This window comes from Brochothrix campestris, from assembly GCF_046058945.1.
Lineage (GTDB): Bacteria > Bacillota > Bacilli > Lactobacillales > Listeriaceae > Brochothrix > Brochothrix campestris.
In genome coordinates this window covers 57,672-115,342 of the sequence record NZ_CP175511.1, presented here as the reverse complement: position 1 = coordinate 115,342, position 57,671 = coordinate 57,672, and the positions used below count along the sequence as shown (strand labels likewise).

Annotated in this window: 55 protein-coding genes, 10 tRNA genes, 3 rRNA genes and 2 other annotated features (2 of these 70 cut by a window edge); all 68 genes read right to left on the bottom strand. The window is 41.8% G+C overall.

The annotated features are described in order from the left end of the window. Window positions 1-20, bottom strand: the beginning of a protein-coding gene (gene rpsH / locus ACJYYY_RS00600) for a 30S ribosomal protein S8 (RefSeq protein ID WP_035313849.1). 379 nt of this gene lie to the left of the window's left edge; the window shows 20 of its 399 coding nt (coding positions 1-20); the start codon lies at window positions 18-20; the stop codon falls past the left edge of the window. Window positions 21-51: 31 nt separating this feature from the next. Beyond that, window positions 52-237, bottom strand: coding sequence for a type Z 30S ribosomal protein S14 (locus tag ACJYYY_RS00595; protein WP_035313851.1), 186 nt, complete (start codon window positions 235-237; stop codon window positions 52-54). A gap of 41 nt (window positions 238-278) precedes the next feature. Beyond that, the gene (rplE, locus tag ACJYYY_RS00590) at window positions 279-818 is read right to left on the bottom strand and encodes a 50S ribosomal protein L5 (protein ID WP_035313853.1); all 540 of its coding nucleotides are present in this window, start codon (window positions 816-818) and stop codon (window positions 279-281) included. 27 nt (window positions 819-845) lie between these two features. Continuing rightward, window positions 846-1,154 (bottom strand): 50S ribosomal protein L24, encoded by a 309-nt coding sequence (gene rplX, locus ACJYYY_RS00585; RefSeq protein ID WP_408868986.1) that lies wholly within the window; start codon window positions 1,152-1,154, stop codon window positions 846-848. Window positions 1,155-1,199: 45 nt separating this feature from the next. After that, window positions 1,200-1,568, bottom strand: a complete 369-nt coding sequence (gene rplN, locus ACJYYY_RS00580) for a 50S ribosomal protein L14 (RefSeq protein WP_035313855.1) — start codon at window positions 1,566-1,568, stop codon at window positions 1,200-1,202. Between the two features lie 61 nt (window positions 1,569-1,629). Next, complete coding sequence (gene rpsQ, locus ACJYYY_RS00575) at window positions 1,630-1,893, bottom strand: 30S ribosomal protein S17 (RefSeq protein WP_035313857.1); 264 nt, start codon at window positions 1,891-1,893, stop codon at window positions 1,630-1,632. A gap of 50 nt (window positions 1,894-1,943) precedes the next feature. Continuing rightward, window positions 1,944-2,135: a 50S ribosomal protein L29 gene (gene rpmC / locus ACJYYY_RS00570; protein ID WP_029091533.1), complete on the bottom strand. Its 192-nt coding sequence runs from the start codon at window positions 2,133-2,135 to the stop codon at window positions 1,944-1,946. After that, a complete protein-coding gene (rplP, locus tag ACJYYY_RS00565) occupies window positions 2,125-2,559 on the bottom strand; it encodes a 50S ribosomal protein L16 (protein WP_035313859.1) in 435 nt (144 codons plus the stop codon). Before rplP ends, rpmC begins: the two co-directional genes overlap by 11 nt. Window positions 2,560-2,562: 3 nt before the next feature. Beyond that, window positions 2,563-3,225, bottom strand: coding sequence for a 30S ribosomal protein S3 (gene rpsC / locus ACJYYY_RS00560; RefSeq protein ID WP_035313861.1), 663 nt, complete (start codon window positions 3,223-3,225; stop codon window positions 2,563-2,565). A 13-nt stretch (window positions 3,226-3,238) separates the two neighbouring features. Then, window positions 3,239-3,583, bottom strand: coding sequence for a 50S ribosomal protein L22 (rplV, locus tag ACJYYY_RS00555; protein ID WP_035313863.1), 345 nt, complete (start codon window positions 3,581-3,583; stop codon window positions 3,239-3,241). A gap of 21 nt (window positions 3,584-3,604) precedes the next feature. Beyond that, on the bottom strand, window positions 3,605-3,880 hold the full coding sequence (gene rpsS, locus ACJYYY_RS00550) for a 30S ribosomal protein S19 (RefSeq protein WP_035313866.1): 276 nt from the start codon (window positions 3,878-3,880) through the stop codon (window positions 3,605-3,607). Window positions 3,881-3,935: 55 nt separating this feature from the next. Further along, entirely contained in the window at window positions 3,936-4,769 is an 834-nt protein-coding gene (gene rplB, locus ACJYYY_RS00545) for a 50S ribosomal protein L2 (protein WP_035313868.1), read from the bottom strand. Window positions 4,770-4,792: 23 nt separating this feature from the next. After that, window positions 4,793-5,077 carry a 50S ribosomal protein L23 gene (gene rplW / locus ACJYYY_RS00540; protein ID WP_035313869.1) on the bottom strand — a complete coding sequence of 95 codons (285 nt, stop codon included), beginning with the start codon at window positions 5,075-5,077 and terminating at the stop codon, window positions 4,793-4,795. Next, on the bottom strand, window positions 5,077-5,700 hold the full coding sequence (gene rplD, locus ACJYYY_RS00535; protein ID WP_035313870.1) for a 50S ribosomal protein L4: 624 nt from the start codon (window positions 5,698-5,700) through the stop codon (window positions 5,077-5,079). Before rplD ends, rplW begins: the two co-directional genes overlap by 1 nt. A 28-nt stretch (window positions 5,701-5,728) precedes the next feature. Next, complete coding sequence (gene rplC, locus ACJYYY_RS00530; protein WP_035313871.1) at window positions 5,729-6,355, bottom strand: 50S ribosomal protein L3; 627 nt, start codon at window positions 6,353-6,355, stop codon at window positions 5,729-5,731. A gap of 29 nt (window positions 6,356-6,384) precedes the next feature. Further along, entirely contained in the window at window positions 6,385-6,693 is a 309-nt protein-coding gene (gene rpsJ / locus ACJYYY_RS00525; RefSeq protein ID WP_035313872.1) for a 30S ribosomal protein S10, read from the bottom strand. Window positions 6,694-7,270: 577 nt separating this feature from the next. Further along, complete coding sequence (gene tuf, locus ACJYYY_RS00520) at window positions 7,271-8,455, bottom strand: elongation factor Tu (protein ID WP_035313873.1); 1,185 nt, start codon at window positions 8,453-8,455, stop codon at window positions 7,271-7,273. A 115-nt stretch (window positions 8,456-8,570) separates the two neighbouring features. After that, entirely contained in the window at window positions 8,571-10,646 is a 2,076-nt protein-coding gene (gene fusA / locus ACJYYY_RS00515; protein ID WP_035313874.1) for an elongation factor G, read from the bottom strand. A 77-nt stretch (window positions 10,647-10,723) separates the two neighbouring features. Next, a complete protein-coding gene (gene rpsG / locus ACJYYY_RS00510; RefSeq protein WP_035313875.1) occupies window positions 10,724-11,194 on the bottom strand; it encodes a 30S ribosomal protein S7 in 471 nt (156 codons plus the stop codon). Between the two features lie 26 nt (window positions 11,195-11,220). After that, window positions 11,221-11,634, bottom strand: coding sequence for a 30S ribosomal protein S12 (rpsL, locus tag ACJYYY_RS00505; RefSeq protein ID WP_035313876.1), 414 nt, complete (start codon window positions 11,632-11,634; stop codon window positions 11,221-11,223). 271 nt (window positions 11,635-11,905) lie between these two features. Beyond that, window positions 11,906-15,511: a DNA-directed RNA polymerase subunit beta' gene (rpoC, locus tag ACJYYY_RS00500; protein ID WP_035313877.1), complete on the bottom strand. Its 3,606-nt coding sequence runs from the start codon at window positions 15,509-15,511 to the stop codon at window positions 11,906-11,908. A gap of 102 nt (window positions 15,512-15,613) precedes the next feature. Next, window positions 15,614-19,180, bottom strand: coding sequence for a DNA-directed RNA polymerase subunit beta (gene rpoB / locus ACJYYY_RS00495; RefSeq protein WP_156921136.1), 3,567 nt, complete (start codon window positions 19,178-19,180; stop codon window positions 15,614-15,616). Between the two features lie 181 nt (window positions 19,181-19,361). Continuing rightward, window positions 19,362-19,964, bottom strand: coding sequence for a class I SAM-dependent methyltransferase (locus ACJYYY_RS00490; protein WP_035313878.1), 603 nt, complete (start codon window positions 19,962-19,964; stop codon window positions 19,362-19,364). A gap of 197 nt (window positions 19,965-20,161) precedes the next feature. Continuing rightward, a complete protein-coding gene (rplL, locus tag ACJYYY_RS00485) occupies window positions 20,162-20,527 on the bottom strand; it encodes a 50S ribosomal protein L7/L12 (protein WP_035313879.1) in 366 nt (121 codons plus the stop codon). Window positions 20,528-20,557: 30 nt separating this feature from the next. Beyond that, entirely contained in the window at window positions 20,558-21,061 is a 504-nt protein-coding gene (rplJ, locus tag ACJYYY_RS00480) for a 50S ribosomal protein L10 (protein ID WP_035313880.1), read from the bottom strand. A 37-nt stretch (window positions 21,062-21,098) separates the two neighbouring features. Next, window positions 21,099-21,233, bottom strand: a sequence feature (ribosomal protein L10 leader region). A 46-nt stretch (window positions 21,234-21,279) separates the two neighbouring features. Beyond that, window positions 21,280-21,972 (bottom strand): 50S ribosomal protein L1, encoded by a 693-nt coding sequence (gene rplA, locus ACJYYY_RS00475; protein WP_035313881.1) that lies wholly within the window; start codon window positions 21,970-21,972, stop codon window positions 21,280-21,282. Between the two features lie 111 nt (window positions 21,973-22,083). After that, window positions 22,084-22,509, bottom strand: coding sequence for a 50S ribosomal protein L11 (gene rplK, locus ACJYYY_RS00470; RefSeq protein WP_035313882.1), 426 nt, complete (start codon window positions 22,507-22,509; stop codon window positions 22,084-22,086). A gap of 415 nt (window positions 22,510-22,924) precedes the next feature. Further along, window positions 22,925-23,458, bottom strand: coding sequence for a transcription termination/antitermination protein NusG (nusG, locus tag ACJYYY_RS00465; RefSeq protein WP_035313903.1), 534 nt, complete (start codon window positions 23,456-23,458; stop codon window positions 22,925-22,927). Between the two features lie 146 nt (window positions 23,459-23,604). Continuing rightward, window positions 23,605-23,784: a preprotein translocase subunit SecE gene (gene secE / locus ACJYYY_RS00460; protein WP_035313883.1), complete on the bottom strand. Its 180-nt coding sequence runs from the start codon at window positions 23,782-23,784 to the stop codon at window positions 23,605-23,607. Between the two features lie 32 nt (window positions 23,785-23,816). After that, entirely contained in the window at window positions 23,817-23,966 is a 150-nt protein-coding gene (gene rpmG / locus ACJYYY_RS00455) for a 50S ribosomal protein L33 (RefSeq protein WP_408868985.1), read from the bottom strand. A 105-nt stretch (window positions 23,967-24,071) separates the two neighbouring features. After that, window positions 24,072-24,677 carry a sigma-70 family RNA polymerase sigma factor gene (locus tag ACJYYY_RS00450; protein WP_035313905.1) on the bottom strand — a complete coding sequence of 202 codons (606 nt, stop codon included), beginning with the start codon at window positions 24,675-24,677 and terminating at the stop codon, window positions 24,072-24,074. 66 nt (window positions 24,678-24,743) lie between these two features. Continuing rightward, complete coding sequence (locus ACJYYY_RS00445) at window positions 24,744-25,247, bottom strand: NYN domain-containing protein (RefSeq protein WP_232217908.1); 504 nt, start codon at window positions 25,245-25,247, stop codon at window positions 24,744-24,746. Between the two features lie 19 nt (window positions 25,248-25,266). Then, on the bottom strand, window positions 25,267-26,010 hold the full coding sequence (rlmB, locus tag ACJYYY_RS00440) for a 23S rRNA (guanosine(2251)-2'-O)-methyltransferase RlmB (RefSeq protein ID WP_035313886.1): 744 nt from the start codon (window positions 26,008-26,010) through the stop codon (window positions 25,267-25,269). A gap of 1 nt (window position 26,011) precedes the next feature. Beyond that, on the bottom strand, window positions 26,012-26,416 hold the full coding sequence (locus ACJYYY_RS00435; RefSeq protein ID WP_408868984.1) for a Mini-ribonuclease 3: 405 nt from the start codon (window positions 26,414-26,416) through the stop codon (window positions 26,012-26,014). A gap of 2 nt (window positions 26,417-26,418) precedes the next feature. Further along, complete coding sequence (gene cysS / locus ACJYYY_RS00430; protein ID WP_035313888.1) at window positions 26,419-27,837, bottom strand: cysteine--tRNA ligase; 1,419 nt, start codon at window positions 27,835-27,837, stop codon at window positions 26,419-26,421. Window position 27,838: 1 nt separating this feature from the next. Further along, a complete protein-coding gene (gene epsC, locus ACJYYY_RS00425; protein WP_035313890.1) occupies window positions 27,839-28,474 on the bottom strand; it encodes a serine O-acetyltransferase EpsC in 636 nt (211 codons plus the stop codon). Window positions 28,475-28,559: 85 nt separating this feature from the next. Next, window positions 28,560-28,768 (bottom strand) — a binding site (T-box leader). Between the two features lie 49 nt (window positions 28,769-28,817). After that, a complete protein-coding gene (gltX, locus tag ACJYYY_RS00420; protein WP_035313891.1) occupies window positions 28,818-30,287 on the bottom strand; it encodes a glutamate--tRNA ligase in 1,470 nt (489 codons plus the stop codon). 314 nt (window positions 30,288-30,601) lie between these two features. Then, window positions 30,602-31,684 carry a PIN/TRAM domain-containing protein gene (locus tag ACJYYY_RS00415; RefSeq protein ID WP_035313893.1) on the bottom strand — a complete coding sequence of 361 codons (1,083 nt, stop codon included), beginning with the start codon at window positions 31,682-31,684 and terminating at the stop codon, window positions 30,602-30,604. A 16-nt stretch (window positions 31,685-31,700) separates the two neighbouring features. After that, complete coding sequence (radA, locus tag ACJYYY_RS00410; protein WP_035313895.1) at window positions 31,701-33,083, bottom strand: DNA repair protein RadA; 1,383 nt, start codon at window positions 33,081-33,083, stop codon at window positions 31,701-31,703. 169 nt (window positions 33,084-33,252) lie between these two features. Next, complete coding sequence (locus tag ACJYYY_RS00405; RefSeq protein WP_408868983.1) at window positions 33,253-35,727, bottom strand: ATP-dependent Clp protease ATP-binding subunit; 2,475 nt, start codon at window positions 35,725-35,727, stop codon at window positions 33,253-33,255. A 26-nt stretch (window positions 35,728-35,753) separates the two neighbouring features. Further along, window positions 35,754-36,212: a CtsR family transcriptional regulator gene (locus ACJYYY_RS00400; RefSeq protein ID WP_035315696.1), complete on the bottom strand. Its 459-nt coding sequence runs from the start codon at window positions 36,210-36,212 to the stop codon at window positions 35,754-35,756. A gap of 156 nt (window positions 36,213-36,368) precedes the next feature. Next, window positions 36,369-36,442 (bottom strand) — tRNA-Pro (locus tag ACJYYY_RS00395). A 9-nt stretch (window positions 36,443-36,451) separates the two neighbouring features. Next, window positions 36,452-36,525: transfer RNA gene (locus ACJYYY_RS00390), tRNA-Arg, on the bottom strand. A 6-nt stretch (window positions 36,526-36,531) separates the two neighbouring features. Next, window positions 36,532-36,620: transfer RNA gene (locus ACJYYY_RS00385), tRNA-Leu, on the bottom strand. 29 nt (window positions 36,621-36,649) lie between these two features. After that, window positions 36,650-36,724: transfer RNA gene (locus ACJYYY_RS00380), tRNA-Gly, on the bottom strand. A gap of 4 nt (window positions 36,725-36,728) precedes the next feature. Continuing rightward, window positions 36,729-36,810: transfer RNA gene (locus ACJYYY_RS00375), tRNA-Leu, on the bottom strand. Between the two features lie 4 nt (window positions 36,811-36,814). After that, a tRNA-Lys gene (locus tag ACJYYY_RS00370) sits at window positions 36,815-36,887 on the bottom strand. A gap of 56 nt (window positions 36,888-36,943) precedes the next feature. Continuing rightward, window positions 36,944-37,016 (bottom strand) — tRNA-Thr (locus ACJYYY_RS00365). A 6-nt stretch (window positions 37,017-37,022) separates the two neighbouring features. After that, window positions 37,023-37,098 (bottom strand) — tRNA-Val (locus tag ACJYYY_RS00360). Window positions 37,099-37,101: 3 nt separating this feature from the next. Continuing rightward, window positions 37,102-37,217 (bottom strand): 5S ribosomal RNA (gene rrf / locus ACJYYY_RS00355). 124 nt (window positions 37,218-37,341) lie between these two features. Then, window positions 37,342-40,271 (bottom strand): 23S ribosomal RNA (locus ACJYYY_RS00350). Window positions 40,272-40,477: 206 nt separating this feature from the next. After that, a tRNA-Ala gene (locus ACJYYY_RS00345) sits at window positions 40,478-40,553 on the bottom strand. Window positions 40,554-40,577: 24 nt separating this feature from the next. After that, window positions 40,578-40,654: transfer RNA gene (locus ACJYYY_RS00340), tRNA-Ile, on the bottom strand. 99 nt (window positions 40,655-40,753) lie between these two features. Next, window positions 40,754-42,301 (bottom strand): 16S ribosomal RNA (locus ACJYYY_RS00335). Together the 16S, 23S and 5S rRNA genes with 10 tRNA genes alongside form the textbook arrangement of a ribosomal RNA operon. A 548-nt stretch (window positions 42,302-42,849) precedes the next feature. After that, window positions 42,850-44,343, bottom strand: a complete 1,494-nt coding sequence (gene lysS / locus ACJYYY_RS00330; RefSeq protein ID WP_035315329.1) for a lysine--tRNA ligase — start codon at window positions 44,341-44,343, stop codon at window positions 42,850-42,852. 230 nt (window positions 44,344-44,573) lie between these two features. Then, entirely contained in the window at window positions 44,574-45,047 is a 474-nt protein-coding gene (folK, locus tag ACJYYY_RS00325) for a 2-amino-4-hydroxy-6-hydroxymethyldihydropteridine diphosphokinase (protein WP_035315327.1), read from the bottom strand. After that, on the bottom strand, window positions 45,047-45,415 hold the full coding sequence (folB, locus tag ACJYYY_RS00320; protein WP_035315325.1) for a dihydroneopterin aldolase: 369 nt from the start codon (window positions 45,413-45,415) through the stop codon (window positions 45,047-45,049). The genes folK and folB overlap by 1 nt, the downstream gene beginning before the upstream one ends. After that, window positions 45,408-46,223 (bottom strand): dihydropteroate synthase, encoded by an 816-nt coding sequence (folP, locus tag ACJYYY_RS00315; protein ID WP_035315323.1) that lies wholly within the window; start codon window positions 46,221-46,223, stop codon window positions 45,408-45,410. The genes folB and folP overlap by 8 nt, the downstream gene beginning before the upstream one ends. Window positions 46,224-46,344: 121 nt before the next feature. Next, window positions 46,345-47,277: a cysteine synthase A gene (gene cysK / locus ACJYYY_RS00310; RefSeq protein WP_084038792.1), complete on the bottom strand. Its 933-nt coding sequence runs from the start codon at window positions 47,275-47,277 to the stop codon at window positions 46,345-46,347. A 73-nt stretch (window positions 47,278-47,350) separates the two neighbouring features. After that, window positions 47,351-48,232, bottom strand: a complete 882-nt coding sequence (gene hslO / locus ACJYYY_RS00305) for an Hsp33 family molecular chaperone HslO (protein ID WP_408868982.1) — start codon at window positions 48,230-48,232, stop codon at window positions 47,351-47,353. Window positions 48,233-48,300: 68 nt separating this feature from the next. Then, window positions 48,301-50,280 carry an ATP-dependent zinc metalloprotease FtsH gene (gene ftsH / locus ACJYYY_RS00300; RefSeq protein ID WP_408868981.1) on the bottom strand — a complete coding sequence of 660 codons (1,980 nt, stop codon included), beginning with the start codon at window positions 50,278-50,280 and terminating at the stop codon, window positions 48,301-48,303. Window positions 50,281-50,527: 247 nt separating this feature from the next. After that, window positions 50,528-51,067 carry a hypoxanthine phosphoribosyltransferase gene (gene hpt / locus ACJYYY_RS00295; protein ID WP_035315320.1) on the bottom strand — a complete coding sequence of 180 codons (540 nt, stop codon included), beginning with the start codon at window positions 51,065-51,067 and terminating at the stop codon, window positions 50,528-50,530. Between the two features lie 12 nt (window positions 51,068-51,079). Further along, window positions 51,080-52,459, bottom strand: a complete 1,380-nt coding sequence (gene tilS / locus ACJYYY_RS00290; protein WP_035315319.1) for a tRNA lysidine(34) synthetase TilS — start codon at window positions 52,457-52,459, stop codon at window positions 51,080-51,082. 122 nt (window positions 52,460-52,581) lie between these two features. Beyond that, window positions 52,582-53,016: a S1 domain-containing RNA-binding protein gene (locus tag ACJYYY_RS00285; RefSeq protein WP_035315317.1), complete on the bottom strand. Its 435-nt coding sequence runs from the start codon at window positions 53,014-53,016 to the stop codon at window positions 52,582-52,584. A gap of 63 nt (window positions 53,017-53,079) precedes the next feature. Continuing rightward, a complete protein-coding gene (locus ACJYYY_RS00280) occupies window positions 53,080-53,454 on the bottom strand; it encodes a septum formation initiator family protein (RefSeq protein ID WP_035315315.1) in 375 nt (124 codons plus the stop codon). 237 nt (window positions 53,455-53,691) lie between these two features. Then, on the bottom strand, window positions 53,692-53,934 hold the full coding sequence (locus ACJYYY_RS00275) for an RNA-binding S4 domain-containing protein (RefSeq protein ID WP_408869225.1): 243 nt from the start codon (window positions 53,932-53,934) through the stop codon (window positions 53,692-53,694). An 18-nt stretch (window positions 53,935-53,952) separates the two neighbouring features. Continuing rightward, a complete protein-coding gene (locus tag ACJYYY_RS00270; RefSeq protein WP_035315314.1) occupies window positions 53,953-55,527 on the bottom strand; it encodes a polysaccharide biosynthesis protein in 1,575 nt (524 codons plus the stop codon). 28 nt (window positions 55,528-55,555) lie between these two features. Further along, window positions 55,556-57,671: the 3' portion of a transcription-repair coupling factor gene (gene mfd, locus ACJYYY_RS00265; protein WP_408868980.1), read on the bottom strand. Its footprint extends 1,415 nt past the window's final position; 2,116 of the gene's 3,531 nt are visible here — the last part of the coding sequence; the start codon falls outside the window, past its right edge — the gene reads right to left on this strand; it ends in the stop codon at window positions 55,556-55,558.

Below are 57,671 nucleotides of genomic sequence, written 5' to 3'. Positions count from 1 at the left end.
ATCGGATCTGTCATAACCATTTTTAATTAACCTCCTTCCAATACTGAATACTTACCAGCTTGCTTTTTGAACGCCAGGAATTTGACCTTTGTAAGCCAATTCACGGAAACAAATACGGCAAAGTTTAAATTTGCGGATAACTGAGTGTGGACGACCACAACGTTCACAGCGAGTGTATGCTTGAACAGCATGTTTTGGCGTGCGTTGTTGTTTAGCTACCATTGATTTTTTAGCCACAATGTTGCCTCCTTATTTTACACCGCCGAAGCGATGACTTATTATTTTTGGAATGGGAATCCAAATCCAGTTAATAATTCGCGAGCTTCTTCGTCAGTGTTAGCAGTTGTAACGATAACGATATCCATACCACGAGTTTTATCAACTAAATCGAAAGAAATTTCAGGGAAAATTAATTGTTCTTTAACACCTAAAGTGTAGTTACCGCGACCGTCAAATGCTTTTTTAGAAACACCACGGAAATCACGTACACGAGGAAGTGATACAGAAACTAATTTATCAAGAAATTCGTACATTTTTTCGCCACGTAAAGTAACTTTAGTTCCGATTGGAACACCTTCACGTAAACGGAAACCAGCGATTGATTTCTTCGCTTTAGTAATAACAGGTTTTTGACCTGCGATTAATGTTAATTCTTCAACCGCTTTGTCTAATAACTTAGCGTTTGAAGTAGCATCACCAACACCCATGTTGATAACGATTTTATCGACTTGAGGCACTTGCATAACTGATTTGTATTCAAATTTCGTTACTAACGCAGGTGCAATTTCATTTTTATAAATGTCTTTGAAGCGACTCATTGATTGTAGTCCTCCTTTCATTAGAAATTATTTAATTACTTCACCGGATTTTTTAGACACTCGTACTTTTTCGTCTCCAACAATCTTGAAGCCAACACGTGTTGGTTTACCAGATTTCGGATCAAGAAGAGCAACGTTTGACATATGAATCGGTGCTTCGATATTTAAAATACCACCTTGAGGATTGTCATTCGATGGTTTAGCATGTTTTTTAATCATGTTGATACCTTCTACTAGGACACGATCTTTTTTAGCTAAGATTGATAAGATAACGCCTTGTTTACCTTTATCTTTACCAGCTAATACTTGAACTTTATCACCTTTTTTTAGATGCATATCTATAGGCACCTCCTTTTAACTCGGAATGGGTTACATTTTGTATTAAAGTACTTCTGGAGCTAATGAAACGATTTTCATGAAGTTGTTTTCACGTAATTCACGTGCAACAGGTCCGAAAATACGAGTTCCTTTAGGTGTATTATCGTCTTTGATGATAACGCATGCGTTTTCGTCAAATTTGATATATGAACCGTCAGGACGACGAGCGCCAGACTTAGTACGAACGATGACAGCTTTAACAACTTCACCTTTTTTGACAACGCCACCTGGTGTTGCATTTTTAACAGTAGCTACAACGATATCACCGATGCCAGCAAATTTGCGGCCAGATCCACCAAGTACCTTAATTGTTAAAACTTCACGAGCACCAGAGTTGTCAGCGACTTTCATTCTACTTTCTTGTTGTATCACTGATAATTCCTCCTTCTATGCAGTATCGACAAGCGACAGTTACACATTTAATTTAGCGAGATTAGATAACAACAGCAGTTTCGACGATTTCAACAATGCGGAAACGTTTAGTAGCAGATAACGGACGAGTTTCTTCGATGCGTACGATATCGTTAATTTTAGCTGAGTTATTTTCATCATGTGCTTTGAATTTTTTCGACGATTTCACACGTTTGCCGTAAAACTTATGTTTTTTGACGCTTTCAACTACAACTGTAATTGTTTTGTCCATTTTATCTGAAACAACACGGCCTGTGTATACTTTACGTTGATTACTTTCTGACATATGAGTGTAATCCTCCTTCTCAAAAGATTTTATTTTTCTTAAAAGTTAATTTATGCTAATTCTCGTTCACGAACGATTGTTTTAACACGAGCGATTGCTTTACGTACTTGACGGATACGAGCAGTGTTTTCTAACTGACCCGTTGCAAGTTGGAAACGTAAGTTGAATAACTCTTCTTTTAACTCTTTTTCTTTTGATTGAATTTCAGTAGTGGACAAGTCACGAATTTCTTTAGTTTTCATTTGAGTCACCACCAATTTCTTCACGTTTTACGAATTTTGTTTTGATTGGCAATTTATGTGATGCCAAACGAAGAGCTTCGCGAGCTACATCTTCAGGAACGCCGGCAACTTCAAAAAGAATTTTGCCACGTTTAACTGGACTTACCCAACCTTCAGGAGCACCTTTACCAGAACCCATACGAACACCGATAGCTTTAGCAGTGTATGATTTATGAGGGAAGATTTTAATCCAAACCTTACCGCCACGTTTCATGAAACGAGTCATAGCAACACGAGATGCTTCGATTTGACGGTTAGTGATCCATGATGATTCTACAGCTTGTAAGCCGTATTCACCGAATGATACTTCTGCGCCGCCTTTAGTAAAACCACGCATTTTCCCACGGTGCTCTCTACGATATTTAACACGTTTAGGTACTAACATCTTTTATTTGCCTCCTTCCGATTTTGCAATATTTTTCTTCGTTGGAAGGACTTCACCGCGGTAAATCCAAACTTTAACGCCTAGTTTACCAAAAGTAGTATCTGCTTCTTCCCATGCGTAGTCAATGTCTGCGCGTAATGTATGAAGAGGAACAGTTCCTTCACTATAATGTTCTGTACGAGCCATGTCAGCTCCGCCTAAACGACCAGAAACTTGCGTTTTGATCCCTTTAGCGCCTGCACGCATAGTACGTTGCATAGCTTGTTTAAGTGCACGACGGAAAGACACACGGTTTTCTAATTGTTGAGCAATACTCTCCCCAACTAATTTAGCATCAAGATCAGCACGTTTGATTTCAACGATGTTGATATGAACGCGTTTGCCTGTTAAATCGTTCAATGCTTTACGTAAAGTTTCTACTTCAGCGCCGCCTTTACCAATAACCATACCTGGTTTAGCAGTATGAATCGAAACGTTAACGCGTTTTGCAGCACGTTCAATTTCAACACGTGAAACTGAAGCGTCTTTTAAGCGTTTAGCGATATATTCACGAATATGTAAATCTTCGTGTAATAAGTCTGCGTAATCTTTACCAGCATACCATTTGGCATCCCAATCACGGATAATACCAATACGCATACCTATTGGATTAATTTTTTGACCCACGACTATCCCTCCTTTATTTTTCTGTCACAGTTACAGAGATGTGACTTGTACGTTTGTTAATTTGACTTGCACGACCCATCGCACGTGGACGGAAACGTTTAAGTGTTGGTCCTTCATTCACTTGAATGTCTGTAAGTACCAATTTGTTAACATCTAAATCATAGTTATGCTCCGCGTTAGCGATAGCAGAGTTTAAAACTTTAGTGATGATTGGCGAAGCGCCACGTTGTGTTAGTGCTAAAATAGCAATTGCTTCTCCGACTTGTTTACCTCGTACTAAATCAGCAACGATACGTGCCTTACGAGGAGCAATGCGGACTGTTCTTACAATTGCTTTTGCAGATGTAATTTCTGCCATTGTAAAACCCTCCTCTCAATATTAACGAGTTTTTTTATCGTCACTACCGTGACCACGGTAAGTACGTGTAGGTGCGAATTCACCCAGTTTATGACCAACCATATCTTCTTGAATGAAAACTGGAACGTGTTTACGTCCATCATAGACAGCGATTGTAGTGCCGACAAATGATGGGAAGATTGTAGAACGGCGTGACCAAGTTTTAATTACAACTTTTTTCTCAGACAGTTTTGCAGCATCCACTTTTTTAACTAAGTGATCATCAGCAAAAGGTCCTTTTTTAAGACTACGACCCATTAGATTGCCTCCCTTCGGATAATGGCTGCGTAGCATAAGCTACGCTGCGTAACAATTATTTTTTACGTCCACGAACGATAAATTTATCGGACTTGTTCGTTTTCTTACGTGTTTTCTTACCAAGAGTTGGTTTACCCCATGGAGACATTGGTGATTTACGACCAATTGGAGCTTTACCTTCACCACCACCGTGTGGGTGATCGTTAGGGTTCATTACTGAACCACGAACTGTTGGACGTTTACCTAACCAGCGCGAACGACCAGCTTTACCGATGTTCACTAATTCATGTTGTTCGTTACCAACTTGACCGATTGTCGCACGACATTCAGCAAGGATCATACGAACTTCACCTGAGTTAAGACGTACAAGTACGTATTTAGTGCCTTCTTTACCAAGAACTTGAGCAGAAGTACCGGCAGAACGAACAAGTTGTCCACCTTTTTCTGGTTTAAGTTCGATGTTATGAACGACAGTACCTACAGGGATGTCTTTAAGTGCTAAAGCGTTACCTGTTTTAATATCAGCGCCTTCGCCTGAATAGATGACCATGTCAACAACAAGCCCTTTAGGAGCGATGATGTAACGTTTTTCACCATCTGCATAATGAATTAATGCAATGTTAGCTGTACGGTTTGGATCGTATTCGATTGTAGCAACGCGACCTGGAATGCCGTCTTTGTTACGTTTGAAATCGATGATACGGTATTGTTTCTTGTGTCCCCCACCATGGTGACGAACAGTAATTTTACCTTGGTTGTTACGGCCTGCTTGACGTGATTTCGAAGCTAACAACGATTTCTCTGGTTTGTTAGTTGTGATTTCAGCGTAATCAAGCGATGTCATGTTACGACGACCGTTTGTGGTTGGTTTATATTTTCTGATTCCCATTTTTGGTTATCCTCCTATCTGGTTTAGTTTTCGAATAAAGTAATTTCTTTACTACCTTCAGCTAATGTAACAATCGCTTTACGACGTTTGTTAGTATAACCAGCGTATTTACCCATACGTTTAAATTTCGCTTTGTAGTTTAAAACGTTTACTTTAGCAACTTTAACGCCGAAAATTTCTTCCATCGCTTTTTTGACAGCTACTTTGTTCGCTTTAACGTCTACTTCGAAAACATATTTGTTTTCTTCTACGAAAGTCATAGATTGTTCTGTGATGACTGGGCGCTTAATGATGTCACGTGCATCCATTATGCAAGCACCTCCTCTATTTTTTCAACAGCAGCTTTAGTAACGATTAAGTTATCGTGTGCTACGATATCTAATACGTTAATTCCGTCTGCTTTGACAACTGTAACTCCTGGAAGGTTACGAGCAGAAATTGCTGCGTTTACACTAGCATCGTCAACGACAACTAATGTTTTACCTTCAACTTTAAGGTTAGCTAATGCTGCGATAAAGTCTTTTGTTTTTGGCGCATCGAAAGCTAAGCCTTCTAAAGCTACCAATTTTTCGTTTGCAACTTTATCAGATAAAACTGATTTAAGAGCTAAACGACGAACTTTTTTAGGTAATTTGTATGCGTAACTACGTGGAGTAGGACCGAATACAACACCACCACCAACCCATTGAGGTGAGCGGATAGAACCTTGACGCGCACGTCCAGTTCCTTTTTGACGCCATGGTTTACGACCACCACCACGTACTTCAGAGCGATTTTTAACCTTATGGTTACCTTGACGTAATGACGCACGTTGCATAATAATTGCATCGAAAACGACATTTTCGTTAGGCTCGATTCCAAATACAGAATCATTTAGTGTTAACTCACCAGCGTTTGTACCATCTTGTTTTAAAAGTGCTACTTTAGGCATTTCATGTTCCTCCTTTCTGAATCAATTATTAAGCTTTTAAAGCTGATTTAATTTGGATTAAAGATTTTTTCGGTCCTGGCACGTTACCTTTGATTAAGATCAAGTTACGTTCAGCATCGATTTGGACAATTTCCAAGTTTTGGATTGTAATTTGAGTACCACCCATTTGACCTGGTAATTTTTTATTTTTGAATACGCGGTTAGGTGCAACGGGACCCATTGAACCAGGACGACGGTGGTAACGGCTACCGTGAGACATAGGTCCACGAGATTGACCATGGCGTTTAATTGAGCCTTGGAAACCTTTACCTTTCGAAGTACCTGTAACATCAACGACGTCACCTGCTGCGAATGAATCTACCTTAATTTCTGAACCTACTTCATACTCATCTAAGCTAACGCCGTCAAATTCTTTAACGAAGCGCTTAGGAGTAGTGTTAGCCTTACTTGCATGACCTTGCTCTGGTTTGTTCGACAATTTTTCACGCTTAGAATCAAAACCAACTTGAATAGCTTCATAGCCATCAGTTTCAACTGTTTTCTTTTGTAAAACAACGTTTGGAGTTGCTTCGATTACAGTTACTGGAATTAATTCACCGTTAGCAGTGAAAATTTGTGTCATACCAACTTTTTTACCTAAGATTCCTTTAGTCATGGGTTACACCTCCTGTTTTTTTGTTTGGATTATAATTTGATTTCGATGTCCACACCACTTGGTAAGTCAAGACGCATTAACGCATCAACTGTTTTTGGTGTTGGGTTTACGATATCGATTAAACGTTTGTGAGTACGCATTTCGAACTGCTCACGTGAATCTTTGTACTTGTGAGTCGCACGGATAACAGTGTATACAGAACGATCAGTTGGTAACGGGATTGGGCCAGATACATCTGCACCTGAACGTTTCGCTGTTTCAACGATTTTTTCTGCTGACTGATCTAAAATGCGGTAATCATAAGCTTTTAAACGAATACGAATTTGTTGTTTTGCCATTATTTTCCCTCCTTTTCGCTTGATCTAACAAGCATATTCCATGGAAATTTCCGATACAAGCGCCATGACAAAGCGGCCGGGTGTATCGCAACCTCCCACTTCAACATTTTTGTGGGGCACTGCTGGATTTCGTTTACCAATACAGGCATACGAGTCCCTTTGGTTTCACACTTGTACAATTATACATGATTCTAAACATAATTTCAAGTACTTCTTGATTATTTTTCAAGTCGCCTCGACTTACGTTTCATTGTCAGTTGCAGGCTTGTTGCGGCTCACCTGCCTCATCACGTGCATTGGCCACGCTCTGTTCCAAAAGACCCTCAAGGTGATTCATTACTGCTAATCACCAACGTTATTTATAATAACACAAATCAGCCCAATAGTCGGCTAATCCACTCGGTTTTTTTGCGCACTCACAACACAAGCACTCTAAATAGAAGGTGTTGTATCATTCAGAGTCCTTCTAGCAAACGTCAACGACCGTTCTAACAACGTTTAAAAAACGATCTATAACGTTTATCCCAGAATACAAAAAACCGGTGCAGATTGCTCTGCACCGGTTTTAGATGTTAAATTATTTAGAGATAGATGCTACGACACCAGCACCAACAGTACGTCCACCCTCACGGATAGAGAACTTAGTACCATCTTCGATAGCGATTGGAGCGTGTAATTCAACAGTTAAAGAAACGTTATCGCCAGGCATAACCATTTCAGTACCTTCTGGTAATGTAATTGAACCAGTTACATCAGAAGTACGGAAGTAGAATTGTGGACGGTAGTTGTTAAAGAATGGCGTATGACGTCCACCCTCTTCTTTAGATAATACGTATACTTCTGCAGTGAAAGAAGTATGAGGAGTGATAGTACCTGGTTTAGCAAGTACTTGACCACGTTCGATTTCTTCACGAGAAACACCACGTAATAATGCACCAATGTTATCGCCAGCTTCAGCGTAATCTAACAATTTACGGAACATTTCAACACCAGTTACTACTGATTTTTTAGTATCGTGGATACCAACGATTTCGATCTCGTCAGCAACTTTGATAACACCACGTTCAACACGGCCTGTAGCAACAGTACCACGACCAGTGATTGAGAATACATCCTCAACTGGCATCATGAATGGTTTGTCAGTATCACGTTCTGGAGTTGGGATGTAAGAATCTACTGCATCCATCAATTCAAGAATTTTTTCTTCGTATTCTGGTTCGCCTTGTAAAGCTTTAAGTGCAGAACCACGGATGATTGGAACATCATCGCCTGGGAAGTCATATTCGCTTAATAAGTCACGAACTTCCATTTCTACTAATTCTAATAATTCTTCATCATCAACCATGTCGCATTTGTTTAAGAATACAACGATGAAAGGAACACCAACTTGACGAGAAAGTAAAATGTGTTCACGTGTTTGAGGCATCGGACCATCAGCAGCAGATACTACTAAGATACCACCATCCATTTGAGCAGCACCAGTGATCATGTTTTTAACATAATCGGCATGTCCAGGACAGTCAACGTGTGCGTAGTGACGAGTTTCAGTTTGGTATTCAACGTGAGCAGTAGAGATAGTAATACCACGTTCACGTTCTTCAGGAGCACCATCGATAGCGTCGTATGCTGACGCTTCTGCAAAACCTTTCTTAGATAATACAGTAGTGATTGCAGCTGTTAAAGTTGTTTTACCATGATCAACGTGTCCAATAGTACCAACGTTTACATGGGCTTTTGAGCGATCGAATTTTTCTTTAGCCATTTTGATATTTCCTCCTTGGATATATAAGTTATTTTTATTTTTAAGTAACATCATCGAGAGCAATCGTAAAATTACTCCCTATGATATTTATACTTCAAAATCAGTAAAAAATCAATTATTGACCTTTGTTAGCTTTAATAATTTCTTCTGCTACAGATTTAGGTACTTCTTCGTAATGATCGAATTGCATTGAGTAAACACCACGGCCTTGTGTCTTAGAACGTAAGTCAGTAGCATATCCAAACATGTTAGATAATGGTACAAATGCACGGACAACTTGAGCGTTACCGCGAGCTTCCATACCGTCTACGCGTCCACGACGACTTGTGATGTCACCCATGATATCACCAAGATACTCTTCAGGCATTACTACCTCAACAAGTTCAATTGGTTCTAACAATGCAGGGTCACATTTTTTGTAAGCTTCACGTAATGCGTAAGATGCAGCAACACGGAAAGCTGTTTCATTTGAATCGACATCATGGTAAGAACCATCATAAAGCTTAGCTTTAACATCGATTAATGGGTAACCAGCTAATTGACCGTTAGACATAGAATCTGCTAAACCTTTTTCAACTGCAGGGATGTATTCACGAGGAACAACACCACCGACGATTGCGTTTTCAAATTCAAAGCCTTTTCCTTCTTCGTTAGGTGTAAATTCAACCCATACGTCTCCGTATTGACCTTTACCACCTGATTGACGAACGAATTTACCTTGAACTTGTGCAGATTTCTTGAATGATTCACGGTAAGAAACTTGTGGATCACCAACGTTAGCTTCAACGTTGAATTCACGACGCATACGATCAACAATGATATCTAAGTGAAGTTCACCCATACCAGAGATGATTGTTTGACCCGTTTCTTGGTCAGTTTCAGCGCGGAAAGTCGGATCTTCTTCAGCTAATTTAACTAAAGCTTGACCCATTTTATCTTGATCTGCTTTTGATTTAGGTTCAATCGCAACCGAGATTACTGGTTCTGGGAATTCCATTGATTCTAAGATAACGGGATGTTTCTCGTCACACAAAGTATCACCAGTAGTTGTGTTTTTAAGTCCGACAGCAGCCGCGATATCACCAGCGTGGATTTCAGGAATCTCTTCACGGTGATTTGCGTGCATTTGAAGAATACGACCAACACGTTCACGTTTGTCTTTAGATGAGTTCAATACGTAAGAACCGGATTGTAACACACCTGAGTACACACGGAAGAATGTTAAACGACCAACATAAGGGTCTGTCATAACTTTGAATGCTAAAGCTGAGAATTCAGATTCGTCTGTTGAAGGACGTGATGTTTCTTCACCGTCCATAGTTGTACCAACGATAGCAGGTACATCTGTTGGAGCAGGAAGGTAATCAAGAACAGCATCTAACATCGGTTGAACACCTTTGTTTTTGAACGCTGTACCACATAATACTGGGTAGAATTCTACCGCAATTGTAGCACGACGAATTGCTGCTTTTAATTCTGGCGTTGAAACTTCTTCGCCTTCTAAGTATTTATCCATGATGCTTTCGTCTACGTCTGCAATAGCTTCGACTAATTTATCACGGTACTCTTCAGCTAACTCTTGCATATCTTCTGGGATAGCAACAGTGTGAGGATCATCACCAATTTCGTTTTCATAAATATACGCTTGCATCTCAACTAAATCGACAACACCTTTGAACGTGTCTTCAGCACCGATAGGTAATTGAATTGCGCCTGCATTTGCATCCAGACGGTCATGTAAAGTACCTAAAGAGTATAAGAAGTCAGCTCCGATTTTATCCATTTTGTTGATGAATACAACGCGGGGAACACCGTAAGTAGTAGCTTGACGCCATACTGTTTCAGTTTGTGGTTCAACACCTGATTGCGCATCAAGTACTGCCACAGCACCATCAAGTACACGTAATGAACGTTCAACTTCAACAGTGAAGTCTACGTGTCCAGGTGTATCGATGATGTTGATACGGTGGTCTTTCCATGCAGCAGTTGTAGCTGCTGATGTAATTGTAATCCCACGTTCTTGTTCTTGCTCCATCCAGTCCATTTGAGCGCCACCATCGTGAGTTTCGCCAATTTTGTGGATTTTACCTGTATAAAAGAGAATACGTTCAGTAACAGTTGTTTTACCGGCATCGATATGAGCCATAATCCCAATGTTACGCGTATTTTCTAAGGAGAACTCTCTTTTCATTTGGTATTTCTCCTTCCAAATTATAATTTATAATCAAACAGCAGTTTCTAAGGTTATTAAAAACTGCTTGCTTGATCCTACCAGCGGTAGTGAGCGAAAGCTTTGTTGGCTTCAGCCATTTTATGAGTGTCTTCACGTTTTTTAACGGCTGCACCAGTGTTGTTAGCTGCATCCATGATTTCGTTAGCAAGACGTTCTTCCATTGTTTTTTCTCCACGAAGACGTGAATAGTTAACTAACCAACGCAACCCTAGAGTTGAACGACGGTCTGGACGAACTTCGATTGGCACTTGATAGTTAGCTCCACCAACACGGCGTGCTTTTACTTCAAGAACTGGCATAATGTTGTTCATTGCTTGTTCGAATACTTCGTTTGCTGGCGTACCAGTAGTAGCTTCAATCTTAGCAAATGCTGAGTATAAAATTGCTTGTGATTTTCCACGTTTACCGTCAACCATCATTTTGTTGATTAAACGAGATACCAATTTCGAGTTGTACATCGGATCTGGTAAAACGTCACGTTTTTGAACAGGACCTTTACGAGGCATTAAAATGTCCTCCCTTCTATTTTATATTATTTTTTAGGTTTCTTAGTTCCGTATTTAGAACGCGATTGTAGACGACCGTCTACACCTGCTGTATCTAAAGCACCACGGACGATGTGATAACGTACTCCAGCTAAATCTTTTACGCGTCCCCCACGAATAAGAACAACACTATGTTCTTGTAAGTTGTGACCGATTCCTGGAATATAAGCAGTTACTTCGATTGAGTTAGTCAAACGAACACGTGCATATTTACGTAAAGCCGAGTTCGGTTTACGTGGAGTCATCGTACCCACACGTGTACATACACCACGTTTTTGTGGAGAGTTCACGTTAGATTGCGCTTTTTTGAAACTGTTGTAAGATTTACCTAATGCTGGTGAATTTGATTTTGATACTGACGCTTTACGCGGTTTACGTACCAATTGGTTAATTGTAGGCATTTTGTATTTTCCTCCTCTCGAAAATTGTAATAGTTTTTGCGACTTTATAAGCACACATATCCAAGCGTATCATTTTTAAATGAAAATAAAATGTTGTAGTAAGCTACAACGATTAGACCATGCCTTTATAAAACCTCATTACTTCAAATTGAAGTACCTTAAGTATCTTATCATTTAAAAATGTGTTCGTCAACCATAAAAAATCGTCTCTTTTAAATAAAAAAACGTCCGTCCTTGCTATCACAAGGACGGACGTTTGAATTAAAAAGTTTTATTCTTCAGTCGCTTCAACTGCGGCAGCTACTTTCGCTGTGACAAGTTTCGCTTCTGCTTTACGGTATTTAGGCATCCCTGTACCAGCTGGCACGAGTTTACCTAAGATAACGTTCTCTTTAAGACCGATTAAGTTATCACGCTTACCTTTAATGGCAGCATCCGTCAACACACGTGTTGTTTCTTGGAATGATGCAGCCGATAAAAATGACTCAGTTTCAAGCGATGCTTTTGTAATACCAAGTAAGACAGGACGAGCAGTAGCTGGTTGGCCACCTGATAAAATCGTGTCTGCATTGGCATCTTTAAACGCGCTAATATCCATTAATGTTCCTGGTAAAATATCAGTTTCACCTGGATCAAGGACACGCACTTTACGTAACATTTGACGAACCATTACTTCAATATGCTTATCGGCAATTTCTACCCCTTGCATACGGTATACTTTTTGTACTTCTGCTAATAAGTAGTTTTCTACTGTAATAACGTCAGTAACGTGTAACAATTCTTTTGGATCGATTGAACCTTCCATTAACGCGTCACCACGTTTAACGTTGTCTCCTACATTAACAGTTAAGCGCGCAACGAGTGGCACAGTGTAAGTACGTGTTTCTTGTGTACCAACAACAGTGATTTCGCGTTGACGGTTAGCTTTTTCGTCAATGGCTTTAACAACACCGGTTAATTCAGTAATAACAGCGTGACCTTTAGGGTTACGTGCTTCAAAGATTTCTTGGATACGAGGTAAACCTTGTGTAATATCTGATCCGGCTACCCCACCAGTATGGAATGTACGCATTGTTAACTGAGTACCAGGTTCACCGATTGATTGAGCTGCAACGATACCGACAGCTTCACCAACCTCAACCTCAGAACCAGTAGACAAGTCTTTACCATAACTAATTTTAGATACACCATGTTTCGTATTACATGTGAATACTGAACGAATCCAAACTTCTTTAATGCCAGCTGCAGGAACGGCATCTGCCAATTCTTGTGTAAACAACTCATCTTGACGAATAATAACTTCATTCGTTTCCGGATGACGAATTGTTTTCGCTGAGTAACGACCTTCAAGACGTTCTGTTAACGGTTCAATAATTTCTGGACCTTCAACAATATCAGATACGAGTAAACCATGATCAGAACCATCGTTTGTTTCACGTACGATAACATCTTGCGCCACATCTACTAAACGACGAGTCAAGTAACCTGAATCGGCTGTTTTAAGCGCCGTATCCGTTAAACCTTTACGAGCCCCATGTGAAGAGATGAAGTATTCAAGAACATTTAGACCTTCACGGAAGTTAGATGTGATCGGTAATTCAACGATACGTCCAGAAGGATCGGCCATTAAACCACGCATACCCGCTAACTGTGTAAAGTTTGAGATGTTACCACGGGCACCAGAGTCTTGCATCATGAAGATTGGGTTTAAGCGATCTAAACCAGCGATAAGTTTACTTTGTAACGTATCTTTCGCTGCGTTCCAAATTGCAATAACTCGTTCATAACGCTCTTCATCTGTCATTAAACCACGTTTAAACATTTTTGTAACATTTTCTACTTCATCATGTGATGCCGCTAAGATTTGAGGTTTATCCTTCACAACGATGATATCAGAAATACCAACTGTGATACCAGCAAGTGTTGAGTATTTGAACCCTTGATCTTTCATACGGTCTAACATTTTTGAAGTTTCAGTGATGTGGAACAATTTGAAAATTTGAGCGATGATTTCTTCAAGATTTTTCTTCTTGAATGGTAACAAGACGCTTTGTTGTTCAATATGTTTTTTCACATCAGTTGTAGAAGGCACGAAGTAATGAGCAGGTGTTGCTACTTCAAGATTCGTTTTAGTTGGTTCATTCATGTATGGGAACGACGGTGGCAAGATTGAGTTGAAAATCAATTTACCAACTGTTGTAATTAACAATTGTTTGTTTTGTTCAGCTGTGAATGTTTCGTTACCTAACGAGTTGGCAGCAACTGCAATCCGTGAATGTAAATGCACGTAACCGTTTTGGTAAGCAATCATTGCTTCGTTAATATCAGTAAAGATTAACCCTTCACCAACAATGCCTTCGCGTTCTAATGTTAAGTAGTAGTTACCAAGAACCATATCTTGTGATGGTGTTACAACTGGTTTACCATCTTTCGGGTTCAGAATGTGGTTAGCTGCTAACATTAAAATACGGGCTTCGGCTTGAGCTTCAGGTGAAAGTGGTACATGGACAGCCATTTGGTCACCATCGAAATCGGCGTTGTATGCAGTACATACTAACGGGTGAAGACGAATCGCACGACCTTCAACTAAGATAGGTTCGAATGCTTGGATACCTAAACGGTGTAACGTAGGTGCTCGGTTAAGTAACACTGGGTGTTCGCGGATAACGTCTTCTAATACGTCCCAAATTTCTGGTGAATGACGTTCGATTTTACGTTTTGCACTCTTAATGTTGTGTGCTAATCCACGTTGAGTTAACTCACGCATAACAAATGGTTTGAATAATTCAATTGCCATTTCACGTGGTAAACCACATTGGTACATTTTTAAAGAAGGTCCACAAACGATTACTGAACGGCCTGAATAATCGACACGTTTACCAAGTAAGTTTTGACGGAAACGACCTTGTTTACCTTTAAGCATGTGTGATAAAGATTTCAATGGACGGTTACCTGGTCCTGTAACAGGACGGCCACGACGACCATTATCGATTAAACCATCGACAGCTTCTTGTAACATCCGTTTTTCGTTTTGAACGATAATGCTTGGGGCACCCAGGTCTAATAAACGTTTCAAACGGTTGTTACGGTTAATAACACGACGGTATAAATCGTTTAAGTCAGATGTCGCAAAACGGCCACCTTCAAGTTGCACCATCGGACGAATTTCCGGTGGAATAACTGGGAGAACGTCTAAGACCATCCAGCTCGGTTTATTACCTGAGTGACGGAAAGCTTCCAACACTTCAAGGCGACGAATCGCACGAGTACGACGTTGACCTTGAGCTGATTTTAACTCCTCTTTCAATTCAGCAACTTCGCCTTCTAAATCAACAGCGTCTAAGAGACGTTTGATTGCTTCAGCACCCATTCCTGCTTGGAAAGATTGACCGTATTTTTCACGGTAAGCACGGTATTCGCGCTCAGATAATAATTGTTTTTTGTCTAACGCTGTATCACCAGCTTCAGTAACAACATAAGAAGCGAAGTAAATAACTTCTTCCAACGCACGAGGTGACATGTCTAAGACAAGACCCATACGACTTGGGATTCCTTTGAAGTACCAAATATGTGAAACAGGCGCCGCTAATTCAATGTGTGCCATACGTTCACGACGTACTTTTGATTTTGTGACTTCAACGCCACAACGATCACAGACAACACCTTTATAACGAACACGTTTGTATTTCCCACAAGAACATTCCCAATCTTTAGTTGGTCCAAAGATACGCTCACAGAAAAGACCATCACGTTCAGGTTTCAATGTACGGTAGTTAATTGTTTCTGGTTTTTTGACTTCACCAAAAGACCACGAGCGGATTTTATCAGGTGACGCTAAACCTATTTTCATATAATCAAAGTTATTAACATCTAACAAGGGGTCAACCTCCCTATCGTTTTTTGTATTCTATTGTAAAACTGTTTATAAACAAGCATAACGAACTGTATTCACAGCTCGTACGCAAGTTTCTTATAGTGTTTAGTCTACTGTTGGTTCATCGTTAGCAGGTTCTGCTTTAATGGCAGCTGATGGCGTTAAAAACTCTTCATCTTTTACGTAATCTTCATCATCAAGTTCACGTAATTCGATTTCTTCGTCGTCAGCCGACATCATTTTCACATCCATACCTAAACTTTGTAATTCCTTGATCAATACTTTGAATGACTCTGGAATACCAGGTTGTGGTAAGTTCTCACCTTTAACGATTGCTTCGTATGTTTGCACACGACCAACAACGTCATCTGATTTGTAAGTTAAGATTTCTTGAAGAATGTGCGCTGCACCGTAAGCTTCAAGAGCCCATACTTCCATCTCACCAAAACGTTGTCCACCGAATTGCGCTTTACCACCAAGTGGTTGTTGCGTAACAAGTGAGTAAGGTCCTGTTGAACGAGCATGTAATTTATCATCAACCATGTGGGCTAATTTGATCATGTACATGATACCAACTGATACACGGTTATCCATTGCTTCACCTGTACGACCATCGTATACGATTGTTTTCGCATCTTCTGCCATACCTGCTTCTGCAACAGTGCTCCATACATCTTCTTCATTCGCGCCATCGAATACAGGTGTCGCAATATGAATACCTAATTGACGCGCTGCCATCCCTAAGTGTAATTCAAGTACTTGTCCAATGTTCATACGAGAAGGTACACCGAGTGGATTAAGCATCACATCGATTGGTGTGCCGTCTGGAAGATAAGGCATATCTTCTTCAGGTAGAATACGAGAGATAACCCCTTTGTTACCGTGACGTCCGGCCATCTTATCACCAACGTGGATTTTACGTTTTTGAACGATGTATACACGAACGAGTTGGTTAACGCCTGGTGCTAATTCATCACCGTTTTCACGTGTGAATGTTTTAACATCAAGCACGATTCCGCCACCACCGTGAGGGACACGAAGAGAGGTATCGCGAACTTCACGCGCTTTTTCACCAAAGATAGCATGTAATAAACGTTCTTCAGCTGTTAATTCAGTTACACCCTTAGGTGTTACTTTACCAACTAATAAGTCACCGTCTTTAACTTCAGCACCAACACGGATAATACCGCGTGAATCTAAGTCTTTTAACGCTTCCTCAGCCACGTTTGGAATATCACGTGTCATTTCTTCAGGTCCTAATTTGGTATCACGTGCTTCTGATTCATATTCTTCAATATGAACAGATGTATAAACGTCATCTTTTACAAGACGCTCGTTCATGATAATCGCATCTTCATAGTTGTAACCATCCCACGTCATGAAACCAACGAGTACGTTACGTCCTAATGCCATTTCACCTAATTCCATTGATGGACCATCAGCTAAGATGTCACCGACAACAACACGGTCACCTTGGCTTACGCTAGGTGTTTGGTTGTAGCAAGTACCAGGGTTTGAACGAGCGAATTTTTGGAGATGATACGTATCAAGTGCGCCTTCTGTTTCTTTACCTTCAATGTCAGCAATACGACGTACTGTAATGTATTTAGCTTCAACGTGTTCAACAATACCGTCAAATTTCGCTTTAACAGCTGCACCAGAGTCACGGGCAGCCACGTGTTCCATCCCTGTACCAATAAATGGCGCTTCAGGACTTAATAACGGAACCGCTTGACGTTGCATGTTGGCACCCATAAGGGCACGGTTGGAGTCATCGTTTTCTAAGAAAGGAATACATGCCGTAGCGGCAGATACAACTTGTTTAGGTGAAACGTCCATGTAGTCAATACGTTCTTTTGTAACAGATAAGTTTTCAGAACGGAAACGCGCTTGGATTTCTTCGTTTAAGAATTGTCCATCTTCGCTAAGTAATGAGTTTGCTTGCGCAACAACGTAGTTATCTTCTTCATCAGCTGTTAAGTAATCGATATGATCAGTTACTTGGTTTGTTTCAGCATCAACACGACGGTATGGCGTTTCAATGAAGCCATAACGGTTTACACGTGCGTATGAAGATAACGAGTTAATTAAACCGATGTTCGGGCCCTCAGGCGTTTCAATCGGGCACATACGACCGTAGTGAGAATAATGTACATCTCGGACTTCGAAGCCGGCACGTTCACGTGTTAAACCACCAGGTCCTAATGCAGAAAGACGACGTTTATGCGTCAATTCGGCAAGTGGGTTCGTTTGATCCATGAATTGTGACAATTGCGAACTACCAAAGAATTCTTTGATGGCTGCAACGACTGGACGGATGTTAATTAATTGTTGCGGTGTGATTGTTGTCATATCTTGAATCGACATACGTTCACGTACTACACGTTCCATCCGGCTTAAACCGATACGGAATTGGTTTTGTAACAATTCACCTACAGAACGTAAACGACGGTTACCTAAATGGTCAATATCGTCTGTTTCGCCGATGCCATGTAATAAACCAAAGAAGTAACTTACAGATGAAATGATATCAGCAGGTGTTACATGCTTAACATCAGCTTCTAAGTAAGCATTACCGATTACGTTAACGATTTTTTCTTCGTCTAATGGCGAATGAACTTTAATCGATTGAATTGTAATCGGTTCTTCTAACGCGCCACCATGAGGAGTTAAAGTCGTAAAGCCAAGGCCAGCCTCTAATTTTTCCATGATTGCATCTAATTTACGACGGTCTAAAATCTCATCTTTAGCTGCAATAATTTCACCTGTTTCAGGATCAACTAATGTTTCAGCTAAGCGTTGATTAAAGAGACGGTTTTTCGGATGTAATTTTTTGTTGATTTTGTAACGACCAACGTTTGCTAAATCGTAACGACGCGCGTCAAAGAAACGCGTATATAAGAGGTTTTTAGCATTTTCAACTGTTGGTGGCTCACCAGGACGTAAACGTTCATAAATTTCTAGTAACGCTTTGTCGGTGTTTTCTGAGTTATCTTTTTCTAATGTGTTACGTAAGTATTCATTGTCACCAATTAAGTCAACAATTTCTTGATCTGAGCTGAAGCCCAACGCACGTAACAACACTGTTGCAGGTAATTTACGCGTACGATCGATACGAACGTAAACAACATCTTTTGCATCAGTTTCTAATTCTAACCATGCCCCACGGTTCGGAATCACTGTTGACCCGTACCCTTGACGGCCATTTTTATCCATACGATCATGGAAATAAACACCTGGTGAACGAACTAATTGCGAGACGATTACTCGTTCCGCTCCGTTAATAATGAAAGTACCCATTTCTGTCATTAATGGGAAATCACCCATAAAGACTTCTTGGTCTTTCACTTCACCGGTTTCCTTATTAATCAAACGCAATTTTACACGTAATGGTGCCGAATAAGTCGTATCGCGCTCTTTAGATTCCCAAATAGAATATTTAGGTTCGCCTAACGAATAATCGATAAATTCCAACGATAAGTTTCCTGCAAAATCCTCAATTGGAGAAATATCATGAAACATCTCTTTCAAGCCCTCATCTAAAAACCATTGATAAGACGCTGTTTGAATTTCGATTAAATCTGGTAACTCCAACACTTCGCTGATACGTGCAAAACTTCTGCGTTGGCGATGACGTCCATACTGTTCAACATGTCCTGTCAACCAATTCACCCCTCAAAGAATCGTATTTTTTAAACGGTGCCATACACCGTTTGTCCATAGCTAATACCCCGTTATACGGAAATATTAGGCCTAAAAAAAGCCACCATTTAGATCTGTCTGCATGAAAAAACAGCCCAATGATATCTATTATATTGGCATTATAATATCATACAACAATCACGAGTTAAAGTCAAGACTTTTCGCTACGGAGAATCCAGTACCCTTTTTCTTTCACAACAATTTCGCAGTTGCCGAACACTGCTGTCATTTTATCAAAGGCAGATGGTGCCCCTTGTTTTTTCTGGATAACAACCCAAAGACTACCACCCACTCGCAAATGATCAATCGCCTGTTCTAAAATCTCATGCACGACTTGTTTACCCGCACGAATTGGCGGATTCGTTAAAATCGCAGCAAAATCTGTTTTAACGACATTCGCATAAGCAGCACTTTCATAGACCACTACATTAGTTACCGTATTAAGTTGTGCATTTTCGGTCGCTAATTCCAACGCCCGATCATTCACATCAATCATATGTACCGTGCGTGACGTATCTTCATTGGCTAACGCTATCCCGATTGGGCCATAACCACATCCAACGTCTAACAAATCGCCAGCCATTGGTGGGAACCCAAACGCGTCAATTAACACACGCGAACCGAAATCGATGCTGTTTTTGGAAAAGACGCCGGCATCGCTGATGAATTGAAAAGTTGTGCCGCGCAACGGGAATTCCCATTGTTGGCGATGATGCTCTAAATCAGTGTTCTTCGTATAATAGTGACGTTCCATTTTATCCCTCCTTTTCTTTATTAAGGAATTGTATTCATGTAAATAAAGAAAAAAAGAGCTGTTTGCATTAAGCTTATGTTAAGCATACAACAGCCTGAGCTGATGCATGACTCAACAACATATCTAACGTCTCAGAAGATTCGTCAGTTACAACTTAAACAAACAGTTCTCTTATTTACGCTACGTTGAAACAGTTATTATTTAATAACTGCGCTTGCGCCAGCTTCTTCAAGTTGAGCAAGAATTTCTTCTGCTTCAGCTTTAGCTGCGCCTTCTTTAATTACTTTAGGAGCGTTATCTACCATTTCTTTAGCTTCTTTAAGACCTAAGCCAGTAACAGTACGTACAACTTTGATTACTTTAACTTTAGAAGAACCAGCAGATGTTAATTCAACATCAAACTCAGTTTTTTCTTCAGCGGCAGCAGCGCCACCAGCAGCAGCAGCTACAGGAGCAGCAGCAGTAACACCAAATTCTTCTTCGATTGCTTTTACTAAGTCGTTTAATTCTACAACAGTCGCTTCTTTTACAGATGCGATGATATCTTCAATATTTAAGGCCATGATATAATTCCTCCATTTTTTATATAGTTTTTATGCTTCTTCTTGCTCTTTTTGTTCTGCAACAGCTTTAGTAAGCATTGCGAAGTTACGCATAGGTGCTTGTAAAACTGATACTAACATTGAAAGTAAACCTTCGCGTGATGGTAATGATGCAATTGTGTTGATTTCTTCAACGCCAACTACGTTACCTTCGATAACGCCCGCTTTAATTTCTAATGCTTCATTTGCTTTCGCAAAATCGTAAATGATTTTAGCAGGGGCAACAACGTCATCATTACTGAATGCGATTGCGTTAGGACCTGTTAAAGCTTCATTTAAACCTTCGTAGTTTGCAGCAGTAGCAGCACGACGAACTAAACCGTTTTTCAACACTTTAAGTTCAACACCAGCTTCACGTAATTGTTTACGTAATTCTGTAACTTGCTCAACTGTAAGACCACGATAGTCGACAACGATAGTTGAAACACTATTTTCTAATTTTGTTTGGATTTCAGAAACCAAACCTTTTTTGACTTCAATAGCAGCTTGACTCAAAATTTACACCTCCTCTTATAATTAGTGACACTTTTTTATAAGTAATAAAAAACCTCTGCACACCGTAGATAGCGTCAGAGGTTTTACTGATAAATCAGTAGTCAAAAAATCCTCGGTAGGTTTTTAAAACGCGAACGTTCCCTACTGTCTACGGTAAGAGATATTTAATTATCACCAATGTTCTAAATGATATCAGAACATCGAGATGTTGTCAACTATTAACCAAGAGTTGAAGGTTCAACTTTAAGACCAGGTCCCATTGTTGAAGCAACTGCTAAGTTTTTAATGTAAACACCTTTAGCTGATGATGGTTTAGCTTTAAGAACAACTTCGTGAACTGCTTTGAAGTTTTCCATTAATTTTTCAGTACCGAAAGATTTTTTACCGATGATGAATTGTAGGTTACCTACTTTATCAACACGGTATTCAACTTTACCAGCTTTAATGTCGTTAACTGCTTTCGTAACGTCCATAGTAACTGTTCCAGTTTTAGGGTTAGGCATTAAACCTTTAGGTCCTAACACACGACCTAAACGACCAATTTGACCCATCATGTCTGGTGTTGCAACGATAACGTCGAAGTCGAACCAGCCACCTTGGATTTTTTCAAGGTATTCAGCTTCACCTACGTAGTCAGCGCCAGCTGCTTCAGCTTCAGCAGCTTTAGCACCTTTTGCTAATACTAAAACACGTTGTGTTTTACCAGTACCGTTTGGTAATACAACAGCACCACGAATTTGTTGATCCGCTTGTTTAGGATCTACTCCTAAGCGATATGATACTTCGATTGTAGCATCAAAATTAACAAAGTCGATTGCTTGTACTAATTCGATTGCTTCAGAACCAGCGTAAGCTTTTTCTGCATCAATTTTTTTAGCAGCTTCGATATATTTTTTACTTTTCTTAACCATTTTTTATTCTCCTCCTCAAATGTGGTATTAGCGGAATTTCCTCCCACCTTTAAGGTCGTACCAAAGCACAACCTTTTAAAACAAAACATGCCGTTTATAGGCAACCGAAGATTAATCTTCGATTGTGATTCCCATTGAACGAGCAGTACCTTCGACCATTAACATAGCAGCTTCTACGCTACCAGCATTTAAGTCAGGCATTTTTGTTTCAGCGATTTCACGAACTTGATCGCGTTTAACAGTTGCAACTTTGTTTGTGTTTGGTTCACCAGAACCTTTTTCAACGCCTGCAGCTTTTTTAAGTAAAACTGCTGCTGGTGGTGTTTTTGTTATGAATGTAAATGAACGATCTTCATATACAGAAATAACAACTGGGATGATCAAACCTGCTTGATCTTGTGTACGAGCGTTAAACTCTTTACAGAAGCCCATGATGTTAACACCTGCTTGACCTAATGCAGGACCTACCGGCGGTGCAGGGTTTGCTTTACCTGCGGGGATTTGTAATTTTACTACTTTAGTTACTTTCTTAGCCATGAGACACACCTCCTTAAGTCAGTGATGTGGTTAAATTGGGTGCTTTACACCCTCCCACTCATCTTTGCTCTTGGCTGATACGTTTGAACACGTACTTAAGAATCTTAACATCTCGAAAAGATTTCGTCAACTGGAATGTTTTCCGTCGTTTTTAATTGGGTGCTTAACAGCGCTTATCAAAGGTGTCGATGCAAAAAAAAAAAAATCACCCGCAGGCGATCTTTTTTGATGGTAAGCAAACAGCGCGTTCGAGCGTTCCAATTTCTTCAGTTCTAAACGGTTGTGTTCACTTTTACTTATCCAGTTACCCCAACCAGAACTTTGGAAATTTCACGCTCTCTACCCGATGCTATATAACCGCAACTTCGAGCGTTCCAATTTCTTCAGTTCTAAACGGTTGTGTTCACTTTTACTATTAGATTTTTTCTACTTGGTTGAAATCAACTTCTACTGGTGTTTCACGGCCAAACATGTCAACAATAACGCGGGCCTTACCTTTTGATTCATCAATTTCAGTGATTTTACCAGCAAATTCAGCAAATGGTCCTTCTTTCACCATTACTGTATCGCCTAACACGTAATCCAATTCAACGGCATGTTCTTCAACACCCATGTTTTTAAAGACGCGTTCGATTTCATCATCTAACATCGGTGATGGTTTTGAACCTGAACCAGCCGAACCAACGAAACCAGTCACACCTGGTGTGTTACGGACAACGTACCATGAATCATCTGTCATAATTAACTCAACCAAGACATAACCTGGGAATACCTTATGTTTAACAACCTTTGTTTTACCGTTTTTAGTTTCTGTTTCTTCTTCTTCGGGTACTAACACGCGGAAGATTTTATCATCCATCCCCATTGATTCAATTCGTTTTTCTAAGTTGATTTTAACTTTGTTTTCATAACCTGAATACGTGTGTACAACATACCAATCTTTATCCATAATATGTGTGGAAAGACTCATTGAGCGCTTTCCCAACCCTCCTCATAATTTCGTATTATTTTTAGCAAAATAAAAAACCCGTGTTACACATGCGGGTTTCTCTCGTAGACATAGTATAGCACTATTACTGTTGAATTAAAAGTTAATCAATTAATAAGGTCAACTAAAGCACCGATACCCCAATCACTAAGCATGAAGAATAGCGCTAAAAAGACGACCGTAAACACAACGATTGTTGTATAGTTCACGACTTCTTTACCAGTTGGCCAAACAACCTTGCCTAATTCACTTTTGACACCTTTAAAAAATCCTTGCTTGCTTGCCATGGTTGGTTCCCTCAATTCTTTATCTGATAAGATTATTTTGTTTCACGATGTTTTGTATGTTTTTTACAATATTTACAATGCTTGTTCATTTCTAGGCGAACAGTACGAGCTGAAGCACCCAATGTAATTGAATAATTACGAGAACCGCACTCTACACACGCTAGGGATGCTTTTTTTTGCACGTTTGACACTCCTCTAATAAAATACTTAATCTATCAAAAATCGTAACACGTCCGTTTTTGTTTGTCAAATCATCGCATAACCGATTGTTTGACGAACAGCCTTTTTCATCGTATCGCTTTTTTGCGAATCCGTTGCAAAGCATTATCAATCGCTTTCTCGGATTTAGCCAATGTCTGCGCAATTTCAGCATAGCTTTTGCCAGCGATGTACTCATTCACCACTGCCGATTCAAACGTCGTTAACCGCTCTGCTAAATGTTTGAGCAAAGCGGCTTCGCGCTCTTGTGCAAGCAACGCCTTCTCAGGTAACTCATGCGCACTCGATGTCGCAATGGTATCTAATAGCGTCCACTCTTCTGCAGCACTGGCAGACAGTGGCATGTCGAGCGATAACGAGTTTGTTAACAGTTCATGCTTTTTACGGGTGGCACTTTTGATGGCGGTAATCACTTGACGTTCAATGCATAAACGCATAAAGGTTGCAAAGGAGGCTGTTGCTTCTTCATTGTAGTCACGTACCGCCTTCAAAAAACCAATCGATGCTTCTTGCATCAAATCATCGCGATCACCTGTTTTCAAAAAGTAGTGACTAATAATGCGCTTAATTTGTGGTTGATAATTTGCCAACAGCGTATCAAAGGCTTGGATATTACCCGCTTTGGCCGCAGCCAGCAATGTGGTTTCATCGTACTTGTGAACCTTTATCGACATACGTTTCACCCCGAGTCTCTTAGAATGATTGCTTGTCTTCAGTATAGGTATCCCGACCGGGACTCGTCAATCATTAGGCAAACGGCCACGACGCCATTGCTCTAACGTTTCTTTCGTTTTCGGATCAATCGCTGCCATCAATTTTGGTGTTTGTGTATGAATCGTTTTAATTTCATCTGTTACTTCCCGTGCCATATCGCGAATTTCAATTAATAGTTCGCGAGCGGATAAACGCAAGGCGCCTTGGCCAAAAATCTGCCACTGTTCCGTCGCGTCACTCGTCGCTACAATCACATTCGTCGCTGCATTAATATAATCACGGGCATGGGCTTCGATGTACTCATCTGCAATGGTCTGTTCTTCGGTGTAAACAATTTTCATGTTTTTAAAAAGCATTTCACTTTCTTTCCCTTTAACGAACTGGGCATCAAACACAACAATCGTTTGATAACCGGTATAAGCCGCATAGTCTGCCAGTTCTTCGAGCAGTTGTTCACGTGCGTGTGCGATTGACTGACGCTTGAGTCGTTCAAGATGCGCCCAATGACCAATCACATTGTACCCGTCCACAAACAGAATCGTCCTCATCTTACTTACCTAATGGTGAGCGTTTACGCAATACTTCAAACATAAGAATACTTGCTGCCACTGAGGCATTTAATGAAGTGACATGTCCGCGCATTGGTAAACTCACAAGAAAATCACATTTTTCTACTGCTAAGCGTGAAATACCGCGACCTTCACTGCCGATAATAAGCGCAAGCGGTAAGGTCGGATCCATTGAACGATAATCTTCTTTCGCCGAAGCATCTGTTCCAAAAATCCAAACACCTTGTTTCTTCAGTTCTTCAATCGTACGAGCAATGTTTGTCACACGCACAACCGGTACGTGTTCAATTGCACCTGTTGAAGCCTTAGCGACCGTTGCAGTTAAACCAACTGCACGACGTTTGGGGATGATAATTCCGTGTGCGCCAACTGTATCAGCTGTTCGCATGATTGAGCCGAGGTTATGTGGATCTTCGAGTTCATCTAAGATTAAGAAGAACGGATCCTCACCTTTATCAGCAGCTGCCTTAAATAAATCTTCCATCTCGGCATATTGGTAAGCTGCAACTTGAGCCGCTACTCCTTGATGCACTTGATCTGTTAATGAGTTCATTTTTTGTTTTGGAATCATCTGTACTTGCACGCCACGTTTTTTAGCCAACGCTAATATTTGTGAGCCGACCCCTTTTTCTGTTCCCTCTTGTAACCATACTTTATTAATATCGCGATCAGAACGCAATACTTCTAGCACAGGATTACGTCCTGCAATAATATCATCTGCCATGTTATTTTCCTCCTTCTAATGCAGCGTCATGAAAAGCAAGCGCTGCGTTCATCAGTTCATTCAAACGATCTGTTTCATCAGTTAAGTATAAGTAGCCTATCAACGCTTCAAAGGCTGTTGAATAACGGTAGGTCATTAAGTCCGTATTTTTACGAATCGTTTTCGACTTCGCATTGCGGCCGCGATTAACAATCGTTACTTCAAAGGCTGTTAAAGCCTCTGTTTCGAGCCAATGTTTTAAAATGCGATCCTGTGCTTTTGCGCTGACATAGTGGGTCGCTGTTGTGTGCAACCGATTCGGATTCGTCTTGCCTTGTCGCAGCAAATGATTCCGGACGGCAACTTCGAAAATGGCATCGCCCATGTAGGCCAGTGCCAAGCCGTTTAATTGTTTTAAATCTGCCATTGTTATCCTCTTCTCCAACGAGTTCCCTGTGGGGTATCCTCTAAAATTATCTGTTGTCCCTTAAATAAATCACGAATCTCATCTGAACGATCAAAGCGACGTTCATTCCGAGCTAAATCACGTTCTTCGATTAATTGTTCAATCTCTTCATCACTCAATTGATCCGCTGTACTCGTTTTTGCCGTTGCTAACGTTAATCCTAAAATCGCAAAATATTTCTCAAAGGCGTGCATGAAACTTTCCAATATGCCAAAACCAACATGGTTTTTTGCGACATAAATATTCGCTTTTTTAGCGAGGTCATACAACGTTGTGATCGCATTAGCAGTGTTAAAGTCATCATCCATTTCACGTTCGAAATCGCGTTGCACCTCATTTAATTGTTCGTACCATGCATCAGCATCACTCGGTTCATTGTCAACAGCCACCGACAAGCGGTGTTTAACATTGAAATAAGCTGTTCTTAAACGCTCCAAACCATTTTGGGCATCAGCTAACAACGCCGGACTGTAGTTAATGGGGTTTCGGTAATGCACACTTAACATGAAAAAGCGGAATGCGACTGGATCATGCTCTTTTAGCATCTCATGAACAGTGATAAAATTACCGAGCGATTTCGACATTTTCGTATCATCGATATTCATATACCCGTTATGCATCCAATAACGCGCAAAAGTTTGGTCATGGGCAGCTTCTGATTGCGCAATCTCATTTTCATGGTGAGGGAACTGTAAGTCTTGCCCGCCCGCATGAATATCAATTGTTTTACCTAAGTATTTTTCGGCCATCGCTGAACATTCAATATGCCAACCCGGGCGACCTAATCCCCACGCGCTCTCCCAGCTGATTTCACCTGGCTTAGCAGCCTTCCATAATACAAAATCAAGCGGTTCTTGTTTCGCAGTGTCTTCCTCAACACGCGCACCAACCTTTAAGTCGTGCAATGATTGGTGTGATAAAGCGCCGTAATTTTCGAATTTCCGTGTACGGTAATAGACGTCGCCTTCGCTCTCATAAGCATAGCCTTTGTCAATTAAGGTTGCGATTAAGGCAATGATTTCCGGCATGTTCTCAGTGACACGCGGATGAACATCGGCTGGTTCAACACCGAGAGCAGCGGTATCTTCTTCATAAGCTTTAATGAATCGATCAGCCACTTCGGGCACTGTCACTTTGAGTTCATCGGCTACACGGATTAATTTATCATCGACATCGGTAAAGTTCGACACAAACTTGACGTGATAACCACGGTATTCAAAATAACGACGCACGGTATCAAACACGATGATGGGGCGCGCATTCCCAATATGAATATAGTTATAAACGGTGGGGCCACAGACATACATCTTCACTTCACCTTTTTCAATCGGTTCAAACACTTCTTTTTGTCTCGTTAACGTATTATATAGTTGAATGCTCATCTTAATCCTCTTTTCCCTCACGAATTTTTTTGACTGCTGTTGTTAAGTTGGCTAATTCTAGCGTTAAAGCGTCGATGCGTTCTTCGAGTTGTTTTGCCTTATTCGCGACATCGACACGTCGATCACCAATCCGAATAACGCGGGCTGGGACACCGACAGCCGTCGCTTGATCAGGAATATCCTGAATAACAACGGCACCCGCACCAATCTTGCTATCCTCACCAATGACGATGGGGCCTAGTATTTGGACGTCGCCCGAAATAAAGGCACGATCTTTAATAATAGGATGACGCCAACCCGTGTCATGTCCTGTTCCACCGAGGGTAACACCATGATGAAGGGTGACATCATCACCAATGCGGCACGTTTCACCGATGACCAATCCCATGCCATGATCAATAAACAACCGTCGACCAATCGTTGCACCCGGATGAATTTCAATCCCCGTAAAGAAACGACTCATCTGTGAAATGATTCGTGCAAGTAATTTCAAGTGATGGCGGTATAAAAAGTGTGCGATACGATGGTTCCAAATGGCATGTACACCTGCATACGTCAACATCACTTCCAGACGTGACGAGGCAGCTGGATCATTGTGCAACACGACATCTACCTGCTCTTTCATCTGACGAAACATAATTTATCCCTCAACTTCTACTTTATAGTTTACTTGTTAGCATGATCATTTGACCGATTCAAATAAAAAACGCCTCTGTCTATATGACAGAGACGCTTTCGCGTGGTTCCACTCTGTTTGGAGCAACCTACACTCCCAACTTAGCTGTTTAACGCACAGTCAACGCTCTATCCTACTCACTTCAAATAGAGTCTCTAAGAGGCATTTCATCAAGCGTCTATCAATCAGTCCCAGCCTAGCTGATTGTCTCTGTTACAGACGGGTTTGACTACTTCTTCTTATTAACGATCAATCTATAGTTGCTTTTCATTATACGCAGATATCTGCAATCGTGCAAGTTGTATTAGCTTAATTTAGCTAAACGTTTCAAGACAACTTCCTTGCCTAACACTTCAATCGCTTGTGGTAACTCAGGGCCATGCATTTCACCCGTTGTCGCAATACGGATTGGCATAAAGAGGTTTTTACCTTTAATGCCTGTCTCTTTTTGAACGACTTTAATCATTGGTTTAATATTCGCCGCGATAAAGTCTTCATCCGTTAAGCTTGCAAGTTGAGCAGCAAAGGCTGCCAAAACAGTCGGAACTGTTTCTTCTGCTAACACTGCTTGGGCCTCATCAGAGAATGTTAATTCCTCAGTGAAGAACATATCTGTTAACTCAACAATTTCAGCGCCGTAGCTCATTTGTTGGTGGTACAGTGAAATTAGATTTGTTGCCCACGCATGTTGTTCAGCCGTTAATTCCAACGGTAAACGACCAGCTTTTTGCAAGAAAGGCAACGCGAGCTCAACCACTTCTGTCAGTGTCATTTTCTTAACGTATTGGTTGTTCATCCATTGTAACTTGGCTTTATCAAAGACCGCTGGTGAATGTGATAGGCGGGCTGGATTGAAGATCTTAATGAATTCTTCTTGGCTAAAGATTTCTTCTTCACCTTCAGGTGACCAGCCGAGCATTGTAATAAAGTTAAACAAGGCCGCTGGTAAATAACCTAATTCAGCATATTGCTCGATGAATTGGATGATTGATTCATCACGTTTACTTAATTTTTTATGTTGATCATTAACGATTAATGTCATATGACCAAAGACAGGCACGTCCCAACCAAATGCATCGTATATCATTAATTGCTTCGGTGTATTTGAGATATGATCATCACCACGTAATACGTGTGAGATTTTCATTAAATAGTCATCAGCAACAACGGCAAAGTTATACGTTGGAATACCATCTTTTTTACAGATAACCCAATCACCAATATCATTTGATTCAAACGAAACATGGCCTTTAACAATGTCATCAAAGGCGAATGTACGATCTTTTGGTACGCGGAAACGAATGCTCGGTTTTAAACCTTTTGCTTCGTATGCAGCACGTTGCTCTGCTGTTAAATGAGCGTCTCGACCAGAATAACGTGGCATTGTACTAGCCGCAACCTGCGCTTCGCGTTCTGCCGCCAATTCTTCTTCGGTATCATACGCTTTATATGCTAAATCTTTTTCTAACAATTCAGCAATTAACTTCGCGTAAATCTCGTTACGTTCTGATTGACGATACGGACCAAACTCGCCATGTTGACCATTTTCATTCACACCTTCAGACCAATCAAGTCCTAACCATTTTAAAAATTCGATTTGACTTGATTCACCATCAGCAACATTACGTTTTAAGTCAGTGTCTTCAATGCGTAAGATGAAATCGCCACCTTCATGACGGGCATAAAGATAGTTGAAAATTGCAGTACGGGCATTACCAATATGTAAATGTCCGGTTGGGCTTGGTGCATAACGCACACGGATACGGTTACTCACTTGACATTTCCTCCTTAAGGAACGGGTTATTTTAGCAGCAACGCCTCTAAGGCTTGTGCTATTTGTAAAAGCGGTCGTACTTTATACTGATTTGAGCAGGTTCAACATTCACAAAAGAGCCATCTGTTGGTGCAACGGTTTATATGCGATGCATGTAGCATCTCTTCGATTTCAGCAGTTGCGCTATCATATTAAAACATGAGTGCCTCTCTCGCTGAATCAATGGGCTTGCCCATCATGTACCTTACTATATTCGCACCAATTGAGCTTTCTTGCAAGTCTATTTTCAAACAATTATGCGACATTATCGTCTCCTATTTATAGACCTTTGCAAAAATCATTCGGCCTGCCGATGTTTGAAGCACACTGGTCACCGCAACATCGACCGTTTGATTGATGAAACGACGGCCTTCTTCAACGACAATCATCGTGCCATCATCTAGGTAGCCGATACCTTGGTTGCGTTCTTTACCGTCTTTGACAACAAGTAAATGCAACTTTTCGCCTGGTAAAACGACAGGTTTAACTGCATTGGCGAGATCGTTAATGTTTAAAACTGGAATCTTTTGAAATTCACAAACCTTGTTTAAATTATAATCATTCGTTACGACAACGCCGCCATATTCTTTTGCAGCACGCACGAGTTTGCTATCAACCTCGGTAATATCGTCGTAGTCGCCTTCAAACATCCGCACTTCTATTTTCTTTTCGTTTTGTAAGGCATTTAAAATATCCAGTCCACGACGGCCCTTTGTGCGTTTAAGCGAATCAGAACTATCGGCAATATGTTGTAATTCTTCAAGAACGAATAAAGGAATCATCACTGGACCTTCTAAAAAACCGGTGCGAATAATATCGGCAATACGACCATCAATGACAACGCTCGTATCTAAAAATTTAGGATTCTCATTTCGTTTTTGCTCGGTAGCAATCGTCTCCACTGCTTTTTTCTTGCCCATTCGATTAAGCGATAAAATCGACAACCATTCTTCTTTGCGGGCGACACCCATGCGTACACCTAAATAGCCAAAAAAGATCGCTAATAAAATCGGCAATACGTTACTAATTAACGGCATTTCAATTTGACTAATCGGTAAGCTTAAGAGAAATGAAATAATTAAACCGACAATTAAACCTAAACTCCCAAATAAGACGCTTGTATTAGGGGTTTTTGCTAAAAACGATTCTACTGTTTTCAAGCTGTTCTCAATGTGTTTGATTGCCCATGAAAATAATAGGATAAAAACAATAAGACCAATAAGCGTATTGACAATCGAATTATTGAGTAAGGGAGAGACGTTTGCTCCGAATATTCCCGTCCAAATGTACGGAAAACCGATGGCACCAAAGGCGCCTCCGACAATTGCATAACAAATATAAATTAATACTTTAGCCATTTCGTTGCCTCCTTTATCATTTAGTTGGAAAGGCTTTTTGAATTGCTTCACGCAATGTCGCCACGCCTATCACTTGAATTTCGGTCGGGAATGTCCAACCGCCGATGTTATTCGCCGGAATAATAATCCGCTTAAAGCCGAGTTTAGCAGCTTCTTGCACCCGTTGATCAATTCGGGCAACCCGACGAATTTCACCCGTTAAACCCACCTCACCAATAAAACAATCCATCGCAGCGGTTGGCTTATCGTAATAACTCGAGGCGATACTGATAGCAATCGCTAAATCAATGGCCGGTTCATCAAGTTTAACACCACCAGCTGCCTTTAAATACGCATCTTGATTTTGCAGCATTAAACCTTCACGTTTTTCCAGCACTGCCATAATAAGTGATACGCGGTTATAATCCATCCCCGTTGCCATGCGTCGGGCATTACCATAAACAGTTGGTGACACTAGCGCTTGAATTTCAACGAGTACAGGCCGTGTTCCTTCCATCGAAGTAACGACAGCAGAACCTGCTGCCCCTTCTAAGCGTTCTTCCAAAAAAACTTCTGAGGCATTTTCAACTTCAATTAGACCCATATCACGCATTTCGAAAATACCCATTTCATTCGTCGAACCAAAACGGTTTTTGACGGCTCGTAAAATACGGTACGCATGATGACGCTCACCTTCAAAGTAGAGAACGGTATCGACCATATGCTCTAACATTCTCGGACCTGCAATCGTCCCTTCTTTCGTCACGTGTCCGACGATAAAAATCGCGATATTCAACGTTTTGGCGAGTCGCATCAACTCTGATGTACACTCCCGCACCTGCGTGACGCTACCAGCAGCACTCGTGATATCAGGATGATACATCGTTTGGATTGAGTCAATCACAACGAATTCTGGCAATAATGTTTGTACCGTTTTTGAGATCACTTCTAAATCGGTTTGTGCATACACATAAAGCAGGTCGCCATCGACGTTTAAACGCTCCGCTCGTAATTTCGTTTGTTTAATTGACTCTTCACCAGACACATAGAGGCCCTTGCGTTTCGCCTTCGTTAATTGGGCAGAGACTTGCAATAACAGCGTTGATTTCCCAATGCCTGGATCACCACCGACTAACACAAGCGAGCCTTTAACGAGTCCACCGCCGAGTACACGATTGAGTTCTGGCATATCTGTTAAAATACGTTGTTCCGTCTCACTCGTAATCTTTGATAACGGGAGCGCTTGTTGATTATTATCCTCAGTATGATTAAAACTTGTACGGCCTTTTTGCACCTTTGCCTCAACAAATTCAACCATTTGATTCCATTCATTACAATTCGGGCAGCGTCCCATCCATTTAGGAGACTCATAGCCACACGCGTTACAGACAAACTTTGTACTTGTTTTTTTCTTGACCATAACACACCTTCTTTGCTGTAGTTTAATTCCCTTAAGTTTAACATATTTCCAAAAAAACGACAGACATAAGGGTGTTATTGCAGAGTGAATATCTCTTCTGTCATACTTCACAAACTATATCTTTCCGCAAAAAAAAAGGACATTACGTCCCTTTTTTTGACCACTATTATTAATGAGTCTTTACAGCGATAGGCTTTTTAGCACTTACTTTTTTATCCATTTTTTTTCGTGGTTTTTTAACCATAAACTGGCTGTCTTTATCCAAGTCAATCGTCACTGCTTGACCTTTAATAACCGTTCCTTTTAAGATTTCTTCAGAGAGTAAATCTTCAACATGGCGTTGAATCGCACGACGAATCGGGCGGGCACCATACTCTGGATCGTAGCCTTCTTTTGCGATTTTTTTCAAGGCTTTCGGTGTTAATGACAGATGAATGTCTTGGTTTGATAAGCGTTTGCTTAATTGGGCAATCATTAATTTCACAATTTTAGTTAATTCTTTCTCACCTAACGAATCAAACACGACGTTTTCATCAATTCGGTTGAGGAATTCCGGACGGAAGGCTTTCTTCAATGTCTCAAGGACACGTTTTTCCATCACAGCTGTATCTTTCAGCGGATCAATCGCTCCAAATCCAACTGTTTTATCCGTTTTAATTTCATTGGCACCAATATTAGAGGTCATAATAATAATTGTATTACTAAAATCAACGACACGACCTTTTGAATCGGTTAAGCGTCCGTCATCTAATACTTGTAACAATAAATTGAACACATCGGGGTGTGCCTTTTCGATTTCATCTAATAGTAAGACAGCATATGGTTTTTGACGCACCTTATCTGTCAATTGACCACCTTCTTCATAACCTACGTAACCAGGAGGTGCTCCGACTAAGCGCGCTGTCGAAAATTTTTCCATGTACTCGCTCATATCGATTCGAATCATTGCATCCTCATCTTCAAACATTGCTTCAGCTAAAGCACGGGCTAATTCGGTCTTACCTACACCTGTAGGACCTAAGAAAATAAATGACCCTATCGGTCTCGCTGGATCTTTAAGTCCAGCACGCGCACGACGAACAGCTTTAGCAATCGAGTGAACCGCACGATCTTGACCAATCACACGTTCATGTAAAATCTTCTCAAGTTTTAACAGCCGTTGTGATTCAGTCTTCGCTAATTTAGCAACGGGAATACCTGTCCAACTCGCAACAACTTCCGCAATGACATCTGCATCAACTTGTTGGTGTTGCGCCATTTTAGTACTGTTCCATGTTTCCTTACCTTTTTTCAAAGCAATCGCACATTTTTTCTCTTTATCACGTAAATCAGCTGCTTTTTCGAATTCTTGACCTTGAACAGCCGCATCTTTTTCTTGACGGATTTGTGCCAACTCGACTTCTAATTTTTTTACATTTGTCGGTGTAATGAATGATTTCAACCGTACTTTTGAACCAGCTTCATCGATTAAATCAATCGCTTTATCTGGTAGAAAACGATCTTGAATGTAACGTTGAGACATTACAACTGCCGCCTCTAAAGCCGCATCTGTAAAGGCAACGCCATGATGCGCTTCGTAACGATCACGCAAGCCTTTTAATATTAAGATTGCATCTGCAATCGAAGGTTCTTCTACTTGTACCGGTTGAAAACGACGTTCAAGCGCAGCATCTTTTTCAATGTATTTACGATATTCATCGCGTGTTGTTGCACCGATACATTGTAATTCGCCTCGGGCCAATGATGGTTTTAAAATGTTTGAGGCATCGATTGCACCTTCGGCACCACCTGCACCTATTAACGTATGTAACTCATCAATAAAGAGGATAACATTGCCTGCTTGACGAATTTCTTCCATAACTTTTTTTAAGCGGTCTTCAAATTCACCACGATACTTTGTACCTGCCACAACCGTTCCCATATCAAGGGTCATAACGCGTTTACCTCGGAGTGTTTCCGGCACCTCGTTATTAATAATTTGCAGAGCAAGTCCTTCAGCTACAGCGGTTTTACCAACACCTGGTTCGCCAATCAAAACGGGGTTGTTTTTTGTACGACGGCTCAATACTTCGATGACCCGTTGGATTTCCTTCGCACGGCCAATCACAGGATCCAACTTATCTTCACGCGCCGTTTGTGTTAAATCACGGGCCAACGAGTCTAAGGTTGGTGTGCCTTGCGTTGCTGCACGATTTTGTTGATTAGGTTGCGTGCGAATCCCTAACAACTGTAAGACTTGCTGTCTTGCTTTATTGAGGCTGACATCTAAATTACTGAATATCCGCGCGGCAATCCCTTCACCTTCGCGAATAAGACCGAGCAATATATGTTCTGTTCCAACATACGTATGACCAAGTTTACGCGCCTCATCAATCGATAATTCAATCACCTTTTTAGCACGTGGTGTATAGCGAATAATCTGTACATCCTCAGTACCTTCAACCATTAATTCTGCTACAGCAGCTTCGATTTTTTCAGTATCTAACCCGAGTTCTTTTAAGGCTTGCGCCGCGATTCCTTCGCCTTCGCGAATAAGACCAAGTAAAATATGTTCTGTTCCTAAGTTAGTATGGCGTAAACGAATTGCTTCTTCTTGTGATAACGCGATGACTTTCTGTGCTTTTTGTGTAAATCTTCCAAACATCTGCACTCACTCCCTTAAAAGTTATATTATGTTCTGTATTTTAAATGTTCCAAAAACACCTGCATATAATGTTTTCGTACAGCATTATTTTGCATTTTATCTTCGTGGAAATTTTGACTAAGCGTGACCATCATTAGCTTGGCTTCTGCTTCAGTCACAACCTCTTCTTGACATAAACGGCAGGTAATATCGGTTGCGATATTTTCGGTGATTTCCTTATCCTCAATTAACGCTAGTAACATATCCACCAATTGACTATGCGTGTTCAAACGCACTTTCAAAATGCGGATGTAACCGCCACCGCCACGCTTACTTTCGACGGTATAGCCTCGTTCTGTAGTGAAACGCGTATTAATAACGTAATTGATTTGTGAAGGGACACATTGAAAATGAACGGCCATTTCATTGCGTTTTAGTTCGATTTCTTCTTCTGCTTCAAGATAACGTTTAATGTAGGCTTCGATTACGTCCGACATATTACTCATCCGTCTTAACCTCCTTATGACTCCTAGATATAATTGACCTAATCTGACTTATTACCTATTATACTGAATCGTAATTATGAGTGCAACCATATCAACTTAATGAATGATAGGCAAAAAAAAGATAACTCCTAAAAGGAATTATCTTTTTGTTTTTTATCGGGAAGACAGGATTCGAACCTGCGACCCCTTGGTCCCAAACCAAGTGCTCTACCAAGCTGAGCTACTTCCCGTAATATAAATGCGCCCAAGAGGAGTCGAACCTCTAACCGCTTGATTCGTAGTCAAGTACTCTATCCAGTTGAGCTATGGGCGCTATATATGGTGCCGAGGACCGGAATCGAACCGGTACGGTGATCACTCACCGCAGGATTTTAAGTCCTGTGCGTCTGCCAGTTCCGCCACCCCGGCAAGGGTGATAAAAAAGTAAACATAAAATATGGAGCGAAAGACGGGATTCGAACCCGCGACCCCCACCTTGGCAAGGTGATGTTCTACCACTGAACTACTTTCGCATAATGCGGATGAAGGGACTTGAACCCCCACGCCTTGCGGCGCCAGATCCTAAATCTGGTGCGTCTGCCAATTCCGCCACATCCGCTATATGAGCCGTGCTGGGCTCGAACCAGCGACCCTCTGATTAAAAGTCAGATGCTCTACCAACTGAGCTAACGGCTCTTGTTTTAAAAACAAGATTTGGTATTATATTGTCTGCCATCTTTATAAAAGATGTATGCCGACTGCAGAAGTCGAATCCGCGACCTACTGATTACAAATCAGTTGCTCTACCAGCTGAGCTAAGTCGGCAAAAAATGGTGGGGGTTGACGGGCTCGAACCGCCGACCCTCTGCTTGTAAGGCAGATGCTCTCCCAGCTGAGCTAAACCCCCATTGCTTGGCAACGTCCTACTCTCACAGGGGGAAACCCCCAACTACCATCGGCGCTAAAGAGCTTAACTACTGTGTTCGGGATGGGAACAGGTGTATCCTCTTTGCTATCGTCACCAAACAGATAAATATGTCTGGATAATTATGAAATTATCAATGAAAGTTTGCACTCTCAAAACTGAATACTAATTGATGTTTTTTCGAAAGGTAACAACCCATCGTCATTTTCGCTTTTAAAACTTAATAAGGTTAAGTCCTCGACCTATTAGTATTCGTCCGCTCCGTACATCGCTGCACTTCCACTCCGAACCTATCAACCTGATCGTCTCTCAGGGGTCTTACTCACATAAAGTGATGGGAAATCTCATCTCGAGGGGGGCTTCACGCTTAGATGCTTTCAGCGTTTATCCCTTCCACACATAGCTACCCAGCGATGCTCCTGGCGGAACAACTGGTACACCAGCGGTGTGTCCATCCCGGTCCTCTCGTACTAAGGACAGCTCCTCTCAAATTTCCTGCGCCCGCGACGGATAGGGACCGAACTGTCTCACGACGTTCTGAACCCAGCTCGCGTACCGCTTTAATGGGCGAACAGCCCAACCCTTGGGACCGACTACAGCCCCAGGATGCGATGAGCCGACATCGAGGTGCCAAACCTCCCCGTCGATGTGGACTCTTGGGGGAGATAAGCCTGTTATCCCCGGGGTAGCTTTTATCCGTTGAGCGATGGCCCTTCCATGCGGAACCACCGGATCACTAAGCCCGACTTTCGTCCCTGTTCGACTTGTAGGTCTCACAGTCAAGCTCCCTTGTGCCTTTACACTCTGCGAATGATTTCCAACCATTCTGAGGGAACCTTTGGGCGCCTCCGTTACTCTTTAGGAGGCGACCGCCCCAGTCAAACTGCCCATCTGACACTGTCTCCCACCCCGATAAGGGGTGCGGGTTAGAATGGTCATGTCACAAGGGTAGTATCCCACCAACGCCTCATCCGAAGCTAGCGCTCCGGAGTCCAAGGCTCCTACCTATCCTGTACAAGTGACACAAACATTCAATATCAGATTGCAGTAAAGCTCCACGGGGTCTTTCCGTCCTGTCGCGGGTAACCTGCATCTTCACAGGTACTATAATTTCACCGAGTCTCTTGTTGAGACAGTGCCCAAATCGTTACACCTTTCGTGCGGGTCGGAACTTACCCGACAAGGAATTTCGCTACCTTAGGACCGTTATAGTTACGGCCGCCGTTTACTGGGGCTTCAATTCGCACCTTCGCTTGCGCTAAGCACTCCTCTTAACCTTCCAGCACCGGGCAGGTGTCAGCCCATATACTTCATCTTACGATTTTGCATAGACCTGTGTTTTTGGTAAACAGTCGCTTGGGCCTATTCACTGCGGCTCTCTCAGGCTTTCACCTTAATAGAGCACCCCTTCTCCCGAAGTTACGGGGTCATTTTGCCGAGTTCCTTAACAAGAGTTCTCTCGCTCACCTTAGGATTCTCTCCTCATCTACCTGTGTCGGATTGCGGTACGGGCAGTCATTAACTAACTAGAGGCTTTTCTTGGCAGTGTGGAATCAGAACCTACGGCACTAGGTGCCACCACATCACAACTCAGCTTACGCGGAAAGCGGATTTGCCTACTTTCCTGCCTAATTGCTTGTACATGCATATCCATCAGCATGCGTTCGTATCCTACTGCGTCCCCCCATCGCTCAAACATTAATGACTGGTACAGAAATATCAATCTGTTGTCCATCGCCTACGCCTATCGGCCTCAGCTTAGGTCCCGACTAACCCTGGGCGGACGAGCCTTCCCCAGGAAACCTTAGATATTCGGTGGACGGGATTCTCACCCGTCTTTCGCTACTCATACCGGCATTCTCACTTCTAAACACTCCACCAGTCCTCACGGTCTGACTTCGCTGTCTTTAGAACGCTCTCCTACCACGAACATCATAGATGTTCATCCACAGTTTCGGTAATACGTTTAGCCCCGGTACATTTTCGGCGCGGTGTCACTCGACTAGTGAGCTATTACGCACTCTTTAAATGGTGGCTGCTTCTGAGCCAACATCCTAGTTGTCTAAGCAATACTACATCCTTTTCCACTTAACGTATATTTAGGGACCTTAACTGGTGGTCTGGGCTGTTTCCCTCTCGACAATGGATCTTATCACTCACTGTCTGACTCCCGAGTATAAGTCGATGGCATTCGGAGTTTATCTGAATTCAGTAACCCTAGATGGGCCCCTAGTTCAAACAGTGCTCTACCTCCACGACTCTCTACCTCGAGGCTAGCCCTAAAGCTATTTCGGAGAGAACCAGCTATCTCCAGGTTCGATTGGAATTTCTCCGCTACCCACACCTCATCCCCGCAATTTTCAACTTACGTGGGTTCGGACCTCCAGTAAGTTTTACCTTACCTTCATCCTGGACATGGGTAGATCACCTGGTTTCGGGTCTACGCCTACTAACTAATTCGCCCTATTCAGACTCGCTTTCGCTGCGGCTCCGTCTTCTCGACTTAACCTTGCTAGTAAACGTAACTCGCCGGTTCATTCTACAAAAGGCACGCTATCACCCATTAACGGGCTTTAACTACTTGTAGGCACACGGTTTCAGGAACTATTTCACTCCCCTTCCGGGGTTCTTTTCACCTTTCCCTCACGGTACTGGTACACTATCGGTCACTAGGGAGTATTTAGCCTTACGGGATGGTCCCCGTGGATTCCGACGGAATTTCTCGTGTTCCGCCGTACTCAGGATACATTCTGGAGAGAAGCGCTTTTCGTTTACGGGACTGTTACCCTCTTTGGTTAACCTTTCCAGGTTACTCAACTAAACGCTTCCTTTGTAACTCCGTGTAGAATGTCCTACAACCCCAAAGAGCAAGCTCTTTGGTTTGGGCTGTTTCCGTTTCGCTCGCCGCTACTCAGGAAATCGATTTTTCTTTCTCTTCCTGCAGGTAATAAGATGTTTCAGTTCCCTGCGTCTGCCGTCAAACAACCTATGTATTCAGTTGTAGACACTATGCGATCAAGCATAGTAGGTTTCCCCATTCGGAAATCTCTGGATCAAAGCTTACGTACAGCTCCCCAAAGCATATCGGTGTTAGTCCCGTCCTTCATCGGCTCCTAGTGCCAAGGCATTCACCGTGCGCCCTTTCTAACTTAACCTTCAGATTTGTGTTCGTTGTTAAACAACTACTAACGCCTCTTTACTAATCACCTTACGGCTTTTAGTTCGACATAATGAACATATGTCTGGTTGGTCGTGCGATACGACCTGATGATTATAAATCACCTAAAATGAGTCTCGGTTGTTACTTGGTCTTTCTATTTCATATCAATTAGTATTCAGTTTTCAAAGAACAAAAAAATAATGGTGGAGCCTAGCGGGATCGAACCGCTGACCTCCTGCGTGCAAGGCAGGCGCTCTCCCAGCTGAGCTAAGGCCCCTTTATAAGGGTATTCAATTTAAAATGGTGGGCCTAAATGGACTCGAACCATCGACCTCACGCTTATCAGGCGTGCGCTCTAACCAGCTGAGCTATAGGCCCTTTGGAGAAGATTGACTTCTCAAAACTAAACGAACAAACAGATGTCATACAACAATTAATGTAACTTATCACACCCGAAGGTGTGTTCCTATTCCTTAGAAAGGAGGTGATCCAGCCGCACCTTCCGATACGGCTACCTTGTTACGACTTCACCCCAATTATCTATCCCACCTTAGACGGCTAGCTCCCGAAGGTTACCAAACCGGCTTTGGGTGTTACAAACTCTCGTGGTGTGACGGGCGGTGTGTACAAGGCCCGGGAACGTATTCACCGTAGCATGCTGATCTACGATTACTAGCGATTCCGGCTTCATGCAGGCGAGTTGCAGCCTGCAATCCGAACTGAGAATAATTTTATGGGATTGGCTCCACCTCGCGGCTTCGCGACCCTTTGTATTATCCATTGTAGCACGTGTGTAGCCCAGGTCATAAGGGGCATGATGATTTGACGTCATCCCCACCTTCCTCCGGCTTACACCGGCAGTCACTTTAGAGTGCCCAACTTAATGCTGGCAACTAAAATCAAGGGTTGCGCTCGTTGCGGGACTTAACCCAACATCTCACGACACGAGCTGACGACAACCATGCACCACCTGTCACTTTGTCCCCGAAGGGAAAGTTCTGTCTCCAGAATGGTCAAAGGATGTCAAGACCTGGTAAGGTTCTTCGCGTTGCTTCGAATTAAACCACATGCTCCACCGCTTGTGCGGGCCCCCGTCAATTCCTTTGAGTTTCAACCTTGCGGTCGTACTCCCCAGGCGGAGTGCTTAATGCGTTAACTGCAGCACTAAGGGGCGGAAACCCCCTAACACTTAGCACTCATCGTTTACGGCGTGGACTACCAGGGTATCTAATCCTGTTTGCTCCCCACGCTTTCGCGCCTCAGCGTCAGTAACAGACCAGAGAGCCGCCTTCGCCACTGGTGTTCCTCCAAATATCTACGCATTTCACCGCTACACTTGGAATTCCACTCTCCTCTTCTGTCCTCAAGTCTTCCAGTTTCCAATGACCCTCCCCGGTTGAGCCGGGGGCTTTCACATCAGACTTAAAAGACCGCCTGCGCGCGCTTTACGCCCAATAATTCCGGACAACGCTTGCCACCTACGTATTACCGCGGCTGCTGGCACGTAGTTAGCCGTGGCTTTCTGGTTAGATACCGTCAAGGGGTGAACAGTTACTCTCACCCTTGTTCTTCTCTAACAACAGAGCTTTACGACCCGAAGGCCTTCTTCGCTCACGCGGCGTTGCTCGGTCAGACTTTCGTCCATTGCCGAAGATTCCCTACTGCTGCCTCCCGTAGGAGTTTGGGCCGTGTCTCAGTCCCAATGTGGCCGATCACCCTCTCAGGTCGGCTATGGATCGTCGCCTTGGTAAGCCATTACCTTACCAACTAGCTAATCCAGCGCGGGTCCATCTCACAGTGACAGCCGAAACCGTCTTTCACTTGAACATCTTATGATGTTCAGCACATTCGGTATTAGCATCGATTTCTCGATGTTATCCCCAGCTGTGAGGCAGGTTACCCACGTGTTACTCACCCGTCCGCCACTAACTTCAAAGGAGCAAGCTCCTTATCCGTTCGTTCGACTTGCATGTATTAGGCACGCCGCCAGCGTTCGTCCTGAGCCAGGATCAAACTCTCGTTAAAAAGTAACGGTGTTTAAACCGTCAAATGATCCTTAACTAGTTCGCTAGCTAAAAATTTATTACTTATTGTCGTTACGAAATTAATTGGTTAAACTCCTAAGAGTTTAAGCATATAACATCTTTTTGTTCGTTCAGTTTTCAAAGGTCAATCGTTATCGGCTCTCGCTGACAACTACTTTAGTATATCATTTAGCAGCTATCGTGTCAATAACTTTTCCAAAATGTTTTTCGCCGCTCCAAGTCATTCCTAACTGTTGCAACTCATACATAATATCACGTTAATGACTGTGATGTCAACAACTTTGTTGAAATTATTAATGCCTGTTTAAACAAACAATCACATCTGTCTCAACCTCATTTATAATATCATATCCATTGGATATAGTCAACAACTTTCGATGTGATAATCATTTAAGATTTCATTCGAATTAGCTGAGCTAACTTTTATATAATACAATGATATGTCGTGACTGTCAATGCTTTCAAACGATTTTTATTGAAATTAAAAAAACACACGCTACATTAAGATGTGCGTGTGTCAGAATCTGCTTATTTATCGTGCGGACGCATTGTTGGGAATAATAATACATCACGAATCGATGCCGCATTAGTTAACAACATAATCATGCGATCGACACCGATACCTAAACCACCTGTTGGTGGCATACCGTATTCTAGTGCTTCAAGGAAATCTTCATCCATTTCATGCGCTTCATCATTACCTGCTTCACGTTCTTTAATTTGAGCAGTAAAACGTTCGCGTTGATCAATCGGATCATTCAACTCACTAAACGCATTTGCGTGTTCACGTCCCACAATGAATAATTCAAAACGATCAGTAAAACGTGGATCTTCAACGTTTTTCTTCGCTAATGGCGAAATTTCTAACGGATGACCATACACAAAAGTTGGCTCAATCAATTTTTCTTCCACAAATACTTCGAAAAATTCATTGACAATGTGTCCGTACGTCATATGATCAGTGATAGGAACATTGTTTTCTTTCGCTAAACGACGTGCTTCAGTCGTATCAACATGCCAAAGATCGACACCAGCATATTGTTTGATTGCTTCTACCATGTGGATGCGCGTCCATTTTTTTCCTAAATCGAGTTCATATTCACCGTAAGTAATTTTACTTGTCCCTAACACTTCTTCAGCACAGTACACAAATGCACCTTCAGTTAAGTTCATCACATCTTCAAAATCCTCATAAGCTGCGTATGATTCAAGCATTGTAAACTCAGGGTTATGACGTGTGCTCGTACCTTCATTACGGAAAACGCGACCAATCTCATAAACCCGTTCTAAACCACCGACGATTAAACGTTTCAAGTGTAACTCCAACGCAATGCGTAAATTCATATCAATATCTAAGGCATTGTGATGCGTCATAAATGGTTTAGCTGCGGCACCACCTGCCACGGAGTGCAAGGTCGGTGTTTCAACTTCCATGTATTCTTTTTGAGCAAAGTATTCACGTAACGCACGGATGATTTTACTACGTTGAACAAAACGTTCGCGACTTTCATTATTAGCAATCAAGTCCAAATAACGCTGACGGTAAATTTGTTCAACATCTGTTAAACCATGATATTTATCCGGTAACGGACGTAATGATTTGCTTAAAATAGTATAGGCAGTCGCTTTAATGGTTAATTCACCTGTATTCGTACGCATCAGTAAACCGGTAATACCGACGATGTCGCCTAAATCAGCAATTTTGAAGACGGCATAATCCTCGTCACCAACAGCATCTTTACGGATATACAGTTGAATACGACCATAGCGATCTTGAATGTGTGCGAAACCGACTTTACCTTTGCCACGTTTCGTCATCAAACGACCAGCAACGGTGACTTCAATCGCTTTTTCTTCTAAGGCTTCCTTGTCAAAGTCAGCATATTCAGCATTAATTGTTTTTGAGTCAGCTGTGCGCTCAAATTTTTGGCCGAACGGATTAACTCCCTCATCATATAGATGTTGCAATTTTTCACGACGCACTTGTAACTGATCATTCATTTCTTCATGTGGTTGATTCATAACAGCGTGACACTCCTCTTCATTCTTTTTGTGGGCTAGATGAATCGTCTGAATGCATTCAACGATTCGCTTGTTTCAGCACTGATGCAATGATGTTCATCGCATTCAAGCTGCATAGACGCCTCTAACTTTCGCTATAAAAAAAACATTAGCTAGATGTCTAATGTTTTTTGTGAAATTTATCTTTTAGGCATACTAATACTAACATATCTTTGCCTAAAATCGCAACATTATTGCAACGGTTCGGCAACCTTAACAATTGTATCCGCCTCTTGCAAGGCTGGATAGTCTTGCGTTACCAACTGCGGTGCAATCTCTTTCAACGGCACTAATACAAAGGCACGTTCATACATATGTGGATGTGGCACCACAAGGTCGGCTGTGGCATAGCTTGCTTCGCCATACAATAAAATATCGATATCAATCACTCGCGGACCATACTTAAACAGACGCTCTCGCCCTAAGTCCAACTCGATTTCTAGCACTGCCGCTAACAAGGCCGTTGCACTCAAGCTCGTCTCAATTTCAAACACACAGTTATAAAAGGTCGCTTGTTCTGTGTATCCCCAGGGTGGCGTATCATAAATCGATGAGGTTTGTTTAATTGAAACTCCTACCAAGGCATTAATCTGCGTATAAGCCTTCGCTAAAAATCCGCGTCGATCCCCCATGTTACTCCCTAAACTTAAATAAGCTGTTTCCATTACAAATCGCCACGCTCTCGTCTAATTTCAACTGCAACCGAATCAAAATGACCGTTAATCGGCGGACGCGGTTTGACGGTTGTCACTGTCAAAGCGGCAATTAAAGCATAACGCTGCAAAATAACAGTCGCTAACCGTTCACTCAAGGCTTCTAACAATAAATAACGCTCAGTTTCAACGATAACACGCATCGTTTCAAACACTTCCGCATAACTGACCGTATCTTTAACATCGTCGCTAATGCCCGCTGCTTTCGTATCGACTTCTAATACTAAGGAAATATTAAACCGCTGACCTAATGTTGTTTCTTCCGGCAATACCCCATGAAAACCATAAAATTCACAATTCGTTAAATATATTTTATCCATCCCACTCAACCTTTCGTGTCATAATGTCCATCACCCGTATCATTCGTGCAATTGCTCGCACATCATGCACGCGCACTGCCGCAGCACCTTGCATCATTGCATAATTAACCATCGCACCAGTGCCTTCCATCCGTTCAGTTACTGGTAAGTCGCCTAACATCGCACCAATCGTCCGCTTACGGCTTGGCGCATATAAAACATCATACCCTAGCGCCACCAATTCAGGGAGACGACGGGTCACTTCGAGGTTCTGTTGGGCTGTTTTAACAAAACCAAAACCCGGATCTAAAATGATTTTATCGCGAGCAACACCTGCCTTCAAACAAATTGCAATACTTTCTTGCATATCTTCAAGGTATTCATCAAAAAAATGAGTGTAGCGCGCGTCCTCGCGGTTGTGCATCAAAACAATTGGAACGTGTTGTTCTGCCGCTACACTGGCCATCTCGTTATCATAGGTCGCCCGCCATTGATCATTAATAATGGTCGCCCCTTTAAGAATCGCCTGATAAGCGACTTCAGCACGGTAAGTATCAACAGACAAAGGTAGTGGTTTCGTACTCATTATTTGATCGATAACCGGGATGACCCGAGCCAGTTCTGCTGTCACGCTCACCGGTGAATAGCCCGGACGCGTCGACACACCGCCAACGTCAATCAAATCCGCACCATCTGCATATAACTGTTGCGCACGTTGCACCGCTAAATCATGACGATGATAGTCTCCGCCATCCGAAAAAGAGTCGGGGGTAACATTTAAAATCCCCATCACATACGTTGGATGTGGTTTATTCCATTTAAGAGCCATTTGTGTCCCTCCCTAAATACTATCTGTCTTTATTTTACGCTATCTTGCACAGAAATCCTATCGAACAAAAAAAGATTACCTCAATTGCTTGAGGTAATCTTTTTCGCTATTGCTTGCAAATTCATACTTGATCGTCGAACTCATAAAGTGGTGTACTCAAGTAACGTTCACCATTACTAGCTACAATCGCCAATACTTTTTTACCGGCACCTAATTGTTTCGCTTGTTCTAGTGCCGCATGAATAGTTGCACCTGAAGAAATACCAACTAATAAGCCTTCTTCCTTGGCCACAAGACGTGCCGTTTTCAAGGCATCTTCACTTGCCACTTGTAAAATACCATCATAAACCTTTGTATCTAATGTATCTGGGACAAAACCAGCACCGATTCCTTGAATTTTATGTGGGCTTGGTTGACCACCTGCTAAAACAGGTGATTCCAATGGTTCAAGAGCATAGATTCTAATGTTTGGATTGGCTTGTTTTAAGACGTGACCCACGCCAGTTACTGTTCCACCTGTACCAACACCAGCGATAAAGGCATCTAAGCCTGTTTCACCAAAGTCAGCAATGATTTCAGGTCCCGTTGTCGCTTCATGAATCGCAGGATTCGACGGGTTACTAAATTGTTGTGGCATGAAGTAACCATCTGTTGCAGATAATTCTTTTGCTTTCGCAATCGCACCCTTCATTCCTTCAGACCCTGGTGTTAACACTAATTTAGCACCATAAGCTTCTAGCAATTTACGACGCTCTACACTCATCGTATCCGGCATCACAAACACTGAAGCATAGCCTTTTACCGCTGCCACAAACGCTAAACCAATACCCGTGTTACCACTAGTAGGCTCAACAATCGTATCACCGGCTTTTAATAAACCAGCTTTTTCAGCATCTTCAATCATCGCTTTCGCAATCCGATCTTTAATGCTGCCACCAGGATTTTGATACTCCAATTTAACGTAAACATCCGCCGAACCTTCAGTTACTAAACGGTTTAATTTTACAATCGGTGTGTGACCGACTAGGTCTAATGCAGATTCATAAATTGCCATCATTAACACTCCCTCGTATCATCTTATTACCCTAACTTTATCAATTCCTACCATTCTTGTCAAGATTAGCGATTTAGTTTTTGCTCTCGGTAATTAACCCCTCTAAATCCGCTACTGAAAAGTTATATTTATTGCCACAGAACTGGCAGCAAGCCTCCGCTCCGCCATCTTCATCAATCATGTCACGAATCTCTTTTTCACCTAATGAGATAATCGCGTTTCCAAATCGTTCTTTTGAACAAACACACTCAAACGATACCGGTACTTTTTCAATGATTTTTACATCATCACCTAAAATATCCACGAGAATTTCTTCAGGTGTACGTCCCGCATCAATCAATTTCGAAATCGTTGGCATATTGGCCAATTGTTGCTCAATGTGAGTAATCACCTCATCCGAAGCATTCGGTAACAACTGAATCATAAAGCCTCCGGCCGCTTGAATCGAAGCATCTGGATTGACTAACACACCCGCACCAACAGCTGAAGGAATTTGTTCACTCGTAGCTAAGTAATAGGTAATATCTTCACTGATTTCACCTGAAATCAAGGGTACTTGCCCGTTGATTTTTTCACGCATACCGATATCTTTTGTAACAGTCACTGTTCCGGTTGTACCGACACCGCGGCGCACATCCAACTTGCCATGCTCATTTAACTCCGTAAAATGAACACCTGGATTTTGCACGTAACCACGAATTTTACCATGAGCATCACTATCAGCAATAATGGCACCAATTGGACCATCGCCTTCGATTTTCAAGGTGATTTTTTGATCGCCTTTACCGCTCATACCTAACATTAAAGCACCCGTCATGGTTCGACCTAGGGCTGCCGATGTCACTGGTAATGTTTGGTGACGACGTTGCGCCTCACCGACTGTTTCTGTTGTTAATGCTGCGAATGCACGCACCTGTGAATTACATGCGAGTGCTCTTACTAAATAATCTGCCATTTTTTATACGCTCCTTTATACAAAAAGCGAGCCACGCATTGCGCGACTCACTCATGCTTGTCTATGTGTTATTGTTTATCTTCGGTTTTTTCAATCACTTGTTCATCAACAGTCGCAGCAACATCTGCATCGCCAACAGCTTCAACAACAACTTCTTGCGCTTCAGCTACGACTGTGTCATCTTCTGCCACGGGCATTTCACCAGTATCAAAGAGACTGCGGATTTCTTTTGCATTCAATGTTTCAATTTCAAGTAATTTTTGAGCAATTGTTTCTAATTGCACTTGATGCGTTGTTAAAATTTCTTTGGCACGTGCGTAACATTCGTTAATGATGCGTTGCACTTCTGAGTCGATCACAAATGCGATTTGATCAGAGAAGCCTTTACCGCCACCCATGTCACGACCTAAGAAGACATTATCGTTGCTGCCTTTGAATTGAAGTGGACCGATTTTATCGCTCATACCCCATTCAGTCACCATTCGATGGGCCATCTCAGTTGCACGTTCAAAGTCATTACTTGCTCCGGTTGATACTTCACCAAAAGTAACATCTTCAGCGACACGACCACCTAACAAACCAGTAATACGGTCAAGCAACTCGTTTTTAGTGAGTAAGAAACGATCTTCTTTCGGCATCATTACGGCATAACCACCCGCTTGACCACGAGGGACAATCGTTACTTTATGAACGGTCTCAGCTTCATCAAGCACAGTACCAATAATTGTATGGCCGGCTTCATGATAAGCAACTGTTGTGCGTTCTTTTTTACTAATGACACGATTTTTCTTCGCTGGACCAGCAATCACACGATCCGTTGCTTCGTCAATATCCGTCATATCAATTTTAGTTTTATCGCGACGAGCGGCCACAAGCGCCCCTTCATTTAGAAGGTTTTCTAAGTCGGCACCAGAAAAACCTGGTGTACGTTGGGCAATCGCTTTTAAATCAACATCAGCAGCTAATGGCTTGTTACGTGCATGAACTTTCAAGACTGCTTCACGGCCTTTAACATCAGGACGATCAACCGTAATTTGACGGTCAAAACGGCCGGGACGCAAGAGGGCTGGGTCAAGCACATCTGCACGGTTAGTTGCGGCAATCATAATGATGCCTTCGTTGCCTTGGAACCCATCCATTTCAACGAGTAATTGATTCAATGTTTGCTCACGTTCATCGTGACCCCCACCGACACCAGCACCACGTTGGCGACCAACTGCATCAATTTCATCAATGAAGATGATACACGGCGCATTTTTCTTCGCTTGTTCGAATAAATCACGTACACGTGATGCACCGACACCGACAAACATTTCAACGAAGTCAGAACCACTAATAGAGAAGAATGGTGTCCCAGCTTCGCCTGCAACAGCTTTCGCTAGGAGGGTTTTACCGGTACCCGGAGGTCCGACTAATAAAACACCTTTCGGAATTTTAGCACCTAGACTCGCAAACTTACGAGGATCTTTTAAGAAATCAACCACTTCCACAAGTTCTTGTTTCTCTTCATCAGCACCTGCAACATCGGCAAAACGCACTTTGATTTTAGAGTTGTCATACAGTTTAGCTTTACTCTTACCAAAGTTCATCATTTTGCCGCCGCCACCGCCGCCTTGGGCTTGACTCATCATAAAGAAGATAAAGAGAATCAAGAGTAAGAATGGTAATAACGTTGTTAAGAAGGTAATCCAACCGCTTTGTTGATCCTGCGGTAATATTTCAGTTTTAACACCTTTGGCCGTGTCTGCTTTAATGTCAGCAATCGTTACCTCAGAGTCAACCGAGAATGTCGTAAATGTTAACGCCTCTTTGTCTTTATTGGATGTTTTCTTAGCTGTACTGTCTTTATATGTACCCTCAATTAGAAAAACACCACGACTTGGTTTAATAGAGTAAGACTCTACTTTATTGTCTTTTAAGGCTGTTGTGAATTCATCGTAACGAATGTCACGTGTTTGGTTTTTATCACCACTAATAAAGTTAACAATCCCTACAATTACTACAAGTACAATCACATACAGTATACCTTGTTTAAAAATACGGTTCATTCCTTACCTCCTCTGATGTAAGTGTTCCCTAAGATCAATAGTTATCTCCCAATTGACTTCTCATCAAAAAAAGTCGACTTTCAATTAACTTCACTGATTCATACGTCTACACTAGCACTTACACTCTTAAATCGCTTATTTTTATTCAAAACGCTTACGATACCTTGTCTTTTCGCTTGAAAAGCTACATTAATAATAGCATAAAGGTTTTTTTATTCCCAATAATTTGACCTTTATTCACTTACGCTTAATTACTGTATACTTCTGGTTTAAGTATACCAATGTACGGCAGATTACGGTAACGTTCTGCATAATCTAGGCCATAACCAACTACAAATTCATTTGGCACATTAAAACACGCATGATCAACTTCGATATCAACCACACGACCGGCTGGTTTATCTAATAATGTCACCAATTGGATTGAACGTGCTTTACGATTTTTCAACATATTCATTAAGTAAGCAAGTGTACGACCACTATCAATAATATCTTCAACAATAATTAAATCGCGACCTTCAACGGATGCATCTAAGTCTTTAATGATTTTAACTTCACCGCTTGATGAAGTACCGACACCATAACTTGAAACATCCATAAAATCAAACTCTAACTGTGTATCAATTTGTCGTACAAGGTCCATCATAAATGGTGTCGCACCTTTTAAAATTCCGATCACCAGTGGGAATTTATCCTTGTATGTCACCGTTAAATCTTGACCTAATTCTTTTACCTTTTGAGCAATCTCTTCTTCAGAAATTAATACTTCTAAAATATCTTCACGCATGTCGTTGTCCTCCTAGACTATTTTTATAATATATTGATTTTGACTCTTATCGATTGCTGTTTCATAAATAGTCGATTGCATACCTGGCAACCAAATAATTTCACCAGTTGCATCAACGACGACGATTTGTTGTTCACGCTGTTGCCGCGGTATTTTTTGATCAATAAAGAGTTTTTTCACTTTTTTACGTCCGTCCATTCCCTTCAAGCGTACTCGGTCACCTTGTAAACGTGTACGGATGGTTAAAGGAAATAACACCGCATTGTCATTGATGATAAACGATTCACCTTCAGTTTCTGAGGAAATCGCCGAACACGGTCGACAGCTAATCGTTTGTCCATTAGCCATCAACAGTGACTCATCCTTACCTAAGGTATAACAATCGGCTACAACCTCGGACGAAGCTGTTTCGAAATAGAAGTAGGCTTCGTCATACTCCCGTTGTAGTCTTAATTGCGACGGTAAATACAGTTTAGCAGACGGAGTGCTTCCTTTCAATAAATCCAATGCATTCGCGACTAAACGTCGTGTTAATTGCAGATGATTATGCGGCAGTAATTCACTCAGTATCCGCCGAATAATCCCCTCCTGAATTAGCTGGTGTTCCGCCTTAAATGCGGTGATATTGAGCAAATAACTTTGCTGGGTTTGTGTTTGGGCCACTGCTGTAAACGCCCGTTCAATCAGTGTTGTAATAAAACCTTCTCGCAAAATGATATCCTCATGAAACTGACTAAGATGGGTATTTAATTGAGCATTTTCTTGGTGTAATAACGGCAGTATATGGTGACGAAAACGATTACGCGTCACATCGTCTGTCGCATTAGAGGCATCTTCTAAAAAAGCGATATTGTGCTGTTCCACATAGTGCTTCAGTTCCTTTTTGCTCACTGCTAAAAATGGACGAATGAGCCGACCGGTTGAAAATGACCGTTGTTGAGGCATACCTGCATAGCCGCTACCGTGACTACCACGGGTCAAGCGCATTAAGATTGTTTCACTTTGGTCATCGGCATGATGAGCTAAGACGATTACGTCACTGTTCGTTTCAGCTAACGCCTCTTCGAAACAGCGATAGCGACCGATACGAGCTGCAGCCTCAACCCCCATATTAACTTCATGCTTTAACATCTTCACGTCAATCGTTTTACTAATATACGCAATGCCGTTTGACTGACAGGTGGCTTGGACCAGTTTTGCTTCTTGGTAAGCTTCATTTCGTAATTGATGATTAACATTAACGACCGCTAGTTGATTGTTTGAAAAATGTGTTGCAAAATAATGCAGCAGTGCCATTGAATCAACGCCACCAGAAATAGCCAGGAGATAGCGCTCCCCTGGTCTGATTAAGTCGTGCTTATCACAATACTGTTTCACCTTATCATGTAACATATCGCTCGCTCTCCTTAAAAAAAGCACCGTGTACGAATACATCGGTGCTGGTGGTAAGGACTACTCCTTCGACTAGCCTTAATTAGTTCATCGCTGTTGTAGCCTTACTGCACGTGCACGGACTAGCCGCGACGAGCACCTCTACCGCCACGTTTTGATTCACTTTGACGTTTGATTGTTGTCAATCGTTCATCACTATCTTTTAAGAAACGCGACATTTTCGATTCGAAATCTTCAGGTTTTTCGAAAGTGGGTTTTTTAACCGCTGCTCTCGGTTTACGTGCAGAATAACTTGATGATGCGCTTTTTTCACTTTCAGGCTTATCAATTGCACGACGGATAGACAAACCAATCTTACCATCATCACCTACGTTCATAACTTTAACAGTGACTTCATCACCGACAGTTAAAATATCATGGATATCTTTAACATAGCTATCTGCAACTTCACTAATATGAACAAGACCTGTCTTGCCACCTTCAAGTTCCACAAAAGCTCCAAAATTTGTAATTCCTGTCACTTTACCCGTTACCTTAGTACCTACTTCAATCGACATAAATAGAATGCTCCTTCTTAATTTAATTATACCTATATTTTGTGAATCATTTATAGCTATTGATTAGTCTTCTTTTGATGGGATTGTGAAGATAATCTCACCTTTTTTTGATAAATAATACTCACTACGTGCCAATTTAGCGACATATTCAGGGTCTTTTAATTGCTCCACCTGTTGTTTGTATGTTGCCTCTTGCTTGACTAACTGTTCGTATTTTTTTTCTAATTTAATACTCTCTGCTTTATTTGTTGTTAAGCGCATCTGTTGTTTAACAACGTTAAACACAAGCGTACCTACAACAAGCAGTATTATTGCCAAATAAAACAATAAACGACGTCTCATAACTAGCTTGAACTTTTTATGACGTTTTTCATCCACTGACTTACTTTTGACGTAGTCATTGTTTAATTGCGTCACCGATGGTCTCGCTTTCGACATTGTTTCACCCCACTTCAAACGACAAGTCGCTCTCTCTTTAGAATAGCAAGTTTAGTCTTTTTTGTCTATTGCTAACAGCTAAAAATAACCAAAAAACAATTGACGGTCTGATATACGTGTATTATAACATTCAACCATTGCTGAAAGTAACACAATTTCAAAAAAATGCGCTTTCATCGTATCACACACCTCGTTTAGCGTCTATCAAAAGTGTTCAATCGTTCGTCTATCTAAGGGTTAGCTAATGAGCGAGTACATTTTTTCGGCATCTTCTTTTTTTGTTGATGTATCTAAACGCTCAACCTTTGCCGTAATAATCTTCGTGCCAAATTGTATCGTTAACTCATCGCCAATCTTAACGTTTGCACTCGGTTTAGCGATAGTGCCATTAATTTGAATCCGCCCTTTTTCAGCAGCTTCTTTCGCCACAGCACGGCGTTTAATGATGCGTGATATTTTTAAAAACTTATCTAATCTCATTGTTACATCCATTTAGTATCACCTTTTCCTTTTCTTTACATAGTTTAAGAGCGTTCGTCCAAGCGGTAACAACACAATATCTTGCGGTGTAATTACACGCCAGAAGGAGGCAGCCACAATGAACACCACGGCTCCTACGCTACTTGCGACGAGAATACCGAGCAATCCCAACAAACGATGTTGCTGTAAGAGTGGCACACTTTCTATTATAGCAAGTGGTACCAACATTAGCATCACACACACACTTAGTTTGGCAACAAACTGCCAGGTCGGTACACGAAACGAGACGAATCGTCTTAAAATCAGCGTACTAATAAAAAGACTAACGAGCAAGGCCACATTGGTTGCCCAAGCACTACCACTAATACCGTATGGGCCAATCCATAAGTGATTGAGATAGAGCTTAACGCCAATGCCACAGGCTGCCGCCATCGCTGGCGCTTTAATTATATTAAACCCTTGTAACACACTCGTCACGATAATTAATAACGTTAATAACAGCAATCCTCCTACCAGAATCCGCAAGGTGCTCACGCCCTCATAATCTGCAAACAACACATAGTTCAAGGTCGGCATCATCATCACTAATGCGGCCGTAATCGCTACACCTAAAGCGATACCCGTTCGCATAAAGAAAGAAACGAGCCGTTCGATCGTCATGCGTTGCTGACGTATCCTTGCCTGAGAAATCATCGGAATAATTGAGAGACTAAAACTCGTCACAACAACGGCGCCGAGCTGAATAAGCGGCTGACCACGGTCATAGATCCCTTTGATGATTTTAGCTTGTTCGCCTGCCATCCCTTGCTCGACCAATAAACGATACACTTGAAATGCATCTGCCATCTGAAACCAAATCAATAACGCACTCGTAATTAAAACCGCTATCATATCACGCCAAATCCCACTTGGCAGTTCAAGCTGTACCTGTTGTTTTACTCGTTCGTGTGGATAGCGTTTGCCATCAAAGCGCCATAATAAGAACGCTGCGACAAGGCCACCTATAATGGCACCGGACATTGCCAGTTCACCCACACGATACAGTGATATTGTCAATACATGTACGCCGATGTAGGCTGCAACAATAATAATAAAAACACGGATGAGCTGTTCGATTGCTTGTGAGATCGCGGTCGGTGTCATATTATTCAACCCTTGATAATAGCCACGATAACTGCCTAAAAATGGCAGTAATAAGTAAGTGACACTCGTCACCTTAACAATGCCGGCTAATTCAACATCCCCCATCAACCGGGCAATGACTGTGGCCCCGAAAAAAAGCACGCTGAACAACACAAAACCAAGCAAGGTCAAATAACGTTGCCCCTGTTGCAATAAATAGCGTTGTTTGGCGTTATCGTCACTGTGTTCAGCCATCAACTTTGATAAAAATAGTGGTGCAGCTGTCAGCGATAAAGTCATGCTAATGCCGTAAAACGGATAAGCCTGTTGAAAAATATAAAACCCTTCATCACCGACCATATTTTGAAAGGGAACGCGATAGACAGCCGATAATACTTTCGACAACAAGGAGGCCAACGTTAAAATTAATGCCCCTTGAAACAGTGTCTCCTTTTTATTCCTGTTTATCATTCTGCCTATCCCTCCTTTTCAGTCACTATCATTGCGTCTTAGTTGTCTGTGTCATCTGCGTAATAAAACGATTCAAGACGGGCAACCATTGTGACGGATCCAAACCAGGCAGGCGATACGTAATCACCAAACGGTCTGCTTCCATACCAACACCCGACTGACGCCCTAACATATCAAGGGCTTTAAATACTTTCGCCCCATCAATTAACTGTGTTGCCTCCACGGTTAACAACATTGTAATCACTTTTTTAGTCATTTTAATCGATTCAATCCCGACTTTTTCAGCATTTAATTTCATCTCAGCAACAGCAAACAAATCATTAACCTGTTGTGGATATTCGCCAAAACGATCCATCATATCATCTTGTAACTGCATCAAATCATGTGGCGTCGTAATTTGACGGAATCGTTTATACATCTCGATTTTTTGACGGCTATCCTCAATGTAATAATCTGGAAGATAGGCATCTAACGGCAGATCGATTTCAACCGTTTGTTCGTTTATTTCACCCTCGCCAACTTTTGGCATCCGTTCTTTAATCGCATCACTCAACATTTGAGAATACATATCAAAACCTACGGAATCAATAAAGCCATGTTGTTGGGCACCTAAGATGTTACCGGCACCACGAATGCTCAAATCGCGCATCGCAATTTTAAAACCTGAACCTAATTCAGTAAACTCTTTAATGGCTTGCAGACGTTTCTCTGCCTCTTCACGCAACACCTTGTTTTTTTCATGCATAAAGTAGGCGTAAGCAATCCGATTCGAACGACCGACACGACCACGTAATTGATACAACTGCGACAAACCCATATGATCGGCATTTTCAATTAACAGCGTATTAACATTAGGAATATCGACACCGGTTTCAATAATTGTCGTCGTGACGAGCACATCAAATTCATTTTCTAAAAAGCGTAAAATCGTCGACTCTAATTCATTTTCATTCATTTGACCGTGGGCATAACCAACCCGTGCATGCGGCACTAATGCCTGAATGCGATCCGCTTTTTGTACGATACTATCGACCCGATTATGTAAATAGTACACTTGACCCGACCGAGCTAATTCACGCTCAATTGCTTCTTTAATTAGAAAATCATTTTGTTCGACGACATACGTCTGAATCGGAAAACGGTTGGCCGGTGGCGTTTCAATCACTGATAAATCGCGCACCCCAACCATTGACATATGCAAGGTTCGTGGAATCGGTGTCGCTGTTAACGTCAGCACATCAACGTTCGCCCGCAGTTGTTTTAACTTCTCCTTATGTGTCACACCAAATCGTTGTTCTTCATCAACAATTAGTAAACCGAGATCGCGATAAGCAACGTCCTTTGATAACAAACGATGCGTTCCGACAACGATGTCAATCTTACCTGAACCTAAGCCAGCAATCGTTTCTTCCTGCTGTTTCTTTGTGCGGAAGCGACTTAACAAGCCGACATTAATCGGAAAATTCGCAAACCGCGAAACCATCGTATCGTAATGTTGCTGTGCCAAAATCGTTGTTGGTACTAATATCGCCACCTGTTTACCGTCCATCATCGCCTTGAAGGCAGCCCTTAATGCAACTTCCGTTTTACCATAACCAACGTCACCGACCAACAAGCGATCCATCGGACGGGCGGTTTCCATGTCGCGTTTAATCTCTTTAACTGAACGTTGTTGATCTTCGGTCGCTTCATACGGAAAAGCAGCTTCGAACTCTCGCATTAAGGCATCATCCGGACTATAAGCGAAGCCTTTCTCAGCTTCGCGTTTGGCATACAACTTAATTAAATCATCAGCAATATCAATGACTGATTTTTTGACGCGCGCAGTTACTCGTTGCCATTCTGCGCCTCCAAGCTTATTAACTTTCGGCGTTTTTCCTTCTGATCCAACGTATTTTTGGACAAGCTCAAGCTGTTCAACCGGAATGTATAACTTATCCTCACCGCGATAAATAATGAGTAAATAATCCTTATGGATCCCTTTAATTTCAAGTGTTTCCATCCCGACATAACGTCCGACCCCATGATTAACATGGACGACGTAATCGCCGACTTTGAGTTCGCTATAGTCTTTAATCCGTTCAGCATTCGACATTTTTTGGCGTCGTGGCGCTACCTTTGTTTTATGACCAAACAATTCGGCA

Bases quoted from the DNA above. Each gene is read 5' to 3' on its own strand.
- rplE (WP_035313853.1), bottom strand. From the start codon at position 818: ATGAGTCGCTTCAAAGACATTTATAAAAATGAAATTGCACCTGCGTTA.
- ACJYYY_RS00285 (WP_035315317.1), bottom strand. From the start codon at position 53,016: ATGTCGATTGAAGTAGGTACTAAGGTAACGGGTAAAGTGACAGGAATT.
- rplX (WP_408868986.1), bottom strand. From the start codon at position 1,154: ATGCATCTAAAAAAAGGTGATAAAGTTCAAGTATTAGCTGGTAAAGAT.
- ACJYYY_RS00280 (WP_035315315.1), bottom strand. From the start codon at position 53,454: ATGTCGAAAGCGAGACCATCGGTGACGCAATTAAACAATGACTACGTC.
- epsC (WP_035313890.1), bottom strand. From the start codon at position 28,474: ATGTTTCGTCAGATGAAAGAGCAGGTAGATGTCGTGTTGCACAATGAT.
- tilS (WP_035315319.1), bottom strand. From the start codon at position 52,459: ATGTTACATGATAAGGTGAAACAGTATTGTGATAAGCACGACTTAATC.
- rpsG (WP_035313875.1), bottom strand. From the start codon at position 11,194: ATGCCTCGTAAAGGTCCTGTTCAAAAACGTGACGTTTTACCAGATCCG.
- ACJYYY_RS00270 (WP_035315314.1), bottom strand. From the start codon at position 55,527: ATGATAAACAGGAATAAAAAGGAGACACTGTTTCAAGGGGCATTAATT.
- rpsJ (WP_035313872.1), bottom strand. From the start codon at position 6,693: ATGGCAAAACAACAAATTCGTATTCGTTTAAAAGCTTATGATTACCGC.
- rpsS (WP_035313866.1), bottom strand. From the start codon at position 3,880: ATGGGTCGTAGTCTTAAAAAAGGACCTTTTGCTGATGATCACTTAGTT.
- cysS (WP_035313888.1), bottom strand. From the start codon at position 27,837: ATGAGCATTCAACTATATAATACGTTAACGAGACAAAAAGAAGTGTTT.
- ftsH (WP_408868981.1), bottom strand. From the start codon at position 50,280: ATGAACCGTATTTTTAAACAAGGTATACTGTATGTGATTGTACTTGTA.
- ACJYYY_RS00275 (WP_408869225.1), bottom strand. From the start codon at position 53,934: ATGAGATTAGATAAGTTTTTAAAAATATCACGCATCATTAAACGCCGT.
- rplA (WP_035313881.1), bottom strand. From the start codon at position 21,972: ATGGTTAAGAAAAGTAAAAAATATATCGAAGCTGCTAAAAAAATTGAT.
- secE (WP_035313883.1), bottom strand. From the start codon at position 23,784: ATGGCAAGCAAGCAAGGATTTTTTAAAGGTGTCAAAAGTGAATTAGGC.
- ACJYYY_RS00400 (WP_035315696.1), bottom strand. From the start codon at position 36,212: ATGAGTAATATGTCGGACGTAATCGAAGCCTACATTAAACGTTATCTT.
- tuf (WP_035313873.1), bottom strand. From the start codon at position 8,455: ATGGCTAAAGAAAAATTCGATCGCTCAAAAGCCCATGTAAACGTTGGT.
- ACJYYY_RS00415 (WP_035313893.1), bottom strand. From the start codon at position 31,684: ATGGCTAAAGTATTAATTTATATTTGTTATGCAATTGTCGGAGGCGCC.
- ACJYYY_RS00450 (WP_035313905.1), bottom strand. From the start codon at position 24,677: ATGTCGATAAAGGTTCACAAGTACGATGAAACCACATTGCTGGCTGCG.
- rpsQ (WP_035313857.1), bottom strand. From the start codon at position 1,893: ATGTCAGAAAGTAATCAACGTAAAGTATACACAGGCCGTGTTGTTTCA.
- rplP (WP_035313859.1), bottom strand. From the start codon at position 2,559: ATGTTAGTACCTAAACGTGTTAAATATCGTAGAGAGCACCGTGGGAAA.
- ACJYYY_RS00490 (WP_035313878.1), bottom strand. From the start codon at position 19,964: ATGGAACGTCACTATTATACGAAGAACACTGATTTAGAGCATCATCGC.
- rpsL (WP_035313876.1), bottom strand. From the start codon at position 11,634: ATGCCTACAATTAACCAATTGGTACGTAAACCGCGTAAAGCGTCAGTA.
- rplL (WP_035313879.1), bottom strand. From the start codon at position 20,527: ATGGCCTTAAATATTGAAGATATCATCGCATCTGTAAAAGAAGCGACT.
- hslO (WP_408868982.1), bottom strand. From the start codon at position 48,232: ATGGCAGATTATTTAGTAAGAGCACTCGCATGTAATTCACAGGTGCGT.
- fusA (WP_035313874.1), bottom strand. From the start codon at position 10,646: ATGAAAAGAGAGTTCTCCTTAGAAAATACGCGTAACATTGGGATTATG.
- rplW (WP_035313869.1), bottom strand. From the start codon at position 5,077: ATGGATGCACGTGACATCATTAAGCGCCCAGTCATCACAGAACAATCT.
- rplD (WP_035313870.1), bottom strand. From the start codon at position 5,700: ATGCCTAAAGTAGCACTTTTAAAACAAGATGGTACAAACGCTGGTGAG.
- rplC (WP_035313871.1), bottom strand. From the start codon at position 6,355: ATGACTAAAGGAATCTTAGGTAAAAAAGTTGGTATGACACAAATTTTC.
- ACJYYY_RS00435 (WP_408868984.1), bottom strand. From the start codon at position 26,416: ATGGCAGATTTAAAACAATTAAACGGCTTGGCACTGGCCTACATGGGC.
- rplK (WP_035313882.1), bottom strand. From the start codon at position 22,509: ATGGCTAAGAAAGTAACTAAAGTAGTAAAATTACAAATCCCCGCAGGT.
- hpt (WP_035315320.1), bottom strand. From the start codon at position 51,067: ATGCGTGAAGATATTTTAGAAGTATTAATTTCTGAAGAAGAGATTGCT.
- folB (WP_035315325.1), bottom strand. From the start codon at position 45,415: ATGGATAAAATATATTTAACGAATTGTGAATTTTATGGTTTTCATGGG.
- lysS (WP_035315329.1), bottom strand. From the start codon at position 44,343: ATGAATCAACCACATGAAGAAATGAATGATCAGTTACAAGTGCGTCGT.
- radA (WP_035313895.1), bottom strand. From the start codon at position 33,083: ATGGTCAAGAAAAAAACAAGTACAAAGTTTGTCTGTAACGCGTGTGGC.
- folP (WP_035315323.1), bottom strand. From the start codon at position 46,223: ATGGCTCTTAAATGGAATAAACCACATCCAACGTATGTGATGGGGATT.
- rplB (WP_035313868.1), bottom strand. From the start codon at position 4,769: ATGGGAATCAGAAAATATAAACCAACCACAAACGGTCGTCGTAACATG.
- ACJYYY_RS00405 (WP_408868983.1), bottom strand. From the start codon at position 35,727: ATGTTTGGAAGATTTACACAAAAAGCACAGAAAGTCATCGCGTTATCA.
- rlmB (WP_035313886.1), bottom strand. From the start codon at position 26,010: ATGGCAGATGATATTATTGCAGGACGTAATCCTGTGCTAGAAGTATTG.
- folK (WP_035315327.1), bottom strand. From the start codon at position 45,047: ATGGAAACAGCTTATTTAAGTTTAGGGAGTAACATGGGGGATCGACGC.
- rpmC (WP_029091533.1), bottom strand. From the start codon at position 2,135: ATGAAAACTAAAGAAATTCGTGACTTGTCCACTACTGAAATTCAATCA.
- nusG (WP_035313903.1), bottom strand. From the start codon at position 23,458: ATGGATAAAGATTGGTATGTTGTACACACGTATTCAGGTTATGAAAAC.
- rplV (WP_035313863.1), bottom strand. From the start codon at position 3,583: ATGGCAGAAATTACATCTGCAAAAGCAATTGTAAGAACAGTCCGCATT.
- cysK (WP_084038792.1), bottom strand. From the start codon at position 47,277: ATGGCAATTTATGAATCTGCATTAGACCTAGTCGGTCACACACCGATT.